The sequence below is a fragment of the Aliirhizobium sp. YIM B11859 genome (assembly GCF_057163345.1).
The window spans coordinates 1-56715 of the sequence record NZ_JBXHAY010000001.1; the positions used below are offsets into that span (position 1 = coordinate 1).

Genomic DNA, 56715 nt, shown 5'->3' on the forward strand with positions numbered 1-56715 from the left:
GCGGCGTGACGACCGGCATCGGCGCGGTGATCAACACCGCCAAGGTCGAGATCGGCGCGACCGCGATCGTCTTCGGTCTGGGCGGCATCGGCCTCAACGTTTTGCAGGGCCTGCGGCTTGCCGGCGCCGACATGATCATCGGCGTCGACATCAACCCGGACCGCAAGGCCTGGGGCGAAAAGTTCGGCATGACCCATTTCGTCAATCCGAAGGAAGTCGAGGGCGATATCGTTCCTTATCTCGTCAACCTGACGAAGCGTCATGGCGATCTCATCGGTGGTGCGGATTATACGTTCGACTGCACCGGCAATACCAAGGTCATGCGCCAGGCGCTGGAATGCTCGCATCGCGGCTGGGGCAAGTCGGTGATCATCGGCGTTGCCGGTGCCGGCCAGGAAATCTCCACCCGTCCGTTCCAGCTGGTCACCGGCCGCAACTGGATGGGCACCGCCTTCGGTGGCGCGCGTGGCCGCACCGACGTGCCGAAGATCGTCGACTGGTACATGGAGGGCAAGATCCAGATCGATCCGATGATCACCCACACCATGCCGCTCGACGACATCAACAAGGGCTTCGACCTGATGCACAAGGGTGAATCGATCCGTGGCGTGGTGATTTACTGAGGCGGGAGAGGTGGACGGCTCGATCGCCCGGAGCGGCTGCTGGCGTGGCGGCGAACCGGCGAGACAAGAGTGGAGGTGAGGCAGCCGCCGGCGACCGGACGGACCTCGGGAAAAGTGGAGGAGAGTTTGATGGATAGCGCAGTTAAAATTCGGATCCATCCCGCAGTGGATGGCGGGCTGAAACCGGAAGGTGCCGGTTTTTCCGGTGGTACGCTGGTCTGCGATTGCACGGACAGGCCGGTCAAGGTGAAGATCGAGGGGCAGGTGGCTTATAACCACGCCTGCGGCTGCACAAAATGCTGGAAACCGAAAGGCGCCGATTTTTCCGTCGTCGCCGTCGTGCCGCATGACAAGGTGACGGTGCTCGAAAACGGCGACAAGCTTGCAGTCGTCGATTCGAGCGCGCTCATCCAGCGACATGCCTGCAAACAATGCGGCGTCCACATGTATGGGCCGGTCGAACGCGACCATGCGTTCAAGGGGCTGGATTTCATCCATCCCGAGCGTTTCAGGGAGGCCGGCTGGGCACCTCCCGGTTTTGCGGCCTTCGTTTCGTCGATCATCGAGTCGGGTGTCGATCCGAGCCGCATGGATGGCATCAGGGGGCGGCTGAAGGAATTGGGGCTCGAGCCCTATGATTGCCTGTCACCGGGCCTGATGGACTATGTTGCCACCTGGGTCGCCAAAAAATCGGGCGCCCTGCCGAGCTGACCGAGAGAAAAGTCTCTCCCTTCATCGTCATCAATTCACAGCGCGCCAGCAACGCGCTGTGACGTTCAGTCGGTTTCTGCTTTTGCAGCTGCGATCGCCGCGCCTTGCGGCCGCACATGTTTTGCCTGATCGTGTCCGGGAAATAAAACACCGGCCCGCCTCAACGACTGCAAATCAATCCATGCGGAAATGTGTGAAAGTCCGTGCCATCAGGCTTCTCGCAAGCGAGGGCGGCTGATGCGGTGCCGTCGGGCGGCAGGGTGATGCCGCGGGGCTTTTCGACCGATGCAATGCCCCAGTCGGGATCACCACACACGCTTCCGTCACCCGAACCTGCGTTCCACATCGGTCCGAATGCTGGTCTCAACAATGTAATCAGCCCGCCGGAGGCGGGCTGATTAAACTTCAAGGCGTAATTAGAGAACCGAGACGTTTTCTGCCTTCGATTTTCCGGTCTTGCGGTCCTGACCGACTTCGAAGCTGACCTTGTCACCTTCGCGCAGCGAGCCACCGCTCTGCAGAGCGGATACGTGAACGAACACGTCCTGTCCGCCGTTTTCAGGAGTGATGAAGCCGAAGCCTTTGTCATCGTTGAAGAATTTGACAGTACCAGTCGCCATGAAGACGCATTTCCTCTGTAGTTGTTTATATTTGCCGGGGGAACCTAAAGCGCAAAGAGCTTTCCATCAACCAAGAAGTCGATGGCGGCTGCATAATCTTTAGCAGATCAAGGTATTTAGGCAACGGACCGACAGCGATTATAGCCGATCCGAGGGTGAGGAAAGTGGTCGACCACGTTTCGCCCCGAAGTTGTGGCGACAGATGGCGAGGGGTTTTCATCGTTGTCACGCCGGTGCGATCGCCCCGGCGGATGGCCGAAGCGGCAAGGCTGGAGACATTTCAGCCGGCATCGCGATTGAGGCAGGTCAATGCACAGACGGGCAATCCGGTGACGCTTGTCGAGGATGAACAAAGGACAAGCCTGCGGCTGCGATCGAGACATGAGATCAGACCCGGATCCCCTCGAAAGGGTGACATCGAGCGATGATGGCGGTCCGGCTTCGTTTGTGGGCTTCGCCCGCCAATGCGAGGCCCGCGGCAGTTGCTGCGTGCCGCCGGGTATCGCGGCAGCCATGCTTTTCGGCCTCGATCGGCTCGGCATCGCCGTCGAACGCCTGATCCGCCGGCGACGATAGGCTGGGGAGGTATCATGTTCGCATGGGCAGATCTTGTCATCGGCTTGCTGCAGCAGACCTGCGTCTATCTCGTCATCGCCTATCTGTTCAGCAAGACGCCGGTCTTTCTGCCGTTGATGCAGGTGACGGTCAGGCCATCGCGAAAACTTGCCTGTTACGTGATCTTCTCGATGTTCTGCATCATGGGAACCTATTTCGGCCTGCATATCGATGAGGCGATCGCCAATACGCGGGCGATCGGCGCGGTGCTCGGCGGCATTCTCGGCGGGCCGCTGGTGGGCCTCGCCGTCGGCCTGACCGGCGGCATTCACCGTTATTCGCTCGGCGGGTTCACCGCGCTTGCCTGCGCGATCGCGACGACGGCGGAAGGCCTGATCGGCGGGCTGGTGCACAGCTATCTCCTGCGCCGGCGCAAGACCAATCTGCTGTTCTGGCCGCCGCTGATCGCCGGTGTGACGCTGGTTGCCGAGATCGTCCAGATGTCGATCATCCTGATCGTCGCAAGGCCCTTCGTCGATTCCGCCCATGTCGTGGAAACGATCGTCCTGCCGATGACGGTCGCCAATACGGTCGGCGCGGCGATGTTCATGAATATTCTCGGCGACCGCCGCAAACTGTTCGAGACCCATTCGACGATCTTTTCCGGCAAGGCGCTGAAGATAGCCGAACGGGCCGAAGGTGTGTTGCGCAACGGCTTCAATGCCGAAAACAGCACCAAGGTCGCCCGCATTCTCTATGAGGAAGCCAATGTCGGGGCGGTTGCAATCACCGATCGCGAGAAGATTCTCGCTTTTATTGGCATCGGCGCCGACCATCACCTGCCCGGCCGGGCGATCACGTCGGCGCAAACTCTCGAGGCTATCGCCGAAAACAAGGTCATGTATGCCGATGGCGACGAGGTGAGCTACCGGTGTTCGATCGATCCGCATTGCCCGCTCAGCGCATCATTGGTCATCCCGCTAAAAGGCGAGGACAATACCGTCATCGGCACGATCAAGCTTTACGAGCCGAAGTCGAAACTGTTCTCGACCTTCAACCGTGCGCTTGGCGAAGGCGTGGCGCGGCTGTTGTCGGCGCAGATCCTGGCCGGGCGATACGAACGGCAGAAGCAGATGCTGGTTCAGTCGGAGATCAAGCTGCTGCATGCGCAGGTCAATCCGCATTTCCTGTTCAATACGCTCAACACGCTGTCGGCGATCATCCGTATCGATCCGGGCGAGGCGCGTGAGCTCGTGCAGAACCTGTCGACCTTCTTTCGCAAAAACCTCAAGCGGACCAATGATATCGTCACGCTTTCCGACGAGATCGAACACGTCAACGCCTATCTGCAGATCGAAAAGGCACGGTTCCGCGACCGGCTGCAGGTCGAGATCGATGTGCCGGAAGACCTTGCGCAGGTGCATCTGCCGGCATTTTCGCTGCAGCCGCTGGTGGAGAATGCCATCAAGCATGGCACGTCGCAGCTGATCGACGAAGGCCGGATCACCATTTCGGCGAGGTCTGATGGCGGCGATCTGCTGATCTCGGTTACGGACAATGCCGGCCTTTATGTTCGCAAACCGCCCATCGATGGCGGGCTCGGCATGAGCATCGTCGACCGCCGCACCAAGGGGCATTTCGGCGATGCCTATGGCATAGACGTGCAATGGGAGCCGGATGTGTTCACCACCGTGCGGCTGCGGCTGCCGACGGGCGAGAACGTGCAGGATCATGGTGATAATGCGCCGCATGGCCATAATCATGATCACGCGCATCATCATCTTCCGCATGATGGCGAAATGCATGGCCGGGCGGTATTCCGCGGCCGGTCAAGGGTTGCCCGCTTCTGGTCGACGGCGGAGTAAACCCGTCCTTGGACGGTATCTCGCCTTGTCGGCCGCCGCTCGGGTCTCATTCCCTGCCGCTCACGGCGCGATGGTGCCGCTGACCGAAACAGCCACTCCCACTTATCCTGCGTGCATGTAGCCTGACGTCATTCCATAAGGAGGACGTATCATGATCAATGCTTTGTCGATCGTCATCGGGTCCGCCTGCATTCTTGCAATCTGCTACCGCTTCTACGGTATCTTCTTTGTCCGCAAGGTGCTCGGCATCAATGACGCTGAAATCACCCCGTCCCATACCCTTGCGGACGGCCGCAATTACGTGCCGACCAAAAAATGGGTGAATGCCGGCCAGCATTTTGCGGCCATCGCCGCTGCCGGTCCGCTGGTCGGCCCGGTCCTGGCTGCGCAATACGGTTATCTGCCCGGCCTGATCTGGCTGCTTGTCGGCTGCGTCATCGGCGGTGCGGTGCATGATACGGTCGTGCTCTTCGCATCGATGAAGCACAAGGGATCGTCGCTGTCGGAGGTGGCCAAGGCGGAACTCGGGCCGGTCGCCGGCTGGTGCACCGGTCTTGCCATGCTGTTCATTATCACGATCACCATGGCCGGCCTTTCGATGGTCGTGGTGCACGCGCTGGAACGCAACCCCTGGGGCACGTTCGCCGTGTTCATGACCATTCCGATCGCCATGGCTGTCGGCCTCTACGAAAAGATGGGCGGCAATGGCAAGATCGGCACCTATGTCGGGCTTGCCGCCATTCTCGCCGCCGTGTTTGCCGGTCCCTATGTGCAGGAATCGGCGCTCGGCGAATGGTTCACCTATCATTACAACACGCTCGGCATCATGCTGCCGATCTATGCCTTCCTGGCCAGCGCACTGCCGGTCTGGCTGCTTTTGACGCCGCGCGGTTATCTGTCGAGCTTCCTGAAGATCGGCGTGTTCGCCGCTCTCGTCGTCGGCGTCGTCATCATCAATCCCGAAATCAAGATGCCGGCCCTGACCGAGTTCATCCATGGCGGCGGCCCGGTGCTTGCCGGCCCGGTCTGGCCGTTCATCTCGATCACCATCGCCTGCGGCGCGATCTCCGGCTTCCATGCCTTTATCGGCTCCGGGACGACGCCGAAGCTCGTCGACAAGTGGAGCGACATCCGCCCGGTTGCCTTCGGCATGATGCTGGTCGAGTGCCTCGTTGCCATTCTCGCCCTGATCGCCGCCACCGCATTGCCGATGGCCGACTATTTCGCCATCAATGCTGCGCCGGACGTGTTCGCCAAACTGGGCATGACGGTTTCCGACCTGCCGCGGCTTGAACAGGCGATCGGCATGGACCTTGCCGGCCGCACCGGCGGTGCCGTGACGCTTGCCGTCGGCATGACCGAGATCTTCACCAGCATTCCCTGGTTCAAAACGCTTGCCGCCTATTTCTTCCAGTTCGTCATCATGTTCGAAGCCGTCTTCATCCTGACTGCGATCGATTCCGGAACCCGTGTCGCCCGCTATCTGATCCAGGATATCCTCGGCGACCTCTATGCGCCGATGAAGAAGATCAACTGGCTGCCGGGATCGATCTTTGCCAGCGTGGTTGCCTGCCTGCTCTGGGGTTATCTGCTCAATTCGGGCGATATCAACTCGGTCTGGGCCCTGTTCGGCGTGTCGAACCAGATGATGGCATCGCTCGGCCTGACGATCGGTGCGACGATCATTCTGCGGCTGTCGGCCAAGCGGATCTATGTGCTGACCTGCCTCATCCCGCTCGCCTATCTGTTCGTGACCGTGAACTATGCGGGTTACTGGATGATCGCCAATGTCTATCTCAACGAAGCGGCCAAGGGCTACAATCCGGTCAATGCCGTGCTTTCGATGATCATGATGGTGCTGGGTGTGATCATCCTCGTCACCGCGATCTTCAAGTGGAAGGACATGCTTCGCGTCAACAGAGCCGGACGCACCGAGAAATATCTCGGCACGCCGGCCGAATAAACGGCTCTCCCTAATCCTCCCGAGCCGGAACGGGGTGCATGTGAAAACCACATGCACCCCGTTCGAATTTCAAAGGCGAAACGTTGCGCGACGAGCTGCTGCGCAGTTTGGACCGGCAATCGATTTGCGGTTTGGTTCAGAGAATTCCGAGCTGTTCCTTCAGCGGGCCGAGAAAACGACGGCTGACCGGAATGGAGCGTCCACCGAGGGTGAGGATATTGGCGGCGCCATTGTCGGCAAGCGCGATATCCTTGATGTGCTCGGCATTGACCATGTACTGGCGGTGGCAACGGATCAGCTTGGTACGCTCTTCCAGGGTGCGCAGCGTCAGCTCGGTAAAGTGTTCGTGTCCGTCATTGCCGAGCACATAGATGCCGCCGGGGCGGGAAAAGATCGCCTCGACCTCTTCCAGCTTCATCAGCCGGATCCGGTTGATGCCGGTGCAGGGGATATGGCGAAGCGGTGGTGCGGCATCGAGCAGTTTTTCCGGCTGGCCCGACTTCATCTTGCGCAGCCTTGCCAATGTCTTCTGTAGCCGTTCTTCCTGAATCGGTTTCAGCAGATAATCGAAGGCGTTTTCCTCGAAGGCCTGCAGGGCATATTCCTCATAGGCGGTCAGGAAGACGATACGCGGCATCCTGTCGGGATCGATCATCTGCAGCATTTCCAGGCCGCTGACCTGCGGCATCTGGATATCGAGGAACATCACATTCGGCGACAGGCGGTTGATGGCGGCGATGCCTTCGATGGCATTGGCGCATTCGCCGATGATCTCGATATCACTCTCGTCTTCGAGCAGCGATTTCAGCTCGTCACGCGCCAGGATCTCATCGTCTACGATCAGAGCTCTCATTCGCCTCAGTCATCCAGCCGTTGGCGCGACATATTCCATGCACGACCGCGCCTTGGATGGAATGTCGTATCCATCGTCCTAGCCGGAGACCGAAAGATTGACCTTGCGGCAGATCAAGGATGTGCGGCCGGTGGTTGCCAGAAGGCTTTGGCTGCCGGCAGGCTTTACCAGTGGAGATAACGCCTGCCGGCAAAACGGCCGAGGATGCTGACGATGACGATGGCTGCGCCATACCAGATGACAACGAACAGCGCGCCGTCATTCTTGCAGGCAAAGGCATAGGCCATGGCGCCAAGCGTGCCGGCCAGAAAGCCGACTGCACTGCCCGCGGTGGCGGGTTCGGTCACCACTGCACGCTTCATCCCGCGGAGGATCAGGTAAAGCGGCGGCATGGATGCGGCGATGATCGCCGCAAGGCAGATCGGCACCGAAGCGCCGGAGCGTCCGAGGAAGGGATAGGCGCCCCAGTCGACCACGACGGCGATGGCGAAAATGATGGTTGCCGCCGCCAGAATGCGGCCCGAAAAGCTCTTCGAACCGGGGGTGCCGTGATGGACGACAAGCGCGAAGGCGCAGCACGACAGAAGCGCCATGGCCGCGACCTTGTAATAGAAGGCCGGTGATCTGAGCACTGCGGCCAGATTGATATCCGAACCGAAAAACAAGAGGACAAAGACCGCTGCAAGCAAAAGCGCTAGGGCACAGCGCGCCAGCAAAGCGTTGACCAGATGTCCATCGTCAGGCTGGGCTTTTCCCGCTTCATCGGCAAGCTTTCGGATGATGTCTTCCGTCCCTACCATGCGGCCTCGCTTTCGGTGTCCCGGTCACCATCGCCGGCGAGTGCCGACAGCTTTTTCAGGGCGCGGTGCAGGGTGACGCGGATGGCGCCTTCGCTGGTCTTCATCTCGGAAGCCGTCTGGCGCACTGTGGCACCTTCGATGGCGATTGCCTCCACCACCTTGCGCTGACCGTGCGGCAATTGCGTCAGCGCCTGTTCCACCTGCATGTCGAGAAGTCCGAAGGAGCGGCCCGGATCGGCGGTGATCAGCTCCCATTCCTCGGATGACAGATCAACGAAACGCCGGTGTTCCCGTATCCTGCGGCGCACCGCATCCGTCAGCTTGTAACGGACGATCGCATGCAGCCAGGGCATGAATGGTTTGGTCGCATCCCAGCGACGGCGCATCGTGTGGACACCGATCAGGACTTCCTGGACGACATCCTCGATTTCCTGCGCGCCGAGGCCGGCATGGCCGCCGCGCCTTGCGATCATGCCACGCAGCACGCTCGCCAGTTCGCGCAGCAGCCGTTCATAGGCGCCGTTATCGCCCAAACGTTCAGCCCGCATGGCGGCCGACCATATGTCTTCCCTGCTGTCCATGTTGCTTCGTTCGTTCGCGACAGGGCGTTCGTTAAAGACAGGTCTTCCGATTTTCGATTTTCTGGTCCCGCCTCTCACGTTGGCGTGAGGATGTTGCGAAACCGACTGTGGCTTCGAACAGAGCAAGTGGAGCAAAGATCTCCCAACCATCACAGAAAGGACTATCGTGATGAGCACTCTTCGTCAGACCCTCAAGGCCGTATCGATGGCAGCCGTCTTGCTAGCCGGCCCGGCCAGCGCCGCATTCGCTGCCGAACCGACCATCGTCAAGGCAAAGAACGTCGTCCTCGTGCATGGCGCCTATGCCGACGGATCAAGCTGGGCGGAGGTGATCCCGCTCTTGCAGAAGGCTGGCCTTCATGTCACCGCCGTGCAGAACCCGCTGACCTCGTTTCAGGACGACGTTGACGCCACCAAGCGCATTCTGGCGCTGCAGGACGGCCCGACCGTTCTGGTTGCTCATTCCTATGGCGGCATGGTGATCAGCCAGACGGGTACGGATCCGAAAGTCTCATCACTCGTCTATATCGCGGCGCGCGGTCCGGATGCGGGCGAGGACTATACGGCGCTTGCCGGCACATATCCGGCGCCGCCTGCGAGCAAAGGGCTTGTCCATTCCGGAGGCTTTGCGCAGCTCAGCGAAGACGCTTTCCTCAAGGACTTTGCCGGCGACGTGCCGAAGACGAAGGCCAGGGAACTCTATGCCGTCCAGGGCCGGATTTCCGATACGCTGTTTGCGTCGAAGACGACCGAGGCCGCCTGGCATTCCAAGCCGAGCTTCTATGCCGTGTCGAAGGAGGATCGGACCATCAATCCCGATCTCGAACGGTTCATGGCCAAGCGGATGAATGCGCATACGATCGAACTCGATGCCAGCCACGTCTCGCTGGTGTCGAAGCCGAGGCAGGTCGCAAACCTGATCCTTGAGGCGGTCGGGATGAAGCCCGTCAAATAGCATGATCGACCCGTCCTTGCGCCGGCGGCGATGCCAGCGCAGGGAAGCCGGCGCCGGTATTGTTCCGTTTGGCAAATTGCGCCTTGCAGGATCGCGTGGCTGAACCCCATTTCGAAATGCCTTGCCGCATTTTCGTTTTTGCCTAGAATGATGAAAAACGAAAATCGGGGGGAGTAATGCATCTATCCAGCCGGCAGGAAGAGATCCTGGCGCTCGCCAAAAGCCAGGGGCGGGTGCTGGTGGAAGATCTCGCCAGCCATTTCCAGGTCACGCCGCAGACGATCCGGAAAGATCTCAACGATCTCTGCGATGCCAAGGCGCTGAACCGCATCCATGGCGGGGCCGTGTTTCCGAGTGGCAACGAGAATGTCAAATACGAGGCGCGGCGCTCGATGGCGGCGGCCGAAAAACAGGCGATCGGCCGGGCGGCGGCCGAGATCATTCCCGACAATTCCTCGCTGTTCATCAATATCGGCACGACGACGGAAGCGGTCGGTGAAGCGCTGGTCGATCATCGCGAATTGATGGTGATCACCAATAATATCAATGTTGCCAACCGTTTGCGGGTTTTCCCGTCGATCGAGGTGGTGATCGCCGGTGGCGTCGTGCGCGGATCCGATGGCGGTATCGTCGGGGAGGCGGCGGTCGATTTCATCCGCCAGTTCAAGGTCGATTATGCGGTGATCGGCGTGTCGGCGATCGATGCGGACGGGGCGTTGCTCGACTTCGATTTTCGCGAGGTCAAGGTGGCCCAGGCGATCATCGCCAATGCGCGGCATGTCATCCTCGTGTCCGACGCGTCGAAATTCGAGCGCACTGCACCGGTTCGCATGGGGCATATCTCGCAGGTGCACACGTTCATTACGGATCGCTGTCCGTCTGCGGAGATCCGTAAAATCTGTGCTGCAAGCGAGGTTCGGCTGGTCGAGACCGGTTGAAGCCACCTCATTCTTGCTTTCTGTCAATCTTCATTTGACATTCGTTTTTCTTTCACATTAGACTTACATCGGTTTCGCAACTGCGTAATTTTGTGCAATGCGAAAGCTCAAGTCATCGGTGGGGCAATGGCAGGCGATACGGTTTTCGATCTCTTCGTGATTGGCGGCGGCATCAACGGATGCGGCATTGCGCGCGACGCGGCGGGCCGGGGTTATTCGGTCGCACTTGCTGAAATGAACGATTTCGCCTCCGGCACGTCTTCCGGCGCCACCAAGCTGATCCACGGCGGATTGCGCTATCTCGAACATTATGAATTCCGGCTGGTGCGCGAGGCGCTGATGGAACGCGAGATCCTGTGGGCGATGGCGCCGCATGTGATCTGGCCGCTGCGCTTCGTGCTGCCTTTCCAGAAGGGCGGCGTGCGTCCGGCCTGGCTGATCCGGCTTGGCCTGTTCCTTTACGACAATCTCGGCGGTCGCAAGCTTCTGCCGGCGACGAAGACGCTCAACCTGAAGACCGATCCGGCCGGAAAGCCGCTGAAGCCCGTCTTCGGCAAGGCGTTCGAATATTCGGACGGCTGGGTGGACGATGCCCGCATGGTGGTGCTGAATGCCCGCGATGCGGCCAACAAGGGTGCAACGATCCTCAGCCGCGCGAAAGTTGTTTCGGCGCGGCGCGAAAACGGGTTGTGGCTGGTCGAGGTGCGCGACGAGGCGTCCGGCGTGACCACCGCCCACAAGGCGCGCATGCTGGTCAATGCCGGCGGGCCATGGGTCGATCAGGTTCTGGCCGGTGCGATCGGCCGCAACAATGTTCACAATGTCCGCCTGGTGCAGGGCAGCCATATCATCGTGAGGAAGAAGTTCGAGGACAAACGAGCCTACTTCTTCCAGAACCCGGACAACCGGATCTTTTTCGCCATCCCTTACGAGCAGGATTTTACCCTGATCGGCACGACCGATCGCGACTATCCGGGCGATCCTAAGGACGTTAAGATCAGCCCGGAGGAAATCCAGTATCTGTGCAAGGCGGCGAGCGAATATTTTGCCGAACCGGTCAAGGCCGACGATATCGTCTGGACCTATTCGGCTGTGCGCCCGCTCTATGACGATGGTGCATCGAAGGCGCAGGAAGCGACGCGCGACTATGTGCTGAAGGTCGATGAGGCCGATGGCGCGCCGCTGCTCAACGTTTTCGGCGGCAAGCTGACCACCTATCGGCGGCTTGCAGAACATGCGCTGGAAAAGATCGGCGAGGCGATCGGCACCAAAGGCGGTCCGTGGACGGCCAAAAGCCGGCTTCCGGGCGGCGATTTCCCGGTGACGGGGGCGTTGGAAGAAGAACGGCGGCTGGTCTCAGCCTATCCGTTTCTCACATCGCGCCATGCGGCGCGGCTGATCCGCTGTTACGGCACGGATGCGAAGGGGATGCTGGGAGATGCCAGGACTGCGGAGGGTCTTGGACGGTTTTTCGGCGGAACGCTTTACGAGGCGGAAGTCCGCTTTCTGATCGACAGGGAATGGGCGCGCACGGCTGAGGATGTGCTGTGGCGCCGGACCAAACAGGGGTTGTTCCTGACGGCCGAGGAGGCCGCAGGTCTGGAGGAGTACATGGCGGGAGTTCGCCGGGCCGCCTGAGGCCCACGATATCACCGCTTGTAACCAAGGGTTGGGAGGCCCGAGGTCCATATGCTGGAATTGCGCAACGTGTCGAAGACGGTGGCCGGCGAATATCACATTCGCCCGACCGACCTGACATTAAAGCGGGGAACGCTGAATGTCCTGCTCGGGCCGACGCTCGCCGGCAAGACATCGCTGATGCGGCTGATGGCCGGTCTCGACAAACCGACCGAAGGGTCGGTGCATTTCGACGGCGCCGACGTGACCAATGTGCCGGTGCAGAAGCGCAATGTTGCGATGGTGTACCAGCAGTTCATCAATTACCCGGCGCTTTCGGTCTACGAGAATATCGCCTCGCCGATGCGGATTGCCGGCAAGGACAAAGCCACGATCGACCGCGAGGTGAAAAAGGCCGCCGAGCTTCTGCGGCTGACACCTTATCTCGATCGTACGCCGCTCAATCTGTCCGGCGGCCAGCAGCAGCGCACGGCGCTGGCGCGGGCGATCGTCAAGAATGCCAATCTCGTTCTGCTCGACGAGCCGCTCGCCAATCTCGATTACAAGCTGCGCGAGGAATTGCGCGAGGAATTGCCGAAGATCTTTGCCGCGTCGGGTGCGATCTTCGTGTACGCGACGACCGAACCCTCCGAGGCTTTGCTGCTTGGCGGCAATACCGCAACGCTGAACGAAGGGGCCGTGACGCAGTTCGGCCGGACGGTGGATGTCTATCGCCGACCTGCCGATCTGGTGACCGCGGAGATCTTTGCCGATCCGCCGCTCAACACGATCGCGCTCATACGTTCGGGCAATAATTTCCTGCTCGACGGAGAGCCGGTCATGCCGGTGCCGGCGCATCTGTCGGTGATAACCGACGGGCCGGTGACGCTCGCCTTCCAGCCGCATCACCTGTTTCTCCATGCCGCCAACGGCCATACGGTGCCGCTCAAGGCCCGCACGCTGGTGTCGGAGATCGCCGGTTCGGAAAGCTTCATCCATCTCGATTTTGCCGGGCGGCGCTGGGTGATGCTGGCGCATGGCATTCACGACATCGAACAGGACCGGCAGATCGAGGTGCATCTCGACAGCCGTCACCTGATGGCTTTCGACCAACAGACCGGCAAGGCGCTCGTCGCCGCATTGCCGGCCGCGGCGTAAGGAGGACGGCATGGCACGTATTTCGCTCGAACATATCCGCCACGCCTATAACGACAAGGCCAAGGCCGCCGGCGATTATGCGCTGAAGGAAGTGCATCACGAATGGGAGGATGGCGGCGCCTATGCGCTGCTGGGGCCTTCCGGCTGCGGAAAAACCACGCTGCTCAACATCATTTCCGGCCTGCTGCAGCCCTCCGACGGGCGCATCCTGTTCGATGGAAAGGATGTCACGCAGCTTTCGACCGAGGAGCGCAATATTGCGCAGGTGTTCCAGTTCCCGGTCGTCTACGACACGATGACGGTGTTCGACAATCTCGCCTTTCCGCTTCGAAACCGGAAGGTGCCGGAGGCCGAGGTCGAAAAGCGGGTCAACGAGATCCTCGAAATGACCGATCTCGCCGGCATGGCGAAACGCCGCGCGCAAAGGCTGACGGCCGACCAGAAGCAGAAGATCTCGCTCGGGCGCGGGCTGGTGCGGGCCAATGTCAACGCCATCCTGTTCGACGAACCGCTGACGGTTATCGATCCGCATATGAAATGGGTGCTGCGGTCGCAGCTGAAACGGCTGCACCGGCAGTCTCGCTTTACCATGGTCTATGTCACCCATGACCAGACCGAGGCTTTGACCTTTGCCGACAAGGTTGTCGTCATGCATGACGGGCAGATCGTGCAGATCGGCACGCCGGCGGAACTGTTCGAACGGCCAAGCCATACATTCGTTGGGTATTTCATCGGTTCGCCGGGGATGAACCTGATGCCGGCCGCGATCGACGGGGCAAGTGCCCGTGTCGGCGACCAGACGATAAGCTTGAGCGGCGCTCCGGCGGTGAAGGTTGGCGGGCGGATCGAGCTCGGGATCCGGCCGGAATTCGTCCGGCTCGGGCGCGAGGGCATGCCGGTGACGATCACCAAGGTGGAGGATATCGGCCGGCAGAAGATCGTCCGCGCCACATTCTGCGGCCAGCCGCTTTCGATCGTGCTTGCCGAGGATGACGAGATACCGACAGATGCGAAAGTGTCGTTCGAGAAAAGTGCGATCGGCATTTTTGTCGATAGCTGGCGGGCCAAGACGGAAACCGCAAGGCAGGAGGGCTGACCATGGAAAAGACCTGGAATAACAAGGCCTGGTTTCTGGTTCTGCCGGTTCTGGTGCTGGTCGCCTTTTCCGCCGTCATTCCGCTGATGACGGTGGTGAATTATTCGGTGCAGGACACGTTTGGAAACAACGAGTTCTTCTGGGCCGGCACCGACTGGTTCACCCAGACGCTTACCTCACCACGGTTCTGGGATGCGCTGTGGCGCAATCTCGTTTTCTCCGCGGTGATCCTCGCCATCGAAGTGCCGCTCGGCATCGTGATTGCGCTCAACATGCCGAAACACGGAATCGGCGTGCCGCTTTGCCTTGTGCTGATGGCGCTGCCTCTGCTCATTCCGTGGAATGTCGTCGGCACGATCTGGCAGGTGTTCGGCCGCGTCGATATCGGCCTGCTCGGTTACGTGCTGAACTCGCTCGGGGTGCATTACAATTACACGCAGGACCCGACGGCGGCTTGGGCGACGGTCATCGTCATGGATGTCTGGCACTGGACGAGCCTTGTCGTGCTGCTCTGCTATGCCGGCCTCGTGTCGATCCCCGACGCCTATTACCAGGCGGCGCGCATCGACGGCGCCTCGCGGTTTTCGGTGTTTCGTTATATCCAGCTGCCGAAGATGAAGCGGGTGCTTCTGATCGCCGTGCTTTTGCGGTTCATGGACAGTTTCATGATCTATACCGAACCCTTCGTCGTCACAGGCGGCGGGCCGGGCAGCTCGACCACTTTCCTGTCGATCGATCTCGTCAAGATGGCGGTCGGGCAGTTCGACCTCGGGCCGGCGGCGGCCATGTCGATCATCTACTTCCTGATCATCCTTCTGCTGTCATGGGTGTTCTACACCGTCATGACGCAGAGCGATGCCGAGCAGGGTTGAGGAGCGCGCGATGAACAACAGACCCGTCAACAACAGTTCCGGCTCCCGCCTCGGTTTCCTGATCCCGGTGGTCTATATCCTCTTCCTGGCGCTGCCGATCTACTGGCTCGTCAACATGAGCTTCAAGACCAATGGCGAGATTTTAGGGCCGCTGACGCTGTGGCCGACCAATCCGACGTTTCGCAACTACATGGTGATCTTCACCGATCCGTCCTGGTATAACGGCTATATCAACTCGATCATCTATGTGGTGATGAACACGGTGATCTCGGTTTCGGCGGCGCTGCCGGCCGCCTATGCCTTCTCGCGCTACCGGTTCCTGGGCGACAAACACCTGTTCTTCTGGCTGCTGACCAACCGCATGGCGCCGCCGGCCGTCTTCGCGCTGCCGTTCTTCCAGCTCTATTCGGCCTTCGGGCTGATCGACACGCATATTGCGGTTGCCATCGCCCATTGCCTGTTCAACGTGCCGCTGGCGGTGTGGATCCTCGAAGGTTTCATGTCGGGCGTGCCGAAAGAAATCGACGAGACGGCCTATATCGACGGTTATTCCTTCCCGCGCTTCTTCGTGAAGATCTTTATGCCGCTGATCGCGTCGGGCATCGGGGTCGCTGCCTTCTTCTGCTTCATGTTCTCGTGGGTCGAACTTCTGATCGCCCGCACTTTGACGACGACGGATGCCAAGCCGATCGCCGCAACGATGACGCGGACGGTCTCGGCCTCCGGCATGGATTGGGGCGTGCTGGCTGCGGCCGGTGTGCTGACCATCATTCCCGGGGCGCTCGTCATCTATTTCGTCCGCAACTACATCGCCAAGGGCTTTGCCCTCGGCCGCGTTTAACAAGGGGAGGGATACCATGAACTTCTCGTGGATGGCCTGGACGCCGCCGACGGCCCTGTTCTTCATCGTCATCTTCATGCTGATCGCCGGCATGGGCGTGTGGGAATATTTTTCGCCGGGCGGCAGCCCGCGCGTCGGCATCTTGCGGTTCGAGACGACGCGGGGCGACCGCCTGTTCGTGTCGCTGCTCGGTTCCGCTTTCATCAATCTCGCATGGCTGGGTCTTGGAGGCTCCAGCCTGTGGTGGGCTCTGGCCTTGTCGGTGGTTTACGCGATCGGCGTATTCCGTTTCGTCTAAGGCCAAGACGATACGGCAGCGGGAGGAGGTCCGGCTGCCAAGGCTTGAATTTCAGAAGTTCAAGTGAACTGCAATCGCATCAACCGGGAGGACTAGATATGCGACGGCATCTTATGACAACGACGGCAGTGATGCTGCTGGTAATGACGGGTGCGGCCCATGCCGACATGGCGGCCGCCAAGAAGTTCCTCGATGCGGAAATCGGCGACATGTCGTCTCTTTCCCGCGCCGAGCAGGAAAAGGAAATGCAGTGGTTCATCGATGCGGCAAAACCGTTTGCCGGCATGGATATCAAGGTGGTTTCCGAAACGCTGACGACGCATGAATATGAATCGAAGACGCTGGCCAAGGCGTTTACCGCCATTACCGGCATCAAGATCACCCATGACCTGATCGGCGAAGGCGACGTCGTCGAAAAGCTGCAGACACAGATGCAGTCGGGCGAAAACGTCTATGACGCCTATGTCAACGACTCGGACCTGATCGGCACCCATTGGCGTTACCAGCAGGCCCGTTCGCTGACCAAGTGGATGGCGAACGAGGGCAAGGATGTCACCAATCCAGACCTTGACCTGAAAGACTTCATCGGGCTGAAATTCACCACCGCGCCGGATGGCGAGCTTTACCAGCTGCCTGACCAGCAGTTCGCCAACCTCTACTGGTTCCGGTACGACTGGTTCAGCGACGCCAAGAACAAGGCCGATTTCAAGGCCAAGTATGGCTACGATCTCGGCGTGCCGGTCAACTGGTCGGCCTATGAGGATATCGCCGAGTTCTTCACCGGCCGCGAAGTGAACGGCAAGAAGGTGTTCGGCCATATGGACTATGGCAAAAAGGACCCGTCGCTCGGATGGCGGTTCACCGATGCGTGGCTTTCGATGGCCGGCAATGGTGACAAGGGCCTGCCGAACGGTCTGCCGGTCGACGAATGGGGCATCAAGGTCAATGAAAAGTCCCAGCCGGTCGGTTCCTGTGTCGCGCGTGGCGGTGATACCAATGGTCCGGCTGCGGTCTATTCGATCCAGAAATACCTGGACTGGATGAAAGCCTATGCACCGCCGGCAGCCAACGGCATGAACTTCTCCGAATCCGGTCCGGTTCCGGGGCAGGGTGAGGTCGCCCAGCAGATGTTCACCTACACGGCCTTTACCGCCGATTTCGTCAAGAAAGGCTTGCCGGTGGTCAATGACGACGGCACGCCGAAATGGCGTTTCGCACCAAGCCCGCATGGCGTCTACTGGAAGGACGGCATGAAGCTCGGTTATCAGGACGTCGGCTCCTGGACGTTGCTCAAATCCACGCCCGACGACCGCGCCAAGGCAGCATGGCTTTACGCGCAGTTCGTCGTGTCGAAGACGGTGGACGTGAAAAAGAGCCATGTCGGCCTGACGCTGATCCGCGACAGCTCGATCAATCACAAGAGCTTTACGGATCGTGCGCCAAAGCTCGGCGGTTTGATCGAGTTCTATCGCTCGCCGGCCCGCGTACAATGGTCGCCGACAGGCACCAACATTCCGGATTATCCGAAACTGGCACAGCTGTGGTGGCAGGCGATCGGCGATGCGTCTTCGGGTGCCAAGACTGCGCAGGCAGCGATGGATTCGTTGTGCGCCGAGCAGGAAAAGGTGCTTCAGCGTCTTGAACGCGCCGGTGTCCAGAAGGAAAGGGGCCCGAAACTCGCCGAGGAGCACGATCTGGAATACTGGAACAAGGATGCCGTCTCCAAGGGCAATCTGGCGCCGCAGCTGAAGATCGCCAACGAGAAGGAAAAGCCGATCACCGTCAATTATGACGAACTGGTCAAGAGCTGGCAGAAGTAGGCCGTTCTCACCTATATGAACCTCGCCGGGGCGTGTAATGCGCCCCGGTTTCTTATCCGATCGTATTATCAGGAAACGCAGAGCATGAGTGGCCATATCCTTGCCATCGACCAGGGAACGACTTCGAGCCGGGCGATCGTGTTTGATGCCGATATGGCGATTGCGGGTTTCGGCCAGCAGGAGTTTACCCAGTTCTTTCCAGCCTCCGGCTGGGTTGAACATGATGCGGAGGAGATCTGGCAGAGCGTGCTGTCGACCGCACGGACGGCCGTCGAAAAGGCGGGTATTTCGGCCGGTGATCTGGCCGCGATCGGCATTACCAACCAGCGCGAGACGGTGGTCATCTGGGACCGCCAGACCGGCGAGCCGCTCCATCGGGCGATCGTCTGGCAGGACCGGCGCACATCTGGGATTTGCGAGGAGTTGAAGGGGCGGGGGCTGGAGGCGACATTCACCGAAAAGACCGGGCTGCTGCTCGACCCGTATTTTTCCGGCACGAAACTTTCCTGGCTGCTGTCCAATATCGACGGCCTCCGCGCCCGCGCCGAACGGGCCGAGGTGTGTTTCGGCACGGTCGACAGCTGGCTGATCTACAAGCTCACCGGTGGCCGGGCGCATGTGACCGATGCCACCAATGCCTCGCGTACGCTGATCTACAATATCGGCGAGAATGACTGGGACGAGGAGCTGCTTGGCATTCTCGACATCCCGCGGGCAATGTTGCCGGAGGTGAAGGATTGTGCCGCTGAATTCGGCGTGACCGATGCCGGCATTTTCGGCTTCGAGATTCCGATCCTGGGCGTTGCAGGCGATCAGCAGGCGGCGGTGATCGGCAACGCCTGTTTCGAGGCCGGCATGCTGAAATCCACTTATGGCACGGGATGTTTCGCGCTGCTCAATACCGGGACCGACCGGGTTACCTCTTCCAACCGGTTGTTGACGACAATTGCCTATCGGCTGGATGGGGTCACGACCTATGCGCTGGAAGGTTCGATCTTCATTGCCGGTGCCGCGGTGCAGTGGCTGCGAGACGAACTCGGTTTCATCAAGGTGGCGTCGGAAGTGGGCACTCTGGCGCGGCAGGCGGATCCAAGCCAACGGATCTACATGGTGCCGGCCTTTACCGGGCTCGGCGCGCCCTATTGGGATGCCGAGGCGCGAGGTGCGATCTTCGGACTGACCCGCAGCAGCGGCCCGGCGGAATTTGCCCGTGCGGCACTCGAAAGCGTCGCCTACCAGACGCATGACCTGCTTGAGGCGATGAAAAAGGACTGGACGGGGCATGGGGCGACGACCGTGCTGCGGGTCGATGGCGGCATGGTTGCTTCCAACTGGACGATGCAGCGGCTGTCGGACATTCTCGCCGCGCCCGTCGACCGCCCGGCGCTGTTGGAGACGACGGCGCTCGGCGCCGCCTGGCTTGCCGGCTGGAAGGCCGGTGTGTGGCCGGATGCCAAAGGCTTTTCCGCCCGCTGGAAGCGCGACAAGCGTTTCGAGCCGGAAATGGAAAACGAAGAACGGAAGGCGGCGATCGAAGGCTGGAAGGACAGCGTGTCCCGCTGCCTGTCGCGATAAGTGGTATCGATGAGGCGAACCACTCGGTCCGCCTCACTTCAAAATCGAGCGAATTCCCGCTCTGATCAGTCGATCTTGGCGCCTTGGCCGTAATCCTCGTCGGACACCTTTTCCATCCAGGTGACGACGCTGCCGTTTTCGGCTTCGGCGACGGCGAAATGGCTCATCGCTTCGGTGGCGGAGGCGCCGTGCCAGTGTTTGACATGCGGCGGGATCCAGACGACGTCGCCCGGTGCGACGGTTTCGATCGGACCGCCTTCCTTCTGTACCCAGCCCTTGCCGGAGACAATGAACAGCGTCTGGCCGAGCGGGTGGGTGTGCCAGGCGGTGCGGGCGCCGGCGGTAAAGGAGACTGTTGCGCCGCTGATGCGGGCCGGTTCATTGCCGGCATACCGTCCGGCGACCTGAACTTCGCCGGTGAAATAGTCGGCCGGGCCCGGAGCCGGGGCGGCATTTGCGCGGGTGACCTGGATATCCATGGGTGTTTCCTGTGTTGTCTTGGTTTGGGATGCGGCGGCCGCCCGTGTCTCGAAGACTTTTTTGAGCACCGGCACGGCAGACATAGAGCGCGGCCAGCCGGCGTAAAAGGCTATATGGGTGACGACTTCGGATGCTTCCTGCGGGGTGAGGCCGTTGTCCATCGCCCGGTTGGCGTGGAAGGGCAGCTGTTCCGGCTGGCCGATGGCGATCAGCGCGGTCATGGTGACGAGGCTGCGGTCGCGGGCAGACAGGTCCGGCCGCTGCCACAGATCGCCGAACAGGACACGGTTGGTGAGGTCGGCCAGCGCTGCGGCGGTCGGCGCGACAGCGGCATTGACGGTCGCGGTCCGTGCCGCCTCGGCTGCCGCCTCAAGCTCGATCTTCGCCGCATTGCTGCTTTCGAACGGGGCGATGCTGCGTTCATCGAAGACTTTCTTGACCTCTGCCACGGCGGAAATCGCATTCGGCCAGCCGGTATAGAAGGCGAGCTGGGTGATCAGTTCGCCGATCTCTTCCGGCTTGACGCCATTGTCAAGGGCGCGGCGGGTATGGCCGCCGATCTGCGCGGTCTTGCCGGTCGCAACGATCGCCGAGACGGTGACCAGGCTGCGGTCACGCGGCTTCAGTTCCGCCCGTTCCCAGACCTCACCGAAGAGGACACCATCGGTGAAATGGCCGAGGCCGGGTGCGACCTCATAAACCGCCGGCGGGGCAACACGGCGCCGTTCCTCCTGGGCGTCGACACCAGTCGCTGCGAGCGTGGAGATGGCGATGCTTGCGGCAATGTTTTTCATCGGATGTTCCTCTTGTGGCTCGGTAAATTCGGACAGATTGCCCGCATCTATCCGCTGAAATGGGATTTCCGCAGGCTGGAATTAGATGGCCGAAACCGATTGAGCCTATGCGCGGCTTTCATGAATGGCCTGATCACCCGCGCTGACGACAGGTCGTCAATTGGCCTGCGAGGGCAATAACGCCCCCGCAGATCGTCCTGATCCTGTGTTCCGGAGTGAGGCCCGTGGCTCAGAGGCCGGTGGTCTTGAGCAGTTGCTCGGGGTAACGCTCGCCCTCGATCCGGATCGCGGCCGCGGCTTTCTCGATCCCGGCCAGATCGGCTGCGGAGAGCTCGACATCCACCGATGCGAGGTTTTCCTCGAGGCGATGCAGCTTGGTCGTGCCGGGGATGGGCGCGATCCAGGGCTTCTGGGCGAGCAGCCAGGCGAGCGCGATCTGGGCGGGCGTGCCGCCCTTTTGCGCTGCGATCTCTTTCAGAAGGTCGACAAGTGCCTGGTTCTTTTCCATTGCTTCCGGGGTGAAGCGCGGCAGGATGGCGCGGAAATCGCCTTCGCCGAGCTTGGTATCCTTGCCCATCGCGCCGGTGAGGAAACCCTTGCCGAGCGGGCTGTAGGGAACGAGGCCGATGCCAAGTTCCTCGCAGGTATCGAGAATGCCGTTGGTTTCCACGCCGCGGGTCCAGAGCGAATATTCGTTCTGCAGCGTGGTGACCGGCTGAACGGCATGGGCACGACGGACAGTCTGTGCGCCCGGTTCGGACAGGCCGAGATGCCGCACTTTGCCGGCCGCGATCAAATCCTTCACGGCGCCGGCAACGTCTTCGATCGGCACGCTCGGATCGACGCGATGCTGGTAGAACAGGTCGATCACGTCGGTGCCGAGCCGCTTCAGGCTTTCGTCGGCCACTTTCTTGATATTGTCCGGCCGGCTGTTGAGGCCCGCCTGCTTGCCATCGACATAGTTAAAGCCGAACTTGGTCGCGATCACCACCTGATCGCGCACCGGCTTCAGCGCTTCGCCGACCATCTCTTCATTGGTGAAGGGGCCGTAGACTTCCGCGGTATCGAAGAGGGTGACGCCGCGATCGACCGCCTGGCGGATCAACGTGATGCCGTCCGCTTTGCTGACCTTGGCAGCATAACCGAAATCGAGCCCCATGCAGCCGAAGCCGAGTGCCGATACTTCAAGTCCGGATTTTCCGAGAATTCGCTTTTTCATGTCTTTCTCCATTCGCTCTGGCGGCGGAGCGCAGGTCGCGCCAATCGATCGCAACCGGGGTCACCGGGCGATCAACTCGTCGTGGGGAGAGATTTAGACCTAGCAGGCCCATGCGATTAGATGCTAAGCGGTGCATGAACCTATGCTGTGGATTCATGAATGAAGCGGGATGAACTGGGCGACCTTGCCGCCTTTTTGATAGTTGCGGAAGAGCGGAGCTTTACCCGGGCCGCCGCACAACTCGGCACGTCGCAATCGTCGCTCAGCCATACGGTGCGGCGGGTCGAAGAGCGCATGGGTGTGCGGCTTCTGACGCGCACGACGCGCAATGTCGTGCCGACGGAAGCCGGCGAACAGCTGATGGAGACGCTGCGCCCCGCCTTCAACGATATCCGCGGCCGTATCGATGCGCTGAGCGCGATGCGGAAAAGGCCGGGCGGCACGATCCGCATAACCTCCAGCCGCCATGCTGCCGAAAGTATCCTGATGCCGGCCGTCAAACGGCTGATGGCGGAATATTCGGACATCAATGTGGAAATCTCCGTAGACCAACGGTTCGTGGATCTCGTCGGCGAACGTTATGATGCGGGGGTCCGTCTCGGCGAAAGCATCGAGAAGGACATGATCGCTGTGCGGATCGGGCCGGAACTGCGGATGATGGTGGCCGGTTCGCCGGACTATTTCGCCCGCAATCCCAAACCCGTGACGCCCCACGAACTAACCCAGCACAATTGCATCAATCTTCGGCTTCCGACGCTTGGAGGGCTTTATGCATGGGAATTCGAACAGGACGGGCGGCCGCTCAACGTGCGTGTCGAAGGTCAATTCGTCTGCAACGACGTGCCGATGATCATCGATGCCGCGCTGGACGGGCGGGGTCTGACCTGTCTGCCCGACGACCATCTCGGCCCGCTGGTCGAACAGGGCCGCCTGGTCCAGGTGCTTCAAGACTGGTGCGCACCGTTTCCGGGTTACCATCTCTATTATCCGAGCCGCCGGCTTGCCTCTCCGGCCTTCGCGCTTCTGGTGGATGCGCTACGCTATCGGTAAACCGGGGCGATCCGGCCGATATGGCTAGAAAACCACCGGATGAGTGGCGCCGGTCTCGACATTAACGAGGCCCTGCGGTGCGTGATCGCTCGGGGCGACGAGCACCCAGCGCCAGGGGGCACAGGTGAGCGTGGCAAAGGCCAGGCGTTCGGGGAAGCCCGGAAACCAGCGGGGGTGGAAGCTCGGTTCATACATCCAGTCGACCTTTTCGCCCTCGGCATAAAGCGCCTGCATCTCCTCATGCAGGTCTTGCGCCGAGCGGCAGCTCATCAGGCCGGCGACTTCGTAGCGCACACGGGCAACGACCTCGCCCTGGCGCACCAGCGCCCAGCCGCCATCGATGCCGGCCACCGCGTTGACCGCTTTCGCCATGGCCTCGTCGGAGGAACCGACGCACCAGATATTATGCTTGTCATGCGCCATGGAGCAGGCCAGCGCCGTCTCCGGCGTTGCCGGACCGCAGCCGAGCCAGAACATTTTCGACACGGCGGCATTGCCGGAAAAACGGTCGACGACCGAAAATTTGGTGATGTTGCGGCTCTCGTCGCGCTGGACGAGACCATCTTTCACCGGCAGATCGAAGGTGAGGAAATCGTCGGTCCAGTGGAAGGGACGCAGGACCGCAGCCGTCATCGTATCGCGGCTGGGCTCGGCCTTGATGGCGAAGTCCTCGGCGGTGAGCTCGCGGCCGATATTGATGGTCTTCGTCGCCCAATCCGGCCAGTCGATCCTCGGCACGTCGGGCAGGTAGGTCTTACCGTCGGAAACCTGTTTTCCGTCGGCCCAGACCTTGGCGATCTCGAATTTTTCGATATCCGAGAGAAGCACGATATCGGCATAACGGCCGGGGGCTATCGAGCCAACCCAAGGGGTGAGGCGCATGTGGCGGGCAGGGTTGATTGTGACGCACTGGATGGCGATTTCCGGCGCAAGGCCCGCCTCGATCGCAAGGCGGACATTATAGTCGGTGGCGCCGAGTTTCAGCGTATCTGAGGCGGAGCGGTCGTCGGTCGTCAGCGCAATCTGCGACCAGTCCGACAGGCCGCGCTGCAGCAGGCCCTTGATGACCTCCGGCAGGCTGTGCGGGCGAAGCTCCATGAACAGGCCATGGGTAAGCTTGTCCCAGAATTCCTCGATCGTCCATGCCTCGTGATCGGACGCAAGGCCTGCGGCGGCAAAGGCGTTGATCGAAGGCAGGTCGCGAATGCCGGCGGCATGGCCCTCGACCACGGCGCGCTTTTCGAACGTGGCGCGGATCATGCCCCAGAGCCGGTCGTGCGAGGGGTTTTGCGGGTTCCAGACGGCCGGCCAGTCCATCACCTCGTCGAGGCCGGCGGTCATCAGGCTCTGTTGCAGAAAGGCCTTCTGCTCGTCGTAACCGAGATAACCGCCGCCATGTTCATAAGCGGTCGGCGGCACGGCGGAGCCGGGCAGGGGGAAGATCTTCAGCGGCGAGCCGGCTTCACGCGCCTTCAACCAGAATTCCAGTGTCCTGGCACCATTGACGTTGGAAAATTCGTGGCTCGCCTCGCAGGTCCATGTGTTGCCACGCGGCAGGACGAGGGCTGCTTCCCATTCCGGCGTCAGATGAGAGCTCTCGATATGCTTGTGGACTTCGCCGAGGCCCGGGACGGCCGAAAGACCCGGCTCGTGGACGCGGTGTTCAACCTCGCCTGGATAGCTGCCGGCGCGGCCGACATAGGCGATGCGGCGATCCTTGATGACGATTTCCTGATCGTCCGCCCAGGTGCGTGTGGCGACGTCCAGCAACCGGCCGACCCTGAGCGCTACATCTGCCTTCTCCTTGCCCAATGCGACAAGTGTCAGGCGCTGGCGGATCCTGATTTCGTTCTCGGCGTCGATGGTGATGTCTTCGATTGTCGCCGGCATGATCTTCCCTGCATCGTATTTCGCTATTTGCGAGGCTGCAGTGATAGCCGGTGCCGCAGGCCCGTCAACCGTCCGGCATTCGAATGGTCCTAGGACGGCTTGTGCGGCGCGGTACATGGGAGCAGGCTGCTGCATGGGTTACTTCGGCCGCTGTTGCAGATCCGACAGGCAAGACTGGGCTTTGTTTGCTCGAAGATTACGCCTGACCTCGATCAGACCGGGATAATCTTCGCAGTTGCGAAAACTGCTTGCAAACGTCTTTTGAGGCGGTAACATACCGATATATCGGGCTTGTCCTGTTTTGTCGGATCACGGGAGTTCTGTCCTTGTCCACCACCCCCTACATGCTTTTGACCGGCGCCAGCCGTGGAATTGGCCACGCGACGGTCAAGCTTTTCATGGAGCATGGATGGCGGATCCTGACCGTGTCGCGCCAACCGTTTTCAGAGGAATGCCGTTGGCCGTCTGCTCGCGAGAGCCATATCCAGGCCGACCTAGCAGATCTTTCGGGCATTGAGGAACTGGCCGAAACGGTTCGCAAGCGGCTGCCGGACGGCAAGCTGGCAGCGCTGGTGAACAATGCCGGCATTTCACCCAAGGGATCTGGGGGCACGCGCCTCGGTGTTGCGGAGACCGATGCCGAGACCTGGATGAAGGTGATGAATGTCAACCTGATTTCCACGGCGCTTCTGGCCCGCGCCATGTTGCCCGAACTTGAGGCGGCCCAGGGGTCGATCGTCAATGTCACGTCGATTGCCGGTTCGCGCGTGCATCCCTTCGCGGGTGTCGCCTATGCCGCGTCGAAGGCGGGCCTTGCCGCTTTGACCCGTGAACTGGCGCATGAATTCGGCCCGCGCGGCATTCGCGCCAACGCCATTGCGCCGGGCGAGATCGCCACATCGATCTTGTCTCCCGGTACCGACGAGCTGGTACAGGCGGAAGTGCCGCTCGGGCGGCTCGGGACGACCATCGAGGTGGCAAAGACCATCTATTTCCTCTGCACCGATCAATCGGCCTATATCAACGGTGCGGAAATCCACATCAACGGCGGACAACACGTCTGACCCCGTAATCAAAGACAGACGCGGGCCAACCGCGCGCTTTGCCGGAGGAAACGAAAGGATCGTAGCAACTTCGGGTTCAGGATAATGATCCGGGCCCTATCAGGGGAACAAAATGACGAATTTCTTCAAGACCGCGGCGATCGGCATGCTGGCGCTGGCATCGACCGCGATGATGTCGGGTGCGGCTGCCGCTCGTGACCTGACGATCGTCGGCTGGGGCGGCGCCGGTCAGGCAGCCCAGAGCGAAATCTACTTCAAGCCCTTTGCCGCCAAAACCGGCAAGCCGTTCATCGAAGAGAGCTGGGATGGCGGCTATGGCGTGCTGCAGGCCAAGATGAAGGCCGGTGCGCCGAACTGGGACGTCGTTCAAGTCGAGGCTGAAGAACTGGCACTCGGTTGCGCCGACGGCCTTTTTGAAAAGCTCGATTGGGACAAGATCGGCGTCAAGGACGAGTTTCTTCCCGATGCTGTCGGCGAATGCGGTGCCGGCGTGATCTACTGGTCGCTGGCCATGGGGTATGACGGCGACAAGTTCAAGGAAGGCCCCAAGAGCTGGGCCGACTTCTGGGACACGAAGAAGTTTCCCGGTAAGCGCTCGCTGCGCAAGGGCGCCAAGTACAATCTCGAATTCGCGCTTCTGGCCGATGGCGTAAAGCCGGCGGAACTCTATGACGTGCTGGCGACCGAAGAAGGTGTCAACCGGGCGTTCAAGAAGCTCGACGAACTGAAGCCGAACATCGTCTGGTGGGAATCCGGCGCGCAGCCGGTCCAGTATCTGGCGTCGGGCGAAGTGGCGCTGACATCGGTCTATAACGGCCGCGTCACCGGCATCAACAAGGCGGAAGGCAAGAACTTCAAGATCGTCTGGCCGGAAAGCATGTATGCCGTCGACAGCTGGGTCATCCTCAAGGGTGCTGAAAACAAGGATGCGGGCATGGACTTCATCGCATTCGCCAGTGCCGCCGAAAACCAGGCCAAGCTGCCGTTGAAGGTGGATTACGGCATCCCGAACAAGAAGGCCGCCGCCACCATTCCGCCGGCCGTCGACGTCAACCTGCCGACCCATCCGGAAAACCTGAAGCAGGCGATCGCGCTCAATGTCGATTTCTGGATCGACAATTCCGAGGCCCTGACGGCTCGCTTCAACGCCTGGCTGGCACAGTAAGAAGCCACTTTTCCCAGACGTCGGGCGGCCGCTTGAATGCGGCCTCCCTTCCAAGCCGACAGAACGGATGGATGCGTGCCGATTGCCGCAAACGACCGACAGCGGAACCGTATCCACGACAAGAAAAGGGGAATGGCCTTGGCCGAATTCCGCATACGCTTCGATGGCGTCAGCAAATATTACGGACAGCAGTGTGTCGTCGACAAGTTGAGGCTGGATATCGAGACGGGCGAGTTCGTCAGTCTTCTGGGACCGTCAGGATCGGGCAAGACAACGCTCCTGATGATGCTGGCCGGTTTCGAAACCGCCACCGAAGGGCAGATCCTGGTCGACGGCTACAAGGTCAATGACGTGCCGTCGCACAAGCGTGACATGGGCGTCGTCTTTCAGAATTACGCGCTTTTTCCGCACATGACGGTCGGTGCCAATGTCGCCTTTCCATTGCAGATGCGCGGTGTCGCGAAGGCGGAAATCACGGAGCGCGTGACGCGGGCGCTGGACATGGTGCAACTCGGTGCATTGTCCGAGCGCAAGCCGACCCAGTTGTCGGGCGGGCAGCAGCAACGCGTGGCGCTGGCGCGCGCACTCGTGTTCGAACCGCGGGTGGTGCTGATGGACGAACCGCTCGGCGCGCTCGACAAGAACCTGCGCGAGCAGATGCAGCTCGATATCCGCGCGCTTCACCAGCGGCTCGGCCTGACGATCGTGTTTGTGACCCATGATCAGAGCGAAGCGTTGACCATGTCGGATCGGATCGCCGTGTTCAACAGGGGCAAGATCGAGCAGATCGGCACGCCTCGCCAGGTCTATGACGAACCGGCAACCCGTTTCGTGGCCGAATTCATCGGCGAAACGAACCTTCTCGAGGGCGTGGCGGAGGCCGTCGATGCGACGTCTGCCCGCATCAGGCTGAAGAACGGCGATCTCATCGACGTTTCAAGTGCAGGCGATATCGCTGCCGGGCAGGATGTTTCCGTTTCACTTCGGCCGGAACGCCTGTCGCTGGTCGAAGGCGTTGCCGCAGCTGGGCAGGGAAATGCCATTTCCGCGACGGTGACGGACTGTGTCTATCAGGGCGATCATTTGCGCGTGCAGCTTTCCGGAGCCGGCGACATCTCCTATATCGCGCGGCTCGATCGCAAGTCGGCGGAGCCGCATCGCGGTGCTCAGGTCACTGCGCTGTTCAGCCCGGGTGACTGCAAGGTGATCGCATCATGACGGCTAAAAGCTTTTTGCAGAAAAGCGGACCGTTTCTGCTCGTCGCACCGCTTTTCCTGTTCATCTGCCTGTTCTTCATCTGGCCGCTGGCAAGCGTGCTGACCCAATCCGTGTCGGACGATGCCGTTGCGCGGCTCCTGCCGGAAACCGCCAAGGTTGCCTCTTCATGGGATGGTGAAAGCGCGCCGGGTGCCGAACTTCAGGCGGCTTTCGTCGCCGATCTGCGTCAGGCAACCGACGAGCAGGCCGTTGGCGACATGGTTCGCCGGCTCAACAGCGCACAATCCGGCTTCAGGACGCTGATGAGCAAGACACTCAAGGCGGTGCAGGACAAGCCGGATGCGCCGGTGGATCTCGTGGCGCTCGATAAAAAATGGAGCCAACCGCAATACTGGAAGGCGATCACCGACGCGCTGTCGCCGGTCACCGACCGATATCTTCTCGCAGCCGTCGACTTGATGAGGAGCGATGCCGGCGAGATCGTCTCGCAGCCGCCGGAACATACGATCAACGTGGCGATCTTCGAGCGGACATTCTGGATTTCCGCACTGGTGACGATTTTCTGCGTGCTTCTGGGCTATCCTTATGCGTTGCTGATCACTGTCGCGACCGGGTGGAAAAAGCAGGCGCTGCTGGCCGCGGTGCTGCTGCCGCTATGGACCTCGCTTCTCGTTCGCACCGCCGCATGGTTCATCCTTCTGCAGGAACAGGGGCTGATCAATTCGGCGCTGATCGACCTTCACATCATCTCCAACCCGCTGGCGTTGATCTTCAACCGCACCGGGGTGATCATCGCGATGACGCATGTGCAGTTGCCGTTGATGGTCCTGCCGATCTACAGCGTGCTGCTGACCATCCCGAAAAACCTGATGCCGGCGGCCGCCTCGCTCGGCGCCCATCCGTTGCGGGCCTTCGTTCGCGTGCTCCTGCCGCTCAGCTTCAGCGGCATTGCCGCGGGCTCACTGCTCGTCTTCATGTCGGCGATCGGCTATTACATCACCCCCGCGCTGATCGGTGGCGCCGGTGACCAGATGATCAGCTCCTTCATCGCCTTCCATGCGTCGAATTCCGGCAATTGGGGCATGGCGAGCGCGCTCGGCATCGTCCTTCTGGTCGTCACCATCATTCTTTATGCCGTCTATGACCGGCTCGCGACGCAACGGGAAAGGAGCGCCTGATGCCCGCAAAGGCTATTCAATGGATCTTCGGGCTCCTGATGGCGGCATTCCTGATCATCCCGCTTCTGATCATGATGCCGCTGGCCTTCACATCGAGCCTGCTGCTGATCTACCCGATCCCGTCCTTTTCGTTCCGGTGGTTCGTCGAGCTGTTCACGGCACCCGCCTGGCAGCGGGCGATCGTCAACAGCCTGATCATCGGCACAGGCACGACCGTGCTGTCGACAGTGCTCGGCGTGTTGGCGTCGCTTGGCCTGAGGCGGCGGCTGCCGGCGATCGGCGGGCTGATCCGCACGCTGTTCATGCTGCCGATGGTGGTGCCGGTCGTCGTGCTCGGCATCGGCATGCAGATCCTGCTTGCCCGGATCGGGCTGGCGAACACGCATCTGGCGGTGATTATCGCGCATACGGTCGTCGCCGTGCCGTTCGTGATCGTCAGCGTGTCGGGATCGCTTGCCGGCATAGACCGGAAGGTCGAGCTGGCAGCGGCAAGCCTCGGGGCTTCGCCCGAGCGGGTGTTCCGCCGGGTGACGCTGCCGCTTGCCATGCCGGGCATCCTGACCGGTGCCGTGCTGGCGTTCGCGACGTCGCTCGACGAAGTGGTGCTGACGCTCTTCGTCGCCGGTCCGAACCAGCGGACGCTGGCGCGCCAGATGTTTTCGACGATCCGCGACAATATCAGCCCGGCCATCGCGGCTGCGGCCTTCCTGTTCATCTTCGGCACCCTGCTGATTGCAGCGATGGTGCTTCTGGTGCGCGGCAGGCGAGGTGCTGCTGCGGCATGATGACGTCGGATCGCCACTGAATGGGTCATAAGGCTCTGGTCGATAAAGCATCTGCGGGCCTCCGTGCCTGCAGATGCCGGGTTTTTGTCCGAAAGCGCGATGATATCTGCTTGCAAACCGTGTGGAAGCGGCTAGGGACAGAGTTGCGATATATCGGTATGGCGGTCCCGGAATACCAAGGACGGGAAGGCGAGCGGACATGAACAACAGTTTGAAGCGGTCTGATTTCCTTCCGGACAATGGTGCCGGCAATTCCGCTGGTCAGCCGAAGGCGCTCGCCGCCTATAATTACATCCGCCATGCGATCATCACCATGCGGATGGAGCCGGGAGCCACGATCAGCGAGAAGGAAACCTGCGCAGAACTCGGCGTGTCGCGCACGCCGATGCGCGAGGCGGTGCTTCGGCTGGCGCAGGAAGGGCTGGTCAACGTGGTGCCGAGCGGCGGTACGTTCGTCAACGGCATTTCGCTGCGCGGCGTGATCGAGGGGCACCTGATCCGCTCCAGCCTGGAATTGCGGATGGTGCGGCTGGCGGCACGGGTCTATGATCCGGCCCATGACCGTGATTTCGATCTTCTGATGTTTCTTCAGGGCAGTGCGGCCAAAAGGCAGGATCACGACCAGTCGCTTGCCATCGACAATGATTTTCACCGGTTCATCTGCATGCTGGCCGGCTTTCCGGACGTCTGGCAGACCATCCACAATGCCACGGGGCAACTGGACCGGGTACGCCGCCGCGCGATCCCGAGGTCGGGATATTTCGACGAGGTCGAGCAGGAACATCGGGGGATATACGAGGCCATCCGTGCAGGTGACGCCGATCTCGCCCACAGCCTGATGCGGCGCCATCTGGATGATACGGCAAAGGTCGTCGAATACGTGATTGGCGATGAGCCCGGACTGATCGTGCAGGAACCGGGTTTCGATCTGGCGAAGATCGACGTCATGCTGTCGCCGCAGCCATAGAACATTGCCGGCGAAACGGGACCGCCCACCTAGGCCGGTGCCCGTCGTTAATGACCTCAGTAACCGCTTTCGCGGTCACCGGGATTGAGCGGTTCCATCCCGTTCAGCACGCGTGTCGCGTTCTCGAAAATCTGCCCGGCAACATCCGCCGGATTGGGCATGGAGGCGACATGCGGGGTGACGAAGATCTTCGGATGATCCCATAGCGGGCTGTCGTTGGGCAGCGGCTCCTTGTGGAACACATCGAGGACGGCGCCACGCAGGTGCCCGCCGTCGATGGCGGCCAGCAGATCGGCCTCCACGAGATGTTCGCCGCGCCCCATATTGACCAGCGCGGCCCCTTCGGGGAGCTGCCCCAGAAGCCTGGCATCGAGGATGCCGCGGGTCGCACCGGTGAGCGGCAAAAGGCAGATCAGCAGATTGCAGCCGGTGAGGAAATCGGCCAGCTGTTCGGATCCATGATAGGTCGTGATGTCTGCCTCGGGCTTTGGGGAACGCGCCCAGCCGCGAACATCATAACCGAGCGCTTTCAGGCTGCGGCCGACGGTTCTGCCAATGGCACCGAAACCCAGAATGCCGACCGTATAGTCCTTGGCGGCGATCTGGTCGGGGCGCTCCCAGCGCCGTCCGGAGGCATTCTGCAGGTGGCGGTCCATCTCCCGGTGAAACAGCAGCGTCGACCAGATCGCATATTGCGCCATGCCAAGCGCATGCTCGGTATCCACGACCCGGCAGACCGGCACGTCGGGAAGATGCGGATCGGCGAATATATTGTCCAGTCCCGCCGCTATGCTGTGCACCAGCTTGAGGTTGGGCATGGTCGACAGGACGCCATGCGGCGGGTTCCAGGCGACGGCGATGTCCGCTTGCCGGAAATCCTCGTCAGGATATAGGCTCAGGCGGGCGTTGAGCGCGGATTTCTCGAATGCGGATTTGAGAAAGGTCAGGTCAAGCGTGCTGCTGACAAAGGCGATATGTGGGGTTTTCGCTTGCGTATTCGACATGAATTCCATTCCCAAGGGCATCCTTTTTCCCGGCCTGATCGCAGCCGGCGTCCTCATTTTCCGCATCTGATTATTTTTTGTGCGGACAGATTTTCCGTTTAACTTTTATGCAAAAAATCATCTGTCTTGCTTGACAGGCGCCAAGGGCCGGAGTCAAGATGACGCATCGATATATCGGTATATTGTAGTCCCGATGTGATCTCGAAGTGACGTCCGCAAGCAAACGAAAATCCATAAGGGGAACTTCATGCGACGACTGCTTTCTGCATCCCTAGCCCTTTTCCTGACGACGACCGCGGCCTTTGCCCAGGCTGTTCCCGGCGGAAAATTGAACCTGATCGTGCAGCCGGAACCGCCGAGCATCATGGTCGGCACGACGACAAACGGGCCGGCACTGCTGGTCGGCGGCAATATCTATGAAAGCCTGCTGCGCTACGACGAAAACCTCAAGCCCGAGCCGTCGCTGGCGAAATCCTGGACGGTTTCCGAGGATGGACTGACCTATACGTTCACGCTGCAGGACGGCGTGAAGTGGCATGACGGCAAGCCGATGACCTCGGCCGACGTGCTGTTTTCCGCCAATGACTATCTGGTGAAGATGCAGCCGCGTCACCGCAACCTGATGACCCATGTGGAAAGCGTCACCGCACCGGACGACAAGACCGTGGTGTTCAAGCTGAAGGAGCCCTTCGAGGCCTTCATCCGCGGCCTCGCCTTCTACACGATGCCGATCATTCCCAAGCACATCTATGAAGGCACCGATTACGCCACCAATCCGGCCAATGACAAGCCGATCGGCACCGGCCCGTTCAAGTTCGACGAATGGAAACGCGGCAGCTATATCCACCTGGTCAAGAACCCGGACTATTACATCAAGGGCAAGCCCTATCTCGACGAACTCTATTATCAGGTGATTCCGGACGGTGCGTCGCGCTCGGTCGCTTTCGAGACCGGCACGGTCGATATCCTGCCGGGTGGCTCGGTCGAAAACTTCGACATTCCGCGGCTGAAGGATCTGCCCAATACCTGCACGACGGAAAAGGGCTGGGAATATTTCGCGCCGCTGTCGTGGCTGTGGCTGAACAACCGCAAGCCGCCGATGGACAATGTCAAGTTCCGCCAGGCGGTGATGTATGCGCTCGACCGCGACTTCGCCAAGGACGTTTTGTGGAACGGTTATGGCAAGGTCGCGACCGGCCCGCTGTCGTCGAAACTTCCCTTCTACAAGGATGTCGCGCCGACCTATGCGCATGACCCGGACAAGGCCAAGGAACTGCTCAAGGAAATCGGTTATGACGGCAAGCCGCTGAAGCTTCTGCCGCTGCCCTATGGCGAGACCTGGCAGCGCTGGGCGGAAGCGGTCAAGCAGAACCTCGGTGATGTCGGTATTCCGATCGAGATCGAATCCACCGACGTTGCCGGCTGGAACCAGAAGACCTCCAACTGGGATTACGATATCGCCTTCACCTATCTCTACCAGAACGGTGATCCGGCGATCGGCGTCGACCGCAACTACAAGACCTCGCAGATCGCCAAGGGCAATCCGTTCAACAATGTCGAGGGCTATTCCAATCCGGAACTCGACAAGCTGTTCGACGAGGCGGCCATTGCCTACCCGGCGACCAAGCGCCAGGAACTCTACGATCAGGCGCAGAAGAAGCTGCAGGAAGACGTGCCGGTTGCCTGGTTGCTCGAGCTCGGTTTCCCGACGATCTATAACTGCAAGGTTCAGGATATCGTGACGACCGCGTCCGGCCTGCCGGAATCCATGCGCGACGCCTGGATCAAGAAATAATCGGCGCTCAGGCGGAGATCCGTCTCCGCCTGGTTCATCTCGCACCTGAAAATCTAGTAGGGGCCATTCTCATGCTGAGATTTATCTCGGGACGGTTGCTCAAGGCAGTCGTGATCCTGATCTGCATCACTGTGCTCAATTTCTTCCTCATCCATGCCGCACCGGGAGACCCGGCCGCAGTCATGGCAGGCGAAGCCGGTGATGCCGATCCTGCCTTCCTGCAGCAGCTCAGAGAGCGTTTCGGCCTTGACCAGCCGCTCTACATGCAGCTGTGGATCTATGTGTCCTCCGTGGTCCAGCTCGATCTCGGTTATTCCTATCGCCAGCAGCTGCCCGTGCTTCAACTGATCGGTGACCGGTTGCCGGCAACCCTGATCCTGTCGCTGGCGGCCTTCGTCATTTCGCTCGGGCTTGGTGTTGCTGCCGGTGCCTTCGCCTCCGCACGTCAGGGCAAGTGGGCCGACACGATCATCTCGCTCGTCGCTCTGATCTTTTATGCCACGCCGCTGTTTTGGCTGGCGCTGATGGCGGTGCTGCTGTTCTCCGTCCAGCTCGGCTGGCTGCCCGGTTTCGGTTACGAGACGGTCGGTGCCAATTATACCGGCTTGAGGCGCGCGCTGGATGTCCTGGAACATCTGATCCTGCCGGCGATGACGCTCGGCCTGTTCTTCATGGCGGTTTATGCCCGCATGACCCGTGCCTCGATGCTGGAAGTCGGCCAGCTCGATTTCGTCAAGACCGCCAAGGCCAAGGGCCTGCGTCCCGGCGTCATCCAGCGCCGGCATGTGCTGCGCAATGCGCTGCTGCCGGTCGTCACCCTGGCAGGTCTTCAGGCGGGCCAGCTGGTCGGCGGCGCGGTGCTGATCGAGACCGTATTCGCATGGCCCGGCATCGGACGGCTGATGTTCGATGCCCTGTCGCAGCGCGACTACAATCTGCTGCTTGGCGTCTTCGTCGTCTCGGCCGCCATGGTCCTGTTGTTCAACCTCATCACAGACGTGCTTTATCGTCTCGTCGATCCGCGCATCAAGGTGACGTCATGAAGGATTTCTGGAAACGTTTTTCGCAGAACCGGGGTGCCGTTGTCGGTCTGGTCATTCTGCTTCTCGTCGTGGTTCTGTCGGTCGTCGCGCCGTTCATCTACACCAAGTCGCCCTGGGCGATGGTGCAGCGTCCTTTCATTGCTCCATTTGCGATGAACGGCTTCCTGCTCGGCACCGATCCGATGGGCCGCGATCTTGCCGCGGGCCTTGCCCATGGGGCGCGCGTCTCGTTGCTGATCGGCCTGGTGTCGACCGTGGTGTCGCTGCTGATCGGCATTCCGATCGGCGCAATTGCCGGCTATTTCGGCGGTTGGGTGGATGACGTACTGATGCGCTTCACGGAATTTTTCCAGAGCGTGCCGAGCTTTGCGCTGGCCGTGGTGCTGGTGGCGATCTTTCAGCCGAACATCACCTCGATTGTCATCTCGATCGCCATCGTTTCATGGCCGCCGGTCGCACGGCTCTTGCGCGGCGAAGTGATGTCGCTCCGGTCGCGTGAATTCGTCGAGGCGGCCGTGCTGTCGGGCCAGACGCATGCGACGATCATCTGGCGGCAGATCCTGCCCAACACGCTGTCGCCGATCATCGTGCTTGCCTCGATGATGGTCGCGGCGGCGATCCTGATCGAGAGCTCGCTTTCCTTCCTCGGTCTCGGCGACCGCAACGTGATGTCCTGGGGTTATATCATCGGGGCCGGCCGCACCGTCATCCGTCAGGCCTGGTGGGTCAGCTTCTTCCCGGGTCTTGCTATCCTGCTCACCGTGCTGGCGCTCAATCTCGTCGGCGAAGGGCTGAACGACGCCCTCAATCCGCGCCTTGCGCGCAAGGGGAGGTAATCATGGCAGACACTATCGCAACGAACGCCGTGACATCCGACGATATCGTGGCGCCAGCCGTCATCCATCCGGGCGCATTGAAGGAAGAGGGCCGCGGCGAACCGGTCGTGTTCATTGACAGGCTCAGCATCGCGCTGCCCGACGGTGCAGACCGCCCCTATGCGGTGGACCGCGTTTCCTTCAAGCTCTATCCAGGCGAGATGCTTTGCGTCGTCGGTGAAAGCGGCTCGGGCAAGTCGATGTCGGCCAATGCGCTGATGGGACTTCTGCCCGATACGGTGCGCGTCGCACAGGGCCGTATCCTGCTCGATGATGTAGACCTGATCACCATGCCGTCGGATGCGCTTTACGGCATTCGCGGGCGCCGGGTGGCGATGATCTTCCAGGAGCCGATGTCGGCGCTCAACCCGCTGATGAAGGTGTCGGCGCAGATCGAGGAAGTGTTCGAGGCGCACGGCCTTCTGACGCCGAAGGAGCGGAAGGCAAAGGCGCTGTCACTGCTGACCGAGGTCGGGTTGCCCGATCCGCCGCGGGCGGCCGACAGCTACCCGTTCCAGCTTTCGGGTGGCCAGCGGCAGCGCGTGATGATTGCCATGGCGCTGGCGCTCGAGCCGGAAGTGCTGGTCGCCGATGAGCCGACCACGGCGCTCGACGTGACGACCCAGGCGCAGATCCTGAAACTGATCGCCAAGCTCCAGAAGGAGCGCAACATGGCGGTGATGTTCATCACCCACGATTTCGGCGTCGTGGCCGAGATCGCCGATTATGTGACGGTGATGCAGCTCGGCCGTATCGTCGAGCAGGGAACGGCGGAAGAGGTGCTGTTTTCGCCGCAGCATCCCTATACGAAGAAGCTGATCGCGGCGATCCCGCGGCCCGGTGAAGGGGTCGCGAGTGTCGATGTCCGCGAGCCGCTGCTGGCTGTCGAAAATCTCTCCAAGACCTATCGGATGGGCGGCGGGCTGTTTTCCAAGCAGCGGTCCGTTCATGCGGTGAAGGACGTCTCCTTCACGCTGGGTCGTGGCGAAACGCTCGGCATTGTCGGCGAAAGCGGGTCGGGCAAGTCCTCGGTCGGCCGTTGCCTGGTGCGCCTGCAGGATCCCGACAGCGGTCGCGTGCTGCTCGGTGGGCAGGACATGGCGCATCTCAAAGGCGCCGAGCTGCGTGCCATGCGTCGGCGCATGCAGATGATCTTCCAGGATCCCTATTCGTCGCTCAATCCACGCGAAAAGGTCGGGCGCATCATCGCGTCGGGTCCGATCGCCTATGGCGAGAACGAGAGACAAGCGCTTACACGCGCTGCGGAGCTTATGGACATGGTCGGGCTCGATCCAAAGGGGGTGAACCGTTTCCCGCACGAGTTTTCCGGCGGCCAGCGGCAGCGTATCGGCATTGCCCGCGCGCTGGCTCTGGAACCGGAGATCATCATCGCGGACGAGGCGGTGTCGGCGCTCGACGTGTCGATCCAGGCCCAGGTGCTCGAACTTCTCGGCCAGCTGAAGAAGGACCTCAACCTTTCGCTCGTGTTCATCACCCATGACTTGCGGGTCGCAGCCAAGATCTGCGATCGGGTGATGGTGATGCAGAAGGGCGAGGTGGTGGAACTGGGAACCGGAAGCCAGATCTTCGATGCTCCCGAAAATGCCTATACGAAAAGCCTGATCGAGGCCATTCCCGGTCGGGCAAAGGAAGCGCTGATGACGGCCTGAAGCCGTCCGGCATCAACATCATATGGGCCAATTTCGCCCGAACCGTTCAATGGAGAGAGACCGATGACGATCAAGCCGAATTCGATTGAAGGCCGCGACATGGCCTACCAGATGCACCCGAACGTCAACCTGCGCAAATACGAAAAGACTGGCGGTCTGGTGATCGAGAGCGGCGACGGCATCTACGTTACCGACAGCCACGGCAAGCGTTATATCGAGGGCATGGCCGGTCTTTGGTCGGTGGCGCTCGGCTTCGGCGAAAAGCGTCTGGCGGAAGTCGCCAAGGCGCAGATGGAAAAGCTGCCCTACTACCACACCTTCTCCTACAAGACGCATGGTCCGTCGATCGATCTCGCCGAAATGCTGATCGAGATCGCGCCGGTGCCGATGTCGAAGGTCCACTTCACCTCGTCGGGTTCGGAAGCCAACGACCTTGCGGTGAAGATGGTCTGGTACCGTTCCAACGCGCTCGGCAAGAAGGACAAGAAGAAGATCATCGGCCGCGTCAAAGGGTATCACGGCGTGACGATCGCGTCCGCCTCGCTCACCGGCCTGCCGCGCAATCATGAAAGCTTCGACCTGCCGCTCGACCGGATGGTCCACACGTCCTGCCCGTCCTATGTCCATTTCGGACTGGAAGGCGAAAGCGAAGCCGATTTCACCACGCGCATCCTCAAGGATCTCGAAGACTTGATCCTCAAGGAAGGTCCGGACACGATCGCCGCCTTCTGGGGCGAGCCGGTGATGGGCGCCGGTGGTGTGCTGGTTCCGCCGACTGGCTACTGGGCCGGCGTTCAGGAAATCCTGAAGAAATACGACATCCTTCTCGTCGCCGACGAAGTCATTTGCGGTTTCGGCCGTACCGGCAAGATGTTCGCCTGCGAAACGCTCGGCATCACGCCGGACGTACTGGTCGTCTCGAAGCAGATCTCGTCGTCCTACATGCCGCTGTCGGCAATCCTGATGAACGACAGCTTCTACCAGCCGATCGCCGATGAATCCGATCGTATCGGCGTGTTCGGTCATGGCTACACGGCATCGGGTCATCCGGTTGCAACCGCTGTCGGGCTTGAAAACCTGAAGATCATCCAGGAGCGTGACCTGGTCGGAAATGCCGCCCGTCTGGAAGAGAAGTTCCTTTCCGGTCTCGAAGCGCTTGCCCAGCATCCGCTGTCGCATTCGTCGCGCGGCATCGGCCTGCTCGGCGCGCTCGAAATCAAGCCATGGGCCGATGGCAAGCCGGGTGATGCGGCGGCTGCCGTTTCGGCCGCCTGCGAGGAAGAAGGCCTGATCGTCCGCAACATTGCCGAAGCCATCTGCTTCTGCCCGCCGATGATCATCACCTCGGAACAGATCGACGACATGTTTGCCGCCGTCAGCCGTGCGCTCGACAAGGTCGCAGCGACGCGCGCCTAACGCGAAGGATTGGACATCATGACCAAGATTGAAAAGACCGATCTCGGCGAAATGACTGCGGCACAGCTCTCCGAGCTGTTTGCCGCGGGCAAGGCCTCTCCGGTGGAGGCCGCGAAGGCTTCGCTGGAGCGGATCGAAAAATTCAACCCGAGCGTCAATGCGTTTGCCTATGTGGTGCCGGAACTGGCGCTTGCCGAGGCGAGAGCATCCGAGGCACGCTGGAAGAAGGGCGAACCGCTTTCGCCCATCGACGGTGCGCCGACGACGATCAAGGAACTGACGCCGGTCAAGGGTATCCCTTGGCGGCGCGGTTCGGCGCTCGGCGCCACGACCCCTTCGGAGAAGGAGTTCCTGATCATGGAACGTCTTCGCGCAGCAGGCGTCACCATTCTCGGCACGACGACGTCGCCGGAATTCGGCTGGAAGGGCGTCACCCACGGGCCTGCCTTCGGCAACACGCTCAACCCCTGGCGCACGGACCGTGCGTCGGGCGGTTCGTCGGGCGGTGCGGCGGTTGCGGCGGCCCTCAACATGGGCGTGCTGCATGAGGGTTCGGACGGTGCGGGTTCGATCCGCATCCCGGCTTCCTTCTCCGGTTCGTTCGGCATCAAGCCGACCTATGGCTGGATCCCGGCGGACACGGCAACGACGCTGTTCGAGCTTGCCCATCGCGGCCCGCTGACGCGGACGGTGGAAGACGCTGCATTGTTCATGAATGCGACGACGGGGCCGACGCCGAAGGCGCTTTACGGTTATTGCCCGACCCCGGTGCCGGACTGGCACGAAGGGATCAAGGCTGCGAGCGTAAAAGGCCTCAAGATCGGTTATAGCCGCAATCTCGGTTATGCCGAGGTGCAGCCGGATGTGGCCGCCGCCGTCGAGCGTGCGGCCAAGCGTCTCGCCGACATGGGCGCGATCATCGAAGAAGTCGATCCGGGCTTTTCCAATCCACAGGATGCGCTTCTGGCGCTGTGGTATGCGGCGGAGGCCCGTACCGTCGAGATGGTCAATCCGACGGAAGAGCAGAAGAAGCTGATGGATCCGGGCCTGATCGGCATCTACGAGAAGGGCAAGGCCTATTCGGCGATCGATTATGTCATCGCCGAGCAGGTTCGTGCCGATCTCAAGGTTACGATGGCGCTGTTCCACGAGAAATACGACGCACTGATGCTGCCGACCATGCCGGTGACGGCGATCGAGGCAGGCACGGATTTTCCGGGCGGGATCGAAGGCAAGGACTGGTCCGACTGGTCGCCCTTCACCTATCCGTTCAACATGACGGGGCAGCCGGCCGTGTCGGTTCCCTGCGGCTTCGATGCCGGCGGTTTGCCGATCGGTCTGCAATTCGTCGGTCCGCGTTATCGCGACGATATCGTGCTGGCGCTGGCGGCGGCCTATCAGGCTGCCTATCCGGAAGAGGTTCTGAACGCCCCGCGGGTTGCCTGAGCCACCAACAGGGTGCGGAGGCTTTATGCTTCCGCACCGTCGAATTCATAACAGCAGCATGAGGATGGGATAGATGGCCTCCACGGCAAGCCAAGGGGCGGCAAGCGGGCTTGGCGCAGAGCTCAAGACAGGGGCGACCGCCGTGCCCCCGGATCAGGCCGAGCGCATTGCCCGGGAAAAGTACGGGCTCACCGGCAAAGCCGAATGGCTCTGGGGCGAGAAGGACAGCAATTACCGGCTGACGCTCGACGACGGGACCGAATATCTCTTCAAGGTGCTCAATCCGGCCGAAAATCCGGCGATGACGAGCATGCACAGCCAGGCGCTTCTGCATGTGGAAGCCGCCGATCCGGGCATTCCGATCCAGCGGATCATCCGCACACTCGACGGCGAGGCGGATTTCCGCATGACCGATGACGAGGGGGCCACGCGCGGGGTGCGGATGGTCACTTTCGTTCCGGGCATCTCGCAGAAATCGCAGCCGCATTCGGCCATCCAGCGCCACCGCGTCGGCGTGTTGCTCGGGCGCATGCAGAAGGCGCTTGAAAGCTTTACCCATGAGGCGGCCAGCCATCGCATCACCTGGGACATGTCGCATGCGGCCGGCATGCGCGACCTTCTCTCCGCTTTCGAAGGGCATCAGGAGCGCAGCCGGCTTGAAAGCGCATTGAACGATTTCGAGGTTCAGATCCTGCCACGCATGGCCGACCTGCCGGCGCAGGTGATCCACAACGATTTCAACATGGAAAATATCCTTGTCAGCGAGGTCGATCCGGACACGATCAGCGGCATTATCGATTTCGGCGACATGGTGCATGCGCCGATCCTCTTCGATGTCGGTGTCGGTGCGGCCTACCAGATGGGCGATGCCGCCGATCCGGTCGAGGCGATGTGCGATTTCCTCAAAGGGTATTCGACCGAAAAGACGCTCACGCACGAAGAGATCGAGCTGCTTTACACCGCGGTGACCACCCGGATGCTGATGCGGCTTGCCATCCCGGAATGGCGCGGCAAGCTGTTTCCCGACATGCGGGAGCTCTACACGCGCAACAGCCCGACCGTCTGGGCGCAATTCGCCCGGCTCGATTCCATTCCAAGAGACGAAGCCATTGCGCGCCTTGCGGCCGCATGCCGTCGATAACGTAACTTCAGGGAGAGACAGATGAGCAAGCCAGCCACCACGATGATCAACGGCTTCGACGCCTCGCGCCTGAGCACCCTGCCGGAGCGCGAGCGGTCGATGGTCGAGCGCCGCCAGGCGATGCTCGGGCCATCCTACCGGCTGTTCTATGAGAACCCGCTGCATCTGGTGCGCGGCGAGGGCGTGTGGCTCTACGATCCGGACGGCAATGCCTATCTCGACACCTATAACAACGTGCCTTCGGTCGGCCATTGCCATCCGCGCGTGGTTGCGGCGATTGCCGAGCAGGCGGCAGTGCTGAACACCCACACGCGTTATCTCGACGAGAAGATCCTCGATTATTCGGCAAAGCTGCTGGCGACCTTCCCGGAGGAGATGAACCGGGTGATGTATTGCTGCACCGGCAGCGAAGCGGTCGATCTCGCCATGCGGCTTGCCTGCTATTATACCGGCGGTACCGGCATCATCATCACCGAGAATGCCTATCACGGCACGACGGCTGCAGCTGCCGCCATCTCGCCGTCGCTTGGCCCCAACATGCCGCTCGGAATGCATGTGATCACCGTGCCGGCGCCGGATGCCTATCGCGCCGATGGCAAGGATGTCGGCGAGACATTCGCGGAAGAGGTTTCCAAGGCGATCGCCTTCATGTTGCGCCACGGCATCAAGCCGGCCGCCTTCATTGCCGACAGCATCTTTTCGACGGACGGCATCTATTCCGAGCCGGCGGGCTTCCTCAAGAAGACGCTGGAGGTCGTGCATGAGGCGGGTGCGCTCTATATCGCCGACGAAGTGCAGCCGGGATTTGGCCGCACGGGTTCTCACATGTGGGGCTTCATGCGCCACGGCATCGTTCCCGATATTGCTGTGATGGGCAAGCCGATGGGCAATGGTCTGCCGATCGCCGCTGCGGTGATGAAGGGTGAAGTGCAGGACCGTTTCGGCCGCGACATCCGCTATTTCAACACGTTCGGCGCCAATCACGTATCGATCGCCGCCGCCAATGCCGTGCTCGACATCATCGATGAAGAGGACCTGATGGCCAATGCGCTGTCGACCGGCAATTACATGATGGAAGGCATGCGCAAGCTGATGCCGACATTCGACTGCATCGGCGACGTGCGCGGTGCCGGCCTGTTCCTCGGGCTCGAATTCGTCAAGGATCGTGAGAGCCGCGCGCCGGATGGGCCACGTTCGCTTGCCGTCGTCAATCGCATGCGCGAACACCGGGTGCTGATCAGTGCTGCCGGAATTCATGGCAACACGCTGAAGATCCGGCCGCCGCTGCCATTCGGCCGCGAACATGCCGACATCTTTCTGAAGGTGCTGGAAGAGGTGCTGCGCGAGACGAACTGATCGTGTCGTTGCCCCGCACCTCAAGACTGCAAAAGGAAAAGACCATGACCTCGTCGCCGAATATCAATACCGAACGCCTGTGGGCCGATATCATGACGATGGGGGCGATCGGCGGCACCAAGGGCGGCGGCAGCTTTCGGCCGGCACTTTCGGATGCCGACCGCGAGGGGCGCAACCTGTTCCGCTATTGGGCGGAAGAGGCCGGGCTGACGGTTACGGTCGATGCGATCGGTAACATGTTTGCACGGCGGGAGGGCAGCGATCCGTCGCTGCCTCCGCTGATCATCGGCAGCCATCTCGACACGCAGATGCCGGGTGGCAAGTTCGACGGGGTTCTGGGCGTCCTTGCCGGGATCGCGGTGATCCGGGCGCTGAATGCGGCTGGTGTCGTGACGCGGCGGGCAATCGAGATCGCCAATTTCACCAATGAAGAAGGCGCGCGTTTCCAGCCGGGCGTCATGGGATCGGGTATCTTTGCCGGCCTTTTGCCGCTCGACGGGGCTCTATCGCGCAAGGACGACGATGGTTTGATGATCGGCGACGAGCTGGAGCGGATCGGTTATGCCGGGCCGCTGGCGGTCGGCGGTCGCGCGGTTCACACATATCTCGAACTGCATATCGAGCAGGGGCCGGAAATGGAAAAGGCAGGGGCGATGATCGCTGCCGTTTCCAACAGCTCCTGGGGCTGCAGCGGCTTTATCGATATCAGCGGCGAGAACGGTCATTCGCAGACGGCGGCGATGTCCAAGCGGCGCAATTCTCTGGTTGCGGCGGCAAAGCTCATTCTCGAAATCGAGGCTATCGGGGCGGAAAACGAACCGGACGGCATGGTCAGCGCCACGGTGATCCGCAACTGGCCGAACAACCGCGTCAACATTCCACATCTGACGAAGCTCTCCTATGTTGCGGTGCATGCGACGGAGGAAGGCCGGGCGAAGATCGTCGCGCGGATCGAGGCTGCGGCAAAATGGATTGCCGAGGAGACCGGCCTCGTCATCGATGCGACGACCTCGCATTACCGGCAGCGGCTGGATCTGTCTGCAGAACTTTCAGGGCAGGTTCTCGAAGTGGCCGAGGGACTTGGCTACACGTCGATGATGCTGCCGACACTGACCTCGCATGATGCGCTGTCGATGACGCATATCTGCCCGACGGCGATCATTTTCGTGCCCTGCAGGGACGGCATTTCGCATAGCGAAAAGGAATGGTGCGAGCCGGATCAGGTGACGGCCGGAGCCAAGGTTCTGCTGGAGATGGCGATCAGGGTCGCCAACGAAGCCTGATGGACTGAGACGCCCGTCTTTTGCGGCAGAGATAAACGATATAATAGGATGTTCGGACGCGCCGGACGGTGCAAGCGAGGCCTGAGGTGAACTCATACGCGAAACTGGGACTGGATGACATGGGCGCCGTCGACGGAGCCGGCCTGCCCAAGGCGCTGTGGGCCTATAATGTCATCCGCGATGCGATCATCACCATGAAGCTCGCACCCGGCGAAACGCTGAACGAGAAGGAAACCTGCGCCGAACTCGGCATTTCCCGCACGCCGATGCGCGAGGCCGTGCTGCGGCTTGCCCAGGAAGGTCTGGTCAATATCGTCCCGAGCGGTGGCACATTCGTCAACAAGATCGTCATGCGCAAGGTGATCGAGGGCCATCTAGTGCGCTCCAGCCTTGAAATGCGCACCGTCAGGCTGGCGGCGCGCAATTTCGATCCGATCCATGAGCGTGATCTCGATCTTCTGATCTTCCGCCAGCAGGATGCGGCCAAAAGGCGTGACGTCGACGAGGCGTTCAAGGTCGACAACGAATTCCACCGGCTTCTGTGCCGGATTGCCGGTTTTCCGAATGTCTGGCAGACGATCCATACGGCGACCGGGCAGCTCGACCGCGTTCGTCGGCTTGCCTTTCCGAAGATGGGTTATTTCGAAGAGGTCATCGACGAACATACCGCACTTTATGCGGCGATCAGGACGCATGACGAGGACGAGGCCTCACGTCTTTTGAAGATCCATCTTGGCGGCATATTTGCCGTCGTCGAATTCGTCGTGCAGACGGATGCCGACATCATCACCGGCGAGGACGATGCCGTGTTATTGAAGGCGCTTGCCGAGGTGTAAGTGCCGTCCGCCTGATGTCTGTCAGGCGAGAGCCTTGTCATAGCTGATTTTGCCGTCGCAGATGGTGATGATCGGCCGGATCGAGGCCAGTTCTTCTGAGGCGGCAGCCTCTACATCGGCCGAAAGCACGACGATATCGGCGAGATAACCTGCTTTCAGCATGCCCTTGCGGTCTTCCATGAACTCCACATGGGCACCGGTGCTGGTATAGGCGGCCAGTGTTTCTGTCAGCGTCAGGCGCTGGTCAGGCAGATCGTCGGCCCAAAGCTGTCTCGTCATCGCATCATGAATGCAGCTCATCGGGTCGAGCGGCGAGACCGGCCAGTCTGTGGCAAACACGATCTCGGCGCCGGCATCGGCAAGCGTGCGCCACGCGAAGGCGAGTGGCCAGCGATCGCGGCCGATGAAGGATAGATAGGGTTCGAGCGGCAGGCCGGCATTGCCGGGCGGATGGGTCGGCTGCATCGAGGCGATGACGCCAAGCTTCTTGAAACGCGGCACGTCATCCTGATGGATGACTTCGATATGTTCGATGCGGTTACGGGCATCTCGCTTGCCGTTCGCGCCCGCTGCGGCTTCGTAGGCGTCGAGCACCATGCGCACCGCGCCGTCGCCGATGGCGTGGATGGCGACGGGCAGTTTCAGGCGGTCGGCCTCGGTGACGATTTCATTGAGATGTTCCTGGCTGAACAGAGGGTCGCCCTTCCAGCCGGGCTTGTGGGCGTAGTCGTCAATGAAAACGGCGCTTTCGCCCTCGGTCACGCCATCGATGAACATCTTGACGAAATCGCAGCGCAGCCGGTCGGTGTCGAAACGGTCATGCCAGGCTGCGGCTTTTTCCGACAAGTCGGAGAGCGGCATGAAGTTCTTCATGTGGTAGGGCATGCGCACGCGCACCGGCAGGCCGGATGTGTTCTCGATTTCGTCGAGGATTTCCAGCTGGTAGAGATTGCCGTCCATGTTCTGGATCGAGGTGATGCCCAGCGATGCGCAATAGGCGAGGCCATTCCTGATGATGGCCAGATCGATGGCGCGTTCTTGCGGGGTGACGCTGTCCGGTTCGCCACCGGTGCCGATGCCAAGGCCTTCGCGGCCGCCGGTTTCGCTGAGATCAAAGACCGGCTGCATGGCGTCTGCCTCGCGCAACTCGCCGGAGGCAAGGCCATCCTCACCCATCACCACTTCATTGCCGACGCCGACTTGCTTGCCATGCAGGAGGCCGGCCAATTCGAGTGCCCTGGTATTGGCCCAGGCGGTGTGATGGTCCGGCGAGATCATCGCAAACGGACGGTCGGAGATGACGCGGTCAAGATCGTGGCGGGTGGTGCGTTCCGTCTCCGACAGGATCGTGTAGTCGGCTGACTGGGCCAGAAGCAGTTTCAGCCTCGGGTTGGCGGCGGCGTATTCGTCCACTTTCGCCTTCAGCTCGTCGAAACCCTTGACCTTGTAAAGCGACAGCTGGCGAAGGCCAACGGAACCCATGAAGATATGCATATGGGCTTCGTTGAAGCCGGGCAGGACGGTGCCTCCTGCGGCATCGATCACGCGCGTTGACGGGCCTTTCAGGACCTCGATCGCGGCATTGGAGCCGATTGCCACGATCCTGTTGCCGGCGATGGCAACGGCTTCAGCTTTCGGTGCGGTCTCGTCCATGGTCAGGATGCGGGCGTTGAGGATGATGATGTCGGCCGGCGTCTGCATTTGTATTCCTCAGAGTGCCAGACGGCTCAGGGTTCGGAAAAAGGCGAGATTGTCCTGTTTCAGCTCGTCGTCGAGCGGATTGGGCTGCGACGACAGTTTAACGATCACGGCCTCGTTTTCAGGATCGACATAGAGCCACTGGCCGTGGATGCCGATGGCGCAATAGGCGCCGTCCGGCTCGCCGAGCTGATACCATTGGCTGCGGTAACGGCCGTTCGGCATGGTGGTGCTGTTGGATGCTTTCCAGGCTTCCGGATCGCCATTTTCCAGCATGTCGGCAATCCAGCCTTGCGGGATGATCTGCCGGCCGTCGATCTCGCCACCCGTGCGGATCAGTTCGCCGACGCGGGCGAGATCGCGGGCGGTGAGGCAGATACCGCCGGCGGTGCGGGCCGTGCCGATACTGTCGACCGTCACATAGGCATGGTTTTTGGCACCCATCGGCTGCCACAGAAGCTCCGACAGTAGCTCGCCATACCGGCGGCCGGTGACACGCTCGATGACGACCCCGAGCAGGTCGGCATTGGGCGACAGATAGGAATGCCCGCCGCCATGCGGCCGGTCGGCCTTTTTCAGCGTCATCAGGAAGGAGGCAAGCGTTTCGATCTCGAAGCCCGGCTCGACCGGGTTCCACAACATGGCGCGGCGATAGCGGGCGAACGGGCCGTTTTTGTCGAGATAGGTTTCCTCGAAATCGAGGCTGACGCGCATGTCGAGCACGTCGCGATAACGGCAATCCTCATAGGCGCTGCCTTTTGCTTCCGGCAGATAGGCGACGACCGGTTTTTCGGGGTCGATCAGGCCCTGCTCTTCAAGGATGCCGGAGAGGATGGCGGTGAGCGACTTGCTGATCGAGAAAACCAGATGTTTGGCATTCACATCGGCATGTGGGGCGTAATATTCGCCGACGATCCTGCCGCGCTTCATCAGCAGGAAAGCGTCGGTATGGGCGTATTTGAGAAAACCCTCGATGGTCGAGACGCCGTCCAGTTCGGTCTCGATCCCGCGGGCGAGGAATGGCTGCGAGGCCAGCGCCTCTTCCGCCTGTTCGGTGCCGCAGGAAATTTCCGAGGTCGGCACCAGTTCGCGGACGTTGTGGAAACTCCAGCGGCTGAAGGGTGTCTCGCGCCAGTTGGCAAGTGTCACCGATGCCCGGTCAACGGTGGTCATGTCTGTCATGCTATCCATGTCTTTGCTGACTCGGCAGCGTGGGGTTTTCCCACGCTGCCGGCCTCCCTGTTCGGCTTATTTCTGCAATTCGGTCCAGATCTTGGTGTAGAGCGCCTGGACTTCCGGCGGGCAGGCGAGGTTGAACTTGCCGGCGGCCTTGGCGCTATCGGGAATGTTGACTTCCGGTGCCGTCTTCATGTCTTCCGGCATGAAGGCTTCCGAGCCCTTGATACCGTTGGAATAACGGGCGAAGGCGGAAATCATCGCGGCGTTTTCCGGCAACATGATGAAGTTGAGGAAAAGCTTGGCATTGTCGACATTTTTGGCATCGGCGAGGATCGAAGCATTGTCCATCCAGATCGGGTAACCTTCCTTCGGATACCCGTAGACGATGTTCTTGTTGGCAAGCCGGCCGCGGAAGGCTGCCCCGTTCCAGTCGACGCTGGCTGCCAGATCGCCCTTGGTGTATTTTTCCACCGTGCCGTAATCCATCGAGATCCATTTCGGCTTGGCGGCGACAAGAATATCGCGGGCCTTTTTCAGGATCGTCAGGTCGCCGGTGCAAGGCTGGCCGCCGGCATAGGTGACAACCATGTGCATGACGTCGGACATTTCCGGCACGACATTGACCTTGCCGACCAGTTCCGGCGGCGGGTCGAGGAAGATCGCTGCGGTGTTCGGATCGCCGGAATAGACCGACTTGTCGACCGTCACGCCCGTCGTGCCCCACTGCCACGGAACCGAATAATGGCGGCCCGGATCGTAGGGAACGTTGACCCATTCAGGGTCCATGTTCTTGAAGTTCTCCATCTGGTCGGGGCGCGATTCGAGCAGCAGCCCTTCCTTGATGAAGATCGGCATGGCGCTGGCGGACGGCACGACGATATCGAAACCGTGGCCGCCCTGGCGGATCTTGGCGAGCGCCGTGTCGTTGCTGTCGTAGTCGGTCAGCGTCACCTTGACCTTGTAGGTATCCTCGAACTTCTTGATCAGTTCCGGATTGGTGTAATTGCCCCAGTTGAAGATGTTGAGCTCGCCATCGGCATGGGCAAGCGTTGTCGAGGCGAAGAGCGCCGCCAGACCGGCGACAAGTTTCAAGGCATGCTTCATGGTTCCCACTCCTGTTTTCAATCGGATTTTTCGTTGGATCTGCTGAGGAAGAAAAAGATCGTCACGACCGCCAGCGACAGCAGCAGAAAGACCGTCGAAATGGCATTCATCTCGGGCGTGATGGCGCGGCGCAGCTGGCCGAGCATGTAGGTCGGCAGCGTTTCCTGGCCGGCGGACTTGACGAATTCGGTGATGACGATGTCATCGAGCGAGATGACGAAGGAGAGCATCAGGCCGGCCAGGATGCCGGGCCAGAGCAGCGGCAGGGTGATGTAGCGGAATACCTTGAACGGCGTGGCGTAGAGATCGGCCGCCGCCCGTTCCAGCGCCAGATCCATGTTCTCCAACCTTGCCCGGATCGGCAGGTAGGCAAAGGGAATGCAGAAGGCGGTATGGGCGAGGATGAGGTAACCGATGCCGGAATAACCGGTCCAGACTTTTATGCGCGAAAAGAGGATGAGGAGTGCCACGGCAGTGACGATTTCCGGCACCATCAGCGGCATGTTGATGAAGGAATATTTGAAGGTGAGGCCGCGATAGGCGGCGGTGCGGGTGGTGGCGATCGCCGCCAACGTTGCGGCGATTGTCGCGATAATGGCTGCTGCTGCGGCAATCTGGACCGAACGGATGGCTGCCTCGATGACGAGGTTGTTGTTCCAGGCGGCGATGAACCAGCGGAAGGAGAAACCCTCCCAGCGGGCGATCGAGATGCCGGAATTGAAGGCGAAGACGACCAGCGTGAAGATCGGCACGTAGAGCAGGAAAAAGCAGAACATCGCGATCGTGGCGAAACCCGGCTGGATGCGGATATCGAAGCGTTTACGCATGGCCGCCTCCGGTCTTTCCGGCATTCCTGACGTAATAGAGCATGGCAAAAAGCACGATAATGACCAGCGTGATCGACAGCGCTGCGCCAAGCGGCCAGTTCTTGCCCTGGCCGAATTGCAGCTCGATCAGGTTGCCGACCATCAGGTTCTTGCCGCCGCCGAGAATGCGGGGAATGACATAGGACGACAAAGCCGGGATGAAGACGAGGATGGAGCCGGCGATGATGCCGGGTTTGACCAGCGGAATGATGATCCGCCACAGGACCTTGAGCCGCGTCGCATAAAGATCGTAACCGGCCTCGACGAGGCGGAAGTCGAGCTTTTCGAGGCTGGCATAAAGCGGCAGCACCATCAGCGGCAGATGCACATAGACCATGCCGAAGAGAATGGCGAAATCGGTATAAAGCATCTGGATCGGCGCGGAGATGATTCCAAGCTTGATCAGGATCGTGTTGAACAGCCCTTCGTTGCGGATCATTTCCTGAATGGCGAAGGCGCGGATCAGCATGTTGGTCCAGAAGGGGATGGTGATCAGGAACAGCCAGATCGACCGGTTATGCGGCGCACGGCTGGCGATGAAATAGGCGGTGGGGAAACCGACGATCAGGCACAGCACCGTGGTGATGACGGCAAGCTTCACGCTGCGCCAGAGGATCGTCACATGCGCATCGGCAAGCGACACCGTGTCGTCGAAAATGTCGCGCGAAAAGAAGACGTTAAACCAGCCCTGGCCGGACAGCTCCCATTTGACGTCGCCGTAGTCGCCGGAAGCGAGAACCGAATAGATCAGCACGATCAGCAAAGGGCCGACCGCTGCCACCGCGATGATGAACAATGCCGGCGCGCTCAACAGCCAGCGATTGGCGATTTCCTGTTTCTGTGCCGCCGAGGCGGCCTGTCTTGTCCGCTCGGTCATGTCTCAATCCTTCAGGATCTGTGCTGCGCCTTCGCTGATGGTGAGCGACACCGCATCGCCTGAGGAAAAGCCGATCGGCCCGATCCGGCTGTTCTGCTGGCGGATGGTGAACAGCGAGGTGTCGGGCAGTCGGACGCGGATATGGGTGTCGGTGCCGAGATAGGTGAGGTCCTCGATCTGGCCGCCGAGTATCGCGGATGCGGACGGTGCTGCGAGCTGCGCATGTTCCGGCCGGATCACCACGGTGACCCTGCCCTCGGGCTTGAGATCCGTCGGGAAGGTCGCTTCAAGCGTGCCGCGGGAAGAAAGCCTGACCTTCGCATGCGGACCATCGACGGAGATCACGTCGGCGGTGAGGAAATTCGTCTCGCCGATGAAATCGGCAACAAAACGCTCGGCCGGGCGATCATAGATTTCCCAAGGGGAACCGACCTGGCGGACCTCGCCATGGGACATGACGGCGATGCGGTCGGACATGGCAAGCGCCTCTTCCTGGTCATGGGTGACGAAGATGAAGGTAATGCCGGTTTCGGCCTGGACGCGTTTCAGCTCGACCTGCATTTCCTTGCGCAGCTTGTAATCGAGCGCCGAGAGAGGCTCGTCGAGCAACAGCACTTTCGGTTTGGGCGCCAGCGCGCGGGCCAAGGCCACGCGCTGCTGCTGGCCGCCGGAAATCTGCATGACCTTACGATTGCGCATCGCCTCCATGTGGACCAGCGCCAGCATTTCATCGACGCGTGCGGCGATCTCGGCTTTCGGGCGGCCGAGCATTTCCAGCCCGAAGCCGATATTCTGGGCAACCGTCATATGCGGGAAGAGCGCGTAGTTCTGGAAGACCGTATTGACCGGCCGCTTGAACGGCGGCAGCGGGGCGATGTCATCGCCGTAAAGCAGGATTTCGCCATCGGTCGGGAAATCGAAACCGGCGATCAGCCGCAAAAGCGTGGTCTTGCCGCAGCCCGATGGACCCAGAAGCGTGAAGAACTCGTTTTGCCTTATGTTGAGAAAGATACCGCTGAGGGCGGTGACCTGGCCGGCGCCGTCGCCATAGATACGGCTGACGCCCCTGACTTCGATTGCAAGTTCCTGCTGGTTTTTCAAGCACGCCCCACATTTCGTTGCCTGTCATTGCAACTTCTGACAGCATTTCATGCCAAATTGTCGCGGGCAAGCCGCGATCGCGGCACTCCCTGAAATAACAGAGGCAAGCGGCATGCCAGCGTTGTTCCCAACGCCCGGTTTCGCGGCGATATAACTTTGCGGATCCGGATTTGCGATCCGGTTCAGCCGAGCTGAAGTATCGCGATCGCAGCCGTAGCGACCGGCATCGATATTCCATCGAAAACAAGGGTTTGCATTTCGCCGCTTGCGACAATGGCGTTGTTGCCTGCTTTGCCTGCGCCTGTATGATCGCGGCCATTGCAAACGGGGCGTGCATCGTGCCGCCCCGGCGATGCCAGCGATTGACGCTGGTGGACGACGATTTTTAGGTGAGGAGAAAACATGGCATCGAGCGATCTTTTTGTGTCGGCGGACGGGGCCGAATGGGTCAATCCCGAACCGGGCGTGACACGCCGGATCATGACCTATCTGCCGGAGATGATGATGGTGGAGGTCGTGTTCGAAAAGGGCGCGATCGGATCGCTGCATTCGCATCCGCATATCCAGGCAAGTTACGTGGCCGAGGGCCGTTTCGAGGTGACCATCGACGGTCGGACCGAGACACTTGATCTCGGCGGCAGCTTCATCGTTCCGCCGGATCTGGTGCATGGGGTCAAGGCGCTGGAGGCCGGTCGCCTGATCGACGTCTTCACCCCGCACCGCGCCGAATTCCTGAAATAATCTATCTGGTCGAGATCCGGTCTCGACTTGCCAGATCTGAAAACCGGTCGCAGACGCTGCGGCCGGTTTTTTGTTGCGTACGGGCTGGCGGCAAAGGGCCTTCGGGTGAGCCTCTGCCTGACAAAACAAAAGCGCCCGGCAAAAAGCCGGGCGCCTGATTTTCGTGCTGCGCACTGACGCTTTTAGTGCATCAGCAGGCGCGGCAGCCACATCGAGAACATCGGCACGTAAGTGACCAATGCCATGGCGAGGAAAAGCGCGCTGTAGAAGGGCAGGATCGATTTCATCACCTCGCCGACCGAGATCTCGCCGATGGCGCAGCCGATGAACTGGGTGGTGCCGACCGGTGGCGTGTTGAGGCCGAGCGCGCAGTTGAGCAGCATGACCATGCCGAACTGGACCGGGTCCATGCCGTATTGCATGGCAATCGGCAGGAAGATCGGGGTGCAGATCAGGATGGTGCTGGCCATATCCATGAACGTGCCGAGCAGGAACAGGATGACGTTGATCATCAGGAAGATAATGATCGGGTTGGTCGAGATATGCCCCATCAGTTCACCGGTCATGTCGGCCACGCCGTAAAGACCCATGAGATACTGGAACATGGTCGACACGCCGATCAGCAGCAGCACGATGCCCGTCGTCTTGACCGTCTTGGCAGCCGCCATCAGGAAGGCTTCCCAGGTCATCGTGCGATAGATGAAGAAGGTCAGCAACATCGTGTAGATGACGGCGATCGAGGCGGATTCGGTTGCGGTGAAAATGCCCGAAATGATGCCGCCGAGGATGATGACGACGATCAGCATGCCGGGTGCCGCGGCTGCCAGCGAACGCATGACGATATGCCAGCCGGGGAAGGTGCCTGCCGGATAACCGCGTTTTCTGGCGACGTAATAGGCCGCACCGAGGTTGCAGACCATCAGAAGCAAAGCGGGCATGATGCCGGCTGCGATCAGGGCGCCGATCGATGCCTTGCCGCTGGCGGCAAGCGCATAGATGATCATGTTGTGGCTGGTCGGCATCAGGGCGCCGACAAGCGCTGCATGGGTGGTGACGTTGACCGCATAGTCGGCGTCATACCCTTCCTTCTTCATCATCGGGATCATCACGGCGCCCATGGCCGAGACGTCGGCAACGGGGGAGCCGGCGACACCGCCGAAGAGGGTGCAGGCGACGACGTTCGACATGCCGAGCCCGCCGCGGACATGGCCGACCATGGACTTGGCGGCGCTGACGATCTTGTCGGCGACGCCGCCATGCAGCATCAGTTCACCGGAAAAAATGAAGAAAGGAATGGCGAGAAATGAAAACACGTTCATGCCCGCCATCATCTGCTGAAAGCCGACGGCGATCGGGAGACCTTCATAAAGAATGGTGCAAAGCGCCGACAGGCCGATCGCAAAAGCGACCGGAATCCCCGCAATGAGGAAGCCGACAAAAGTGATACAAAGAATGGTTAGTGCCATGACGGTACGACCTCCGCCTTACGGAAAATGGCCAGGATATGTTCGACTGAAAACATGATGATCAGGACGCCCGAGACGGCGAGCGGAATGTAACGCACGGCCTCGGTCACATGAAGATTGGGCATGAGGTAGGGCGCCACGGACCAGCCGAGCAGCCAGCCGTTATAGGCCATGGCGGCGCCGAACAGGCAGATGGCGATATAGATGACCAGTTCCACATACCGTTGCATGCTCTCCGGCAAAAGAACGGTGAGGGAGTCGAGAGCGATATGGCCGGCATCACGAACGCCGACGGCAGCCCCGATCATGGTGACATAAAGAATAAGCACGATGGCCAGGTTTTCCGTCCAGCTGGGTGAATCGTTCAGCACGTAACGGCCGAAAACCTGGTAAAAAACGACGATGACGAGTGTCAGAAGGCCGGTGATGGCGAGGATCATGCCGGCCTTGGCCAGCGGTGCGTTGATGCTCGTCAGCCATCCCGTCATCGCGGGCGGATGGGCGGCCTCGGGTTTATGGTGAGTATTCATGGTATCCCCCTGGCGCATCGGTCCGGAAACCGGATCCGGTTTTCAGAGCGGGCGATGCGCGGTGTCTTGAGCTTTGCAGCGGGCTTCGCGCCTGATGTCAGAGGCGCCAAGTGCGGTCGAATGAGGCAGCTCCGTCAGGAGCCGCCTCCTCGAAAGGTCACTTCGTGTCCTGGATCCGCTTGACGAGATCCTGCAGCTCGGGTGTGTTGGCGAACTGGGCGTAGACGGGCTTCATCGCGTCGATGAATTCCTGCTTGTCGTTGACATCCTCGATGATGGCGCCGGCCTTTTCGACGATTGCCTTCGATGTCGTTTCGCGTTCATCCCAGAGGCGGCGCTGCTCGACCACCGAGTCCTTGGCGGCCTGGCGGATCAATGCCTGGTCTTCCGGCGGCAGCTTGTCCCAGATCGGCTTGGAGAAGAGCAGCAGTTCCGGCACCATGGCGTGTTCGGTGCGGGTGAAATATTTGGCTGCCTCGTAATGATGCGACGATTCAAACGACGGGTAGTTGTTTTCGGCAGCATCGATAATGCCGGTCTTCAGGCCGGTATAAACTTCGCCCATCGGCATCGGCGTTGCATTGGCGCCGAGAGCCTGGACCATGGCGACGAACATGTCGGACTGCTGGACGCGGATCTTCATGTTGTGAAGGTCGGCAAGCGTCTTGATCGGCTTTTTCGTGTACATCGAGCGGGAGCCGCTGTCATAGAAGGCAAGGCCGATCATGCCCTGTTTTTCCAGCGCCTTCAGGACTTCGTCACCGATCGGGCCATCGAGCACCGCGTGCAGGTGGTCTTCCGAACGGAAGATGAAGGGCATGGAGATGACGATGGTTTCCGGCACCATGTTATTGACCACGGCGGCGCTGATGCGCAGCATGTCGAGGCCGCCGATGCGCAGCTGTTCGATCGTGCCGCGTTCATCGCCCAACGCGCCATTCGGGAAGACCTTGATGCCAAGGCGGCCGTTGGTGCGTTCCGACAGAATCTTGCCCATATACATGGTGCCCTGAACGGTCGGATAATCGTTGGGATGGATGTCGGCGGATCTGAAATCGCGCGCCATGGCCGGCGATGCCAGCAAGGCACCGACCGCTCCGGCGGCAAGAAGCAGCGTACGGATGGCTTTAAAAGTTCGTTTCATTTGTATTTCCTCCAATAAGATCAGGTTCAACGTGAATTTTGAACAGCACTCCCCGGCGCCGGAAACGGGCGCTTTCGCCCCATTTCCGGCCTTCCAAACATCAATCTGACTTGCTCCTTCCCTTGGGTTCTCCCCTGGGCTCCGTCCCTTTGGGAGGCCTCCTCGTCAGGCCCCCCTTTTGACCGGCTCCGCGCCGATCAGAGCCGGTAGGCTTTTTTCACCAGCGTGTAGGCAAGCTCCCTGGCGAGATCGAAAGCCTCTTCTTCCTTCAGCCTGTGTTCGGCAACGAGCCGTGCCAGGAAGGCGCAATCGACCCGCCTTGCCACATCGTGACGAGCCGGTATCGACGGGAAGGCGCGGGTATCGTCGTTGAAGCCGACCGTGTTGTAGAAACCGGCCGTTTCGGTCGCCATCTCGCGGAAACGGCGCATGCCTTCCGGGCTGTCGTGGAACCACCAGGGCGGCCCGAGCCTGAGCGCCGGGTAGGCGCCCGCCAATGGCGCGAGTTCGCGGCTGTAGGATGTTTCGTCCAGGGTGAAGAGGACGACCGTCAGGTCGCGCTCCATGCCCACGGCATCGAGCAGGGGTTTCAG

The 56715-nt window shown here is 60.8% G+C and carries 51 protein-coding genes (1 of these 51 only partly in view); 33 read left to right on the plus strand and 18 right to left on the minus strand.

Annotation, left to right across the window (positions count from 1 at the left end; all coding sequences use genetic code 11):
* Both AC2GXZ_RS00005 and gfa read left to right on the plus strand, forming a co-directional pair.
* Nucleotides 1-623, plus strand: a 623-nt coding sequence (locus tag AC2GXZ_RS00005) for a zinc-binding dehydrogenase (protein ID WP_483757070.1), incomplete at its 5' end; no start/stop codon positions are given.
* A 129-nt stretch (nucleotides 624-752) separates the two neighbouring features.
* Nucleotides 753-1334 (plus strand): S-(hydroxymethyl)glutathione synthase, encoded by a 582-nt coding sequence (gene gfa, locus AC2GXZ_RS00010; protein WP_483757071.1) that lies wholly within the window; start codon nucleotides 753-755, stop codon nucleotides 1332-1334.
* Between the two features lie 416 nt (nucleotides 1335-1750).
* Here gfa and AC2GXZ_RS00015 read toward each other — a convergent pair whose 3' ends face one another.
* On the minus strand, nucleotides 1751-1954 hold the full coding sequence (locus AC2GXZ_RS00015) for a cold-shock protein (RefSeq protein ID WP_483757072.1): 204 nt from the start codon (nucleotides 1952-1954) through the stop codon (nucleotides 1751-1753).
* A gap of 381 nt (nucleotides 1955-2335) precedes the next feature.
* Between AC2GXZ_RS00015 and AC2GXZ_RS00020 the strand changes: the two genes are divergently transcribed.
* The 3 genes from AC2GXZ_RS00020 to AC2GXZ_RS00030 all read left to right on the plus strand — a co-directional run bounded on the left by AC2GXZ_RS00020 (nucleotide 2336) and on the right by AC2GXZ_RS00030 (nucleotide 6337).
* Nucleotides 2336-2530: a hypothetical protein gene (locus AC2GXZ_RS00020; protein WP_483757073.1), complete on the plus strand. Its 195-nt coding sequence runs from the start codon at nucleotides 2336-2338 to the stop codon at nucleotides 2528-2530.
* 14 nt (nucleotides 2531-2544) lie between these two features.
* Nucleotides 2545-4374 (plus strand): LytS/YhcK type 5TM receptor domain-containing protein, encoded by a 1830-nt coding sequence (locus tag AC2GXZ_RS00025; RefSeq protein ID WP_483757074.1) that lies wholly within the window; start codon nucleotides 2545-2547, stop codon nucleotides 4372-4374.
* A gap of 151 nt (nucleotides 4375-4525) precedes the next feature.
* Nucleotides 4526-6337 carry a carbon starvation CstA family protein gene (locus tag AC2GXZ_RS00030; RefSeq protein ID WP_483757075.1) on the plus strand — a complete coding sequence of 604 codons (1812 nt, stop codon included), beginning with the start codon at nucleotides 4526-4528 and terminating at the stop codon, nucleotides 6335-6337.
* A 136-nt stretch (nucleotides 6338-6473) separates the two neighbouring features.
* Here the strand turns inward: AC2GXZ_RS00030 and btsR are convergent, their stop codons facing one another.
* The 3 genes from btsR to AC2GXZ_RS00045 form a co-directional block, all read right to left on the minus strand.
* Complete coding sequence (btsR, locus tag AC2GXZ_RS00035) at nucleotides 6474-7190, minus strand: two-component system response regulator BtsR (RefSeq protein WP_483757076.1); 717 nt, start codon at nucleotides 7188-7190, stop codon at nucleotides 6474-6476.
* Between the two features lie 164 nt (nucleotides 7191-7354).
* Nucleotides 7355-7990, minus strand: coding sequence for a DUF1109 domain-containing protein (locus AC2GXZ_RS00040; protein WP_483757077.1), 636 nt, complete (start codon nucleotides 7988-7990; stop codon nucleotides 7355-7357).
* Nucleotides 7984-8571, minus strand: a complete 588-nt coding sequence (locus AC2GXZ_RS00045; RefSeq protein ID WP_483757078.1) for a sigma-70 family RNA polymerase sigma factor — start codon at nucleotides 8569-8571, stop codon at nucleotides 7984-7986. The genes AC2GXZ_RS00040 and AC2GXZ_RS00045 overlap by 7 nt, the downstream gene beginning before the upstream one ends.
* Before the next feature lie 169 nt (nucleotides 8572-8740).
* Between AC2GXZ_RS00045 and AC2GXZ_RS00050 the strand changes: the two genes are divergently transcribed.
* The 10 genes from AC2GXZ_RS00050 (at nucleotide 8741) to glpK (ending at nucleotide 19741) form a co-directional block, all read left to right on the plus strand.
* Complete coding sequence (locus tag AC2GXZ_RS00050) at nucleotides 8741-9526, plus strand: alpha/beta fold hydrolase (protein WP_483757079.1); 786 nt, start codon at nucleotides 8741-8743, stop codon at nucleotides 9524-9526.
* 176 nt (nucleotides 9527-9702) lie between these two features.
* Nucleotides 9703-10464 (plus strand): DeoR/GlpR family DNA-binding transcription regulator, encoded by a 762-nt coding sequence (locus AC2GXZ_RS00055; RefSeq protein WP_483757080.1) that lies wholly within the window; start codon nucleotides 9703-9705, stop codon nucleotides 10462-10464.
* Between the two features lie 126 nt (nucleotides 10465-10590).
* Nucleotides 10591-12102, plus strand: a complete 1512-nt coding sequence (gene glpD / locus AC2GXZ_RS00060) for a glycerol-3-phosphate dehydrogenase (protein WP_483757081.1) — start codon at nucleotides 10591-10593, stop codon at nucleotides 12100-12102.
* A gap of 51 nt (nucleotides 12103-12153) precedes the next feature.
* A complete protein-coding gene (locus AC2GXZ_RS00065; RefSeq protein ID WP_483757082.1) occupies nucleotides 12154-13239 on the plus strand; it encodes an ABC transporter ATP-binding protein in 1086 nt (361 codons plus the stop codon).
* A gap of 10 nt (nucleotides 13240-13249) precedes the next feature.
* Nucleotides 13250-14335 (plus strand): ABC transporter ATP-binding protein, encoded by a 1086-nt coding sequence (locus tag AC2GXZ_RS00070; protein WP_483757083.1) that lies wholly within the window; start codon nucleotides 13250-13252, stop codon nucleotides 14333-14335.
* A gap of 2 nt (nucleotides 14336-14337) precedes the next feature.
* Complete coding sequence (locus AC2GXZ_RS00075) at nucleotides 14338-15207, plus strand: carbohydrate ABC transporter permease (protein WP_483757084.1); 870 nt, start codon at nucleotides 14338-14340, stop codon at nucleotides 15205-15207.
* Nucleotides 15208-15217: 10 nt separating this feature from the next.
* Entirely contained in the window at nucleotides 15218-16048 is an 831-nt protein-coding gene (locus AC2GXZ_RS00080) for a carbohydrate ABC transporter permease (protein ID WP_139678177.1), read from the plus strand.
* A 16-nt stretch (nucleotides 16049-16064) separates the two neighbouring features.
* Nucleotides 16065-16346, plus strand: a complete 282-nt coding sequence (locus AC2GXZ_RS00085) for a DUF2160 domain-containing protein (protein WP_483757085.1) — start codon at nucleotides 16065-16067, stop codon at nucleotides 16344-16346.
* A gap of 98 nt (nucleotides 16347-16444) precedes the next feature.
* On the plus strand, nucleotides 16445-18166 hold the full coding sequence (locus AC2GXZ_RS00090) for an ABC transporter substrate-binding protein (protein WP_483757086.1): 1722 nt from the start codon (nucleotides 16445-16447) through the stop codon (nucleotides 18164-18166).
* A gap of 84 nt (nucleotides 18167-18250) precedes the next feature.
* Complete coding sequence (glpK, locus tag AC2GXZ_RS00095; RefSeq protein WP_483757087.1) at nucleotides 18251-19741, plus strand: glycerol kinase GlpK; 1491 nt, start codon at nucleotides 18251-18253, stop codon at nucleotides 19739-19741.
* A gap of 65 nt (nucleotides 19742-19806) precedes the next feature.
* Here glpK and AC2GXZ_RS00100 read toward each other — a convergent pair whose 3' ends face one another.
* Both AC2GXZ_RS00100 and AC2GXZ_RS00105 read right to left on the minus strand, forming a co-directional pair.
* Nucleotides 19807-21015 carry a (R)-mandelonitrile lyase gene (locus AC2GXZ_RS00100; RefSeq protein WP_483757088.1) on the minus strand — a complete coding sequence of 403 codons (1209 nt, stop codon included), beginning with the start codon at nucleotides 21013-21015 and terminating at the stop codon, nucleotides 19807-19809.
* A 229-nt stretch (nucleotides 21016-21244) separates the two neighbouring features.
* Complete coding sequence (locus AC2GXZ_RS00105; RefSeq protein ID WP_483757089.1) at nucleotides 21245-22234, minus strand: aldo/keto reductase; 990 nt, start codon at nucleotides 22232-22234, stop codon at nucleotides 21245-21247.
* 159 nt (nucleotides 22235-22393) lie between these two features.
* Between AC2GXZ_RS00105 and AC2GXZ_RS00110 the strand changes: the two genes are divergently transcribed.
* Nucleotides 22394-23284, plus strand: a complete 891-nt coding sequence (locus AC2GXZ_RS00110; RefSeq protein WP_483757090.1) for a LysR family transcriptional regulator — start codon at nucleotides 22394-22396, stop codon at nucleotides 23282-23284.
* Between the two features lie 24 nt (nucleotides 23285-23308).
* Here the strand turns inward: AC2GXZ_RS00110 and AC2GXZ_RS00115 are convergent, their stop codons facing one another.
* Entirely contained in the window at nucleotides 23309-25174 is a 1866-nt protein-coding gene (locus AC2GXZ_RS00115; RefSeq protein ID WP_483757091.1) for an adenine deaminase, read from the minus strand.
* Between the two features lie 344 nt (nucleotides 25175-25518).
* Between AC2GXZ_RS00115 and AC2GXZ_RS00120 the strand changes: the two genes are divergently transcribed.
* The 6 genes from AC2GXZ_RS00120 (at nucleotide 25519) to AC2GXZ_RS00145 (ending at nucleotide 31551) form a co-directional block, all read left to right on the plus strand.
* Nucleotides 25519-26238, plus strand: coding sequence for an SDR family NAD(P)-dependent oxidoreductase (locus AC2GXZ_RS00120; RefSeq protein WP_483758222.1), 720 nt, complete (start codon nucleotides 25519-25521; stop codon nucleotides 26236-26238).
* A gap of 145 nt (nucleotides 26239-26383) precedes the next feature.
* On the plus strand, nucleotides 26384-27403 hold the full coding sequence (locus AC2GXZ_RS00125) for an ABC transporter substrate-binding protein (protein ID WP_483758223.1): 1020 nt from the start codon (nucleotides 26384-26386) through the stop codon (nucleotides 27401-27403).
* Between the two features lie 138 nt (nucleotides 27404-27541).
* The gene (locus AC2GXZ_RS00130) at nucleotides 27542-28621 is read left to right on the plus strand and encodes an ABC transporter ATP-binding protein (RefSeq protein ID WP_483757092.1); all 1080 of its coding nucleotides are present in this window, start codon (nucleotides 27542-27544) and stop codon (nucleotides 28619-28621) included.
* Complete coding sequence (locus tag AC2GXZ_RS00135) at nucleotides 28618-29799, plus strand: ABC transporter permease (protein ID WP_483757093.1); 1182 nt, start codon at nucleotides 28618-28620, stop codon at nucleotides 29797-29799. Before AC2GXZ_RS00130 ends, AC2GXZ_RS00135 begins: the two co-directional genes overlap by 4 nt.
* On the plus strand, nucleotides 29799-30584 hold the full coding sequence (locus AC2GXZ_RS00140; RefSeq protein WP_483757094.1) for an ABC transporter permease: 786 nt from the start codon (nucleotides 29799-29801) through the stop codon (nucleotides 30582-30584). Before AC2GXZ_RS00135 ends, AC2GXZ_RS00140 begins: the two co-directional genes overlap by 1 nt.
* A gap of 199 nt (nucleotides 30585-30783) precedes the next feature.
* The gene (locus AC2GXZ_RS00145; RefSeq protein ID WP_483757095.1) at nucleotides 30784-31551 is read left to right on the plus strand and encodes a GntR family transcriptional regulator; all 768 of its coding nucleotides are present in this window, start codon (nucleotides 30784-30786) and stop codon (nucleotides 31549-31551) included.
* 56 nt (nucleotides 31552-31607) lie between these two features.
* Here AC2GXZ_RS00145 and AC2GXZ_RS00150 read toward each other — a convergent pair whose 3' ends face one another.
* Nucleotides 31608-32555 carry a 2-hydroxyacid dehydrogenase gene (locus AC2GXZ_RS00150; RefSeq protein WP_483757096.1) on the minus strand — a complete coding sequence of 316 codons (948 nt, stop codon included), beginning with the start codon at nucleotides 32553-32555 and terminating at the stop codon, nucleotides 31608-31610.
* Between the two features lie 247 nt (nucleotides 32556-32802).
* On the opposite strand from AC2GXZ_RS00150, the gene AC2GXZ_RS00155 reads away from it, so the two are divergent.
* The 10 genes from AC2GXZ_RS00155 to AC2GXZ_RS00200 all read left to right on the plus strand — a co-directional run bounded on the left by AC2GXZ_RS00155 (nucleotide 32803) and on the right by AC2GXZ_RS00200 (nucleotide 45416).
* The gene (locus tag AC2GXZ_RS00155; protein WP_483757097.1) at nucleotides 32803-34350 is read left to right on the plus strand and encodes an ABC transporter substrate-binding protein; all 1548 of its coding nucleotides are present in this window, start codon (nucleotides 32803-32805) and stop codon (nucleotides 34348-34350) included.
* Between the two features lie 71 nt (nucleotides 34351-34421).
* Nucleotides 34422-35393, plus strand: coding sequence for an ABC transporter permease (locus AC2GXZ_RS00160; RefSeq protein ID WP_483757098.1), 972 nt, complete (start codon nucleotides 34422-34424; stop codon nucleotides 35391-35393).
* On the plus strand, nucleotides 35390-36229 hold the full coding sequence (locus AC2GXZ_RS00165) for an ABC transporter permease (protein WP_483757099.1): 840 nt from the start codon (nucleotides 35390-35392) through the stop codon (nucleotides 36227-36229). The genes AC2GXZ_RS00160 and AC2GXZ_RS00165 overlap by 4 nt, the downstream gene beginning before the upstream one ends.
* 2 nt (nucleotides 36230-36231) lie before the next feature.
* On the plus strand, nucleotides 36232-37938 hold the full coding sequence (locus AC2GXZ_RS00170; RefSeq protein ID WP_483757100.1) for an ABC transporter ATP-binding protein: 1707 nt from the start codon (nucleotides 36232-36234) through the stop codon (nucleotides 37936-37938).
* 63 nt (nucleotides 37939-38001) lie between these two features.
* Nucleotides 38002-39354 carry an aspartate aminotransferase family protein gene (locus tag AC2GXZ_RS00175; RefSeq protein WP_483757101.1) on the plus strand — a complete coding sequence of 451 codons (1353 nt, stop codon included), beginning with the start codon at nucleotides 38002-38004 and terminating at the stop codon, nucleotides 39352-39354.
* Between the two features lie 18 nt (nucleotides 39355-39372).
* On the plus strand, nucleotides 39373-40800 hold the full coding sequence (locus AC2GXZ_RS00180; protein WP_483757102.1) for an amidase: 1428 nt from the start codon (nucleotides 39373-39375) through the stop codon (nucleotides 40798-40800).
* Between the two features lie 73 nt (nucleotides 40801-40873).
* Nucleotides 40874-41941 carry a phosphotransferase gene (locus tag AC2GXZ_RS00185; protein ID WP_483757103.1) on the plus strand — a complete coding sequence of 356 codons (1068 nt, stop codon included), beginning with the start codon at nucleotides 40874-40876 and terminating at the stop codon, nucleotides 41939-41941.
* A 21-nt stretch (nucleotides 41942-41962) separates the two neighbouring features.
* Nucleotides 41963-43297, plus strand: coding sequence for an aspartate aminotransferase family protein (locus tag AC2GXZ_RS00190; RefSeq protein WP_483757104.1), 1335 nt, complete (start codon nucleotides 41963-41965; stop codon nucleotides 43295-43297).
* Nucleotides 43298-43341: 44 nt separating this feature from the next.
* Nucleotides 43342-44580: a hydantoinase/carbamoylase family amidase gene (locus tag AC2GXZ_RS00195; RefSeq protein ID WP_483757105.1), complete on the plus strand. Its 1239-nt coding sequence runs from the start codon at nucleotides 43342-43344 to the stop codon at nucleotides 44578-44580.
* Nucleotides 44581-44699: 119 nt separating this feature from the next.
* Nucleotides 44700-45416 (plus strand): GntR family transcriptional regulator, encoded by a 717-nt coding sequence (locus tag AC2GXZ_RS00200; protein WP_483757106.1) that lies wholly within the window; start codon nucleotides 44700-44702, stop codon nucleotides 45414-45416.
* 21 nt (nucleotides 45417-45437) lie between these two features.
* On the opposite strand, the gene AC2GXZ_RS00205 is transcribed toward AC2GXZ_RS00200, so the two are convergent.
* The 6 genes from AC2GXZ_RS00205 to AC2GXZ_RS00230 all read right to left on the minus strand — a co-directional run bounded on the left by AC2GXZ_RS00205 (nucleotide 45438) and on the right by AC2GXZ_RS00230 (nucleotide 52241).
* Entirely contained in the window at nucleotides 45438-47117 is a 1680-nt protein-coding gene (locus AC2GXZ_RS00205) for an amidohydrolase (protein ID WP_483757107.1), read from the minus strand.
* A 9-nt stretch (nucleotides 47118-47126) separates the two neighbouring features.
* Nucleotides 47127-48296, minus strand: a complete 1170-nt coding sequence (locus AC2GXZ_RS00210; protein WP_483757108.1) for a serine hydrolase domain-containing protein — start codon at nucleotides 48294-48296, stop codon at nucleotides 47127-47129.
* Nucleotides 48297-48362: 66 nt separating this feature from the next.
* Nucleotides 48363-49397 (minus strand): extracellular solute-binding protein, encoded by a 1035-nt coding sequence (locus AC2GXZ_RS00215; protein ID WP_483757109.1) that lies wholly within the window; start codon nucleotides 49395-49397, stop codon nucleotides 48363-48365.
* 17 nt (nucleotides 49398-49414) lie between these two features.
* Nucleotides 49415-50224 carry an ABC transporter permease gene (locus AC2GXZ_RS00220; protein ID WP_483757110.1) on the minus strand — a complete coding sequence of 270 codons (810 nt, stop codon included), beginning with the start codon at nucleotides 50222-50224 and terminating at the stop codon, nucleotides 49415-49417.
* Entirely contained in the window at nucleotides 50217-51140 is a 924-nt protein-coding gene (locus tag AC2GXZ_RS00225) for an ABC transporter permease (RefSeq protein ID WP_483757111.1), read from the minus strand. Before AC2GXZ_RS00225 ends, AC2GXZ_RS00220 begins: the two co-directional genes overlap by 8 nt.
* Before the next feature lie 3 nt (nucleotides 51141-51143).
* Complete coding sequence (locus AC2GXZ_RS00230; protein ID WP_483757112.1) at nucleotides 51144-52241, minus strand: ABC transporter ATP-binding protein; 1098 nt, start codon at nucleotides 52239-52241, stop codon at nucleotides 51144-51146.
* 402 nt (nucleotides 52242-52643) lie between these two features.
* Here AC2GXZ_RS00230 and AC2GXZ_RS00235 point away from each other — a divergent pair, with 402 nt between their 5' ends.
* A complete protein-coding gene (locus AC2GXZ_RS00235; RefSeq protein ID WP_483757113.1) occupies nucleotides 52644-52982 on the plus strand; it encodes a cupin domain-containing protein in 339 nt (112 codons plus the stop codon).
* 182 nt (nucleotides 52983-53164) lie between these two features.
* Here the strand turns inward: AC2GXZ_RS00235 and AC2GXZ_RS00240 are convergent, their stop codons facing one another.
* The 4 genes from AC2GXZ_RS00240 to uxaC all read right to left on the minus strand — a co-directional run.
* Nucleotides 53165-54448, minus strand: coding sequence for a TRAP transporter large permease (locus AC2GXZ_RS00240; protein WP_483757114.1), 1284 nt, complete (start codon nucleotides 54446-54448; stop codon nucleotides 53165-53167).
* Entirely contained in the window at nucleotides 54439-54978 is a 540-nt protein-coding gene (locus AC2GXZ_RS00245; RefSeq protein ID WP_483757115.1) for a TRAP transporter small permease, read from the minus strand. The genes AC2GXZ_RS00240 and AC2GXZ_RS00245 overlap by 10 nt, the downstream gene beginning before the upstream one ends.
* Nucleotides 54979-55135: 157 nt before the next feature.
* Complete coding sequence (locus tag AC2GXZ_RS00250) at nucleotides 55136-56122, minus strand: TRAP transporter substrate-binding protein (RefSeq protein ID WP_483757116.1); 987 nt, start codon at nucleotides 56120-56122, stop codon at nucleotides 55136-55138.
* A 197-nt stretch (nucleotides 56123-56319) separates the two neighbouring features.
* A protein-coding gene (gene uxaC, locus AC2GXZ_RS00255) for a glucuronate isomerase (protein ID WP_483757117.1) crosses the window boundary here: on the minus strand, nucleotides 56320-56715 show its final stretch. 1014 nt of this gene lie beyond the right edge of the window; only the last 396 of its 1410 coding nucleotides appear in the window; the start codon falls outside the window, past its right edge — the gene reads right to left on this strand; the stop codon is at nucleotides 56320-56322.

What these genes read in the sequence shown, in the direction of transcription:
- AC2GXZ_RS00020 (WP_483757073.1), top strand. Translation starts at nt 2,336, where the DNA reads ATGAGATCAGACCCGGATCCCCTCGAAAGGGTGACATCGAGCGATGAT.
- AC2GXZ_RS00200 (WP_483757106.1), top strand. Translation starts at nt 44,700, where the DNA reads ATGGGCGCCGTCGACGGAGCCGGCCTGCCCAAGGCGCTGTGGGCCTAT.
- AC2GXZ_RS00160 (WP_483757098.1), top strand. Translation starts at nt 34,422, where the DNA reads ATGCTGAGATTTATCTCGGGACGGTTGCTCAAGGCAGTCGTGATCCTG.
- AC2GXZ_RS00100 (WP_483757088.1), bottom strand. Translation starts at nt 21,015, where the DNA reads ATGAAAAACATTGCCGCAAGCATCGCCATCTCCACGCTCGCAGCGACT.
- AC2GXZ_RS00070 (WP_483757083.1), top strand. Translation starts at nt 13,250, where the DNA reads ATGGCACGTATTTCGCTCGAACATATCCGCCACGCCTATAACGACAAG.
- AC2GXZ_RS00240 (WP_483757114.1), bottom strand. Translation starts at nt 54,448, where the DNA reads ATGGCACTAACCATTCTTTGTATCACTTTTGTCGGCTTCCTCATTGCG.
- AC2GXZ_RS00215 (WP_483757109.1), bottom strand. Translation starts at nt 49,397, where the DNA reads ATGAAGCATGCCTTGAAACTTGTCGCCGGTCTGGCGGCGCTCTTCGCC.
- glpD (WP_483757081.1), top strand. Translation starts at nt 10,591, where the DNA reads ATGGCAGGCGATACGGTTTTCGATCTCTTCGTGATTGGCGGCGGCATC.
- AC2GXZ_RS00225 (WP_483757111.1), bottom strand. Translation starts at nt 51,140, where the DNA reads ATGACCGAGCGGACAAGACAGGCCGCCTCGGCGGCACAGAAACAGGAA.
- AC2GXZ_RS00125 (WP_483758223.1), top strand. Translation starts at nt 26,384, where the DNA reads ATGCTGGCGCTGGCATCGACCGCGATGATGTCGGGTGCGGCTGCCGCT.
- AC2GXZ_RS00015 (WP_483757072.1), bottom strand. Translation starts at nt 1,954, where the DNA reads ATGGCGACTGGTACTGTCAAATTCTTCAACGATGACAAAGGCTTCGGC.
- AC2GXZ_RS00145 (WP_483757095.1), top strand. Translation starts at nt 30,784, where the DNA reads ATGAACAACAGTTTGAAGCGGTCTGATTTCCTTCCGGACAATGGTGCC.
- AC2GXZ_RS00050 (WP_483757079.1), top strand. Translation starts at nt 8,741, where the DNA reads ATGAGCACTCTTCGTCAGACCCTCAAGGCCGTATCGATGGCAGCCGTC.
- AC2GXZ_RS00250 (WP_483757116.1), bottom strand. Translation starts at nt 56,122, where the DNA reads ATGAAACGAACTTTTAAAGCCATCCGTACGCTGCTTCTTGCCGCCGGA.
- gfa (WP_483757071.1), top strand. Translation starts at nt 753, where the DNA reads ATGGATAGCGCAGTTAAAATTCGGATCCATCCCGCAGTGGATGGCGGG.
- AC2GXZ_RS00040 (WP_483757077.1), bottom strand. Translation starts at nt 7,990, where the DNA reads ATGGTAGGGACGGAAGACATCATCCGAAAGCTTGCCGATGAAGCGGGA.
- AC2GXZ_RS00205 (WP_483757107.1), bottom strand. Translation starts at nt 47,117, where the DNA reads ATGCAGACGCCGGCCGACATCATCATCCTCAACGCCCGCATCCTGACC.
- AC2GXZ_RS00245 (WP_483757115.1), bottom strand. Translation starts at nt 54,978, where the DNA reads ATGAATACTCACCATAAACCCGAGGCCGCCCATCCGCCCGCGATGACG.
- AC2GXZ_RS00140 (WP_483757094.1), top strand. Translation starts at nt 29,799, where the DNA reads ATGCCCGCAAAGGCTATTCAATGGATCTTCGGGCTCCTGATGGCGGCA.
- AC2GXZ_RS00110 (WP_483757090.1), top strand. Translation starts at nt 22,394, where the DNA reads ATGAAGCGGGATGAACTGGGCGACCTTGCCGCCTTTTTGATAGTTGCG.
- AC2GXZ_RS00090 (WP_483757086.1), top strand. Translation starts at nt 16,445, where the DNA reads ATGCGACGGCATCTTATGACAACGACGGCAGTGATGCTGCTGGTAATG.
- AC2GXZ_RS00065 (WP_483757082.1), top strand. Translation starts at nt 12,154, where the DNA reads ATGCTGGAATTGCGCAACGTGTCGAAGACGGTGGCCGGCGAATATCAC.
- AC2GXZ_RS00080 (WP_139678177.1), top strand. Translation starts at nt 15,218, where the DNA reads ATGAACAACAGACCCGTCAACAACAGTTCCGGCTCCCGCCTCGGTTTC.
- AC2GXZ_RS00045 (WP_483757078.1), bottom strand. Translation starts at nt 8,571, where the DNA reads ATGGACAGCAGGGAAGACATATGGTCGGCCGCCATGCGGGCTGAACGT.
- btsR (WP_483757076.1), bottom strand. Translation starts at nt 7,190, where the DNA reads ATGAGAGCTCTGATCGTAGACGATGAGATCCTGGCGCGTGACGAGCTG.
- glpK (WP_483757087.1), top strand. Translation starts at nt 18,251, where the DNA reads ATGAGTGGCCATATCCTTGCCATCGACCAGGGAACGACTTCGAGCCGG.
- AC2GXZ_RS00030 (WP_483757075.1), top strand. Translation starts at nt 4,526, where the DNA reads ATGATCAATGCTTTGTCGATCGTCATCGGGTCCGCCTGCATTCTTGCA.
- AC2GXZ_RS00165 (WP_483757099.1), top strand. Translation starts at nt 35,390, where the DNA reads ATGAAGGATTTCTGGAAACGTTTTTCGCAGAACCGGGGTGCCGTTGTC.
- AC2GXZ_RS00175 (WP_483757101.1), top strand. Translation starts at nt 38,002, where the DNA reads ATGACGATCAAGCCGAATTCGATTGAAGGCCGCGACATGGCCTACCAG.
- AC2GXZ_RS00105 (WP_483757089.1), bottom strand. Translation starts at nt 22,234, where the DNA reads ATGAAAAAGCGAATTCTCGGAAAATCCGGACTTGAAGTATCGGCACTC.
- AC2GXZ_RS00120 (WP_483758222.1), top strand. Translation starts at nt 25,519, where the DNA reads ATGCTTTTGACCGGCGCCAGCCGTGGAATTGGCCACGCGACGGTCAAG.
- AC2GXZ_RS00180 (WP_483757102.1), top strand. Translation starts at nt 39,373, where the DNA reads ATGACCAAGATTGAAAAGACCGATCTCGGCGAAATGACTGCGGCACAG.
- AC2GXZ_RS00195 (WP_483757105.1), top strand. Translation starts at nt 43,342, where the DNA reads ATGACCTCGTCGCCGAATATCAATACCGAACGCCTGTGGGCCGATATC.
- AC2GXZ_RS00085 (WP_483757085.1), top strand. Translation starts at nt 16,065, where the DNA reads ATGAACTTCTCGTGGATGGCCTGGACGCCGCCGACGGCCCTGTTCTTC.
- AC2GXZ_RS00155 (WP_483757097.1), top strand. Translation starts at nt 32,803, where the DNA reads ATGCGACGACTGCTTTCTGCATCCCTAGCCCTTTTCCTGACGACGACC.
- AC2GXZ_RS00185 (WP_483757103.1), top strand. Translation starts at nt 40,874, where the DNA reads ATGGCCTCCACGGCAAGCCAAGGGGCGGCAAGCGGGCTTGGCGCAGAG.
- AC2GXZ_RS00190 (WP_483757104.1), top strand. Translation starts at nt 41,963, where the DNA reads ATGAGCAAGCCAGCCACCACGATGATCAACGGCTTCGACGCCTCGCGC.
- AC2GXZ_RS00235 (WP_483757113.1), top strand. Translation starts at nt 52,644, where the DNA reads ATGGCATCGAGCGATCTTTTTGTGTCGGCGGACGGGGCCGAATGGGTC.
- AC2GXZ_RS00210 (WP_483757108.1), bottom strand. Translation starts at nt 48,296, where the DNA reads ATGACAGACATGACCACCGTTGACCGGGCATCGGTGACACTTGCCAAC.
- AC2GXZ_RS00115 (WP_483757091.1), bottom strand. Translation starts at nt 25,174, where the DNA reads ATGCCGGCGACAATCGAAGACATCACCATCGACGCCGAGAACGAAATC.
- AC2GXZ_RS00150 (WP_483757096.1), bottom strand. Translation starts at nt 32,555, where the DNA reads ATGTCGAATACGCAAGCGAAAACCCCACATATCGCCTTTGTCAGCAGC.
- AC2GXZ_RS00135 (WP_483757093.1), top strand. Translation starts at nt 28,618, where the DNA reads ATGACGGCTAAAAGCTTTTTGCAGAAAAGCGGACCGTTTCTGCTCGTC.
- AC2GXZ_RS00025 (WP_483757074.1), top strand. Translation starts at nt 2,545, where the DNA reads ATGTTCGCATGGGCAGATCTTGTCATCGGCTTGCTGCAGCAGACCTGC.
- AC2GXZ_RS00055 (WP_483757080.1), top strand. Translation starts at nt 9,703, where the DNA reads ATGCATCTATCCAGCCGGCAGGAAGAGATCCTGGCGCTCGCCAAAAGC.
- AC2GXZ_RS00170 (WP_483757100.1), top strand. Translation starts at nt 36,232, where the DNA reads ATGGCAGACACTATCGCAACGAACGCCGTGACATCCGACGATATCGTG.
- AC2GXZ_RS00075 (WP_483757084.1), top strand. Translation starts at nt 14,338, where the DNA reads ATGGAAAAGACCTGGAATAACAAGGCCTGGTTTCTGGTTCTGCCGGTT.
- AC2GXZ_RS00220 (WP_483757110.1), bottom strand. Translation starts at nt 50,224, where the DNA reads ATGCGTAAACGCTTCGATATCCGCATCCAGCCGGGTTTCGCCACGATC.